The sequence below is a fragment of the Sphingomonas daechungensis genome, assembly GCF_039543105.1.
GTDB classification, from domain to species: Bacteria; Pseudomonadota; Alphaproteobacteria; order Sphingomonadales; family Sphingomonadaceae; genus Sphingomicrobium; species Sphingomicrobium daechungense.
The window spans coordinates 89,953-145,604 of record NZ_BAABJC010000001.1 but is presented as its reverse complement, the minus strand read 5'-3'; the positions used below and the strand labels follow the sequence as shown (position 1 = coordinate 145,604).

General features: G+C 62.2%; 54 protein-coding genes, 1 tRNA gene, 1 other RNA gene and 1 riboswitch. Of the genes, 28 read left to right on the top strand and 28 right to left on the bottom strand.

Going from position 1 to position 55,652, the window contains the following annotated elements:
* Window positions 1–94 precede the first annotated feature (94 nt).
* From ABD928_RS00735 to ABD928_RS00725, 3 genes are read left to right on the top strand one after another with little or no spacing between them, the layout of a single operon-like run.
* Window positions 95–1,171, top strand: coding sequence for a cysteine desulfurase family protein (locus tag ABD928_RS00735; RefSeq protein ID WP_345165141.1), 1,077 nt, complete (start codon window positions 95–97; stop codon window positions 1,169–1,171).
* Window positions 1,168–2,283 (top strand): cysteine desulfurase family protein, encoded by a 1,116-nt coding sequence (locus ABD928_RS00730; RefSeq protein WP_345165138.1) that lies wholly within the window; start codon window positions 1,168–1,170, stop codon window positions 2,281–2,283. Before ABD928_RS00735 ends, ABD928_RS00730 begins: the two co-directional genes overlap by 4 nt.
* The gene (locus ABD928_RS00725) at window positions 2,280–2,615 is read left to right on the top strand and encodes a 2Fe-2S iron-sulfur cluster-binding protein (RefSeq protein WP_187714061.1); all 336 of its coding nucleotides are present in this window, start codon (window positions 2,280–2,282) and stop codon (window positions 2,613–2,615) included. Before ABD928_RS00730 ends, ABD928_RS00725 begins: the two co-directional genes overlap by 4 nt.
* Window positions 2,616–2,629: 14 nt before the next feature.
* Here the strand turns inward: ABD928_RS00725 and ABD928_RS00720 are convergent, their stop codons facing one another.
* Entirely contained in the window at window positions 2,630–3,346 is a 717-nt protein-coding gene (locus tag ABD928_RS00720) for a hypothetical protein (RefSeq protein WP_345165133.1), read from the bottom strand.
* A 110-nt stretch (window positions 3,347–3,456) separates the two neighbouring features.
* Here ABD928_RS00720 and ffs point away from each other — a divergent pair.
* The 7 genes from ffs (at window position 3,457) to ABD928_RS00685 (ending at window position 10,219) form a co-directional block, all read left to right on the top strand.
* An RNA gene (ffs, locus tag ABD928_RS00715) (signal recognition particle sRNA small type) lies at window positions 3,457–3,554 on the top strand.
* Window positions 3,555–3,596: 42 nt separating this feature from the next.
* Window positions 3,597–5,225, top strand: a complete 1,629-nt coding sequence (locus tag ABD928_RS00710; RefSeq protein ID WP_345165130.1) for a DNA polymerase III subunit gamma/tau — start codon at window positions 3,597–3,599, stop codon at window positions 5,223–5,225.
* A 3-nt stretch (window positions 5,226–5,228) separates the two neighbouring features.
* Window positions 5,229–5,558, top strand: a complete 330-nt coding sequence (locus tag ABD928_RS00705; RefSeq protein WP_187714059.1) for a YbaB/EbfC family nucleoid-associated protein — start codon at window positions 5,229–5,231, stop codon at window positions 5,556–5,558.
* Between the two features lie 99 nt (window positions 5,559–5,657).
* Window positions 5,658–7,262, top strand: a complete 1,605-nt coding sequence (locus tag ABD928_RS00700) for a long-chain fatty acid--CoA ligase (RefSeq protein ID WP_345165127.1) — start codon at window positions 5,658–5,660, stop codon at window positions 7,260–7,262.
* 73 nt (window positions 7,263–7,335) lie between these two features.
* Window positions 7,336–9,015, top strand: a complete 1,680-nt coding sequence (gene ettA, locus ABD928_RS00695) for an energy-dependent translational throttle protein EttA (protein ID WP_187714058.1) — start codon at window positions 7,336–7,338, stop codon at window positions 9,013–9,015.
* A 2-nt stretch (window positions 9,016–9,017) separates the two neighbouring features.
* Window positions 9,018–9,935, top strand: a complete 918-nt coding sequence (locus ABD928_RS00690; RefSeq protein ID WP_187714057.1) for a DMT family transporter — start codon at window positions 9,018–9,020, stop codon at window positions 9,933–9,935.
* The gene (locus tag ABD928_RS00685; RefSeq protein WP_187714056.1) at window positions 9,932–10,219 is read left to right on the top strand and encodes a DUF1905 domain-containing protein; all 288 of its coding nucleotides are present in this window, start codon (window positions 9,932–9,934) and stop codon (window positions 10,217–10,219) included. The genes ABD928_RS00690 and ABD928_RS00685 overlap by 4 nt, the downstream gene beginning before the upstream one ends.
* A gap of 27 nt (window positions 10,220–10,246) precedes the next feature.
* On the opposite strand, the gene ABD928_RS00680 is transcribed toward ABD928_RS00685, so the two are convergent.
* Together ABD928_RS00680 and ABD928_RS00675 are read right to left on the bottom strand one after the other, a co-directional pair.
* Window positions 10,247–10,807 (bottom strand): PAS domain-containing protein, encoded by a 561-nt coding sequence (locus ABD928_RS00680; protein WP_345165121.1) that lies wholly within the window; start codon window positions 10,805–10,807, stop codon window positions 10,247–10,249.
* A gap of 119 nt (window positions 10,808–10,926) precedes the next feature.
* A complete protein-coding gene (locus ABD928_RS00675) occupies window positions 10,927–11,655 on the bottom strand; it encodes an NYN domain-containing protein (RefSeq protein ID WP_187714053.1) in 729 nt (242 codons plus the stop codon).
* Window positions 11,656–11,768: 113 nt separating this feature from the next.
* On the opposite strand from ABD928_RS00675, the gene ABD928_RS00670 reads away from it, so the two are divergent.
* Window positions 11,769–12,101: a YMGG-like glycine zipper-containing protein gene (locus ABD928_RS00670; protein WP_187714052.1), complete on the top strand. Its 333-nt coding sequence runs from the start codon at window positions 11,769–11,771 to the stop codon at window positions 12,099–12,101.
* A 9-nt stretch (window positions 12,102–12,110) separates the two neighbouring features.
* On the opposite strand, the gene ABD928_RS00665 is transcribed toward ABD928_RS00670, so the two are convergent.
* Complete coding sequence (locus ABD928_RS00665) at window positions 12,111–12,755, bottom strand: carbonic anhydrase (protein WP_187714051.1); 645 nt, start codon at window positions 12,753–12,755, stop codon at window positions 12,111–12,113.
* 65 nt (window positions 12,756–12,820) lie between these two features.
* Here ABD928_RS00665 and lipA point away from each other — a divergent pair, with 65 nt between their 5' ends.
* Together lipA and ABD928_RS00655 are read left to right on the top strand one after the other, a co-directional pair.
* Window positions 12,821–13,738, top strand: coding sequence for a lipoyl synthase (gene lipA / locus ABD928_RS00660; RefSeq protein WP_345165114.1), 918 nt, complete (start codon window positions 12,821–12,823; stop codon window positions 13,736–13,738).
* Complete coding sequence (locus ABD928_RS00655; protein ID WP_187714050.1) at window positions 13,738–14,199, top strand: type II toxin-antitoxin system RatA family toxin; 462 nt, start codon at window positions 13,738–13,740, stop codon at window positions 14,197–14,199. The genes lipA and ABD928_RS00655 overlap by 1 nt, the downstream gene beginning before the upstream one ends.
* On the opposite strand, the gene ABD928_RS00650 is transcribed toward ABD928_RS00655, so the two are convergent.
* Together ABD928_RS00650 and ABD928_RS00645 are read right to left on the bottom strand one after the other, a co-directional pair.
* Window positions 14,160–14,663, bottom strand: a complete 504-nt coding sequence (locus ABD928_RS00650) for a CinA family protein (protein WP_187714049.1) — start codon at window positions 14,661–14,663, stop codon at window positions 14,160–14,162. The genes ABD928_RS00655 and ABD928_RS00650 overlap by 40 nt on opposite strands.
* Complete coding sequence (locus ABD928_RS00645; RefSeq protein WP_345165110.1) at window positions 14,660–15,802, bottom strand: bifunctional 2-C-methyl-D-erythritol 4-phosphate cytidylyltransferase/2-C-methyl-D-erythritol 2,4-cyclodiphosphate synthase; 1,143 nt, start codon at window positions 15,800–15,802, stop codon at window positions 14,660–14,662. The genes ABD928_RS00650 and ABD928_RS00645 overlap by 4 nt, the downstream gene beginning before the upstream one ends.
* Window positions 15,803–15,868: 66 nt before the next feature.
* On the opposite strand from ABD928_RS00645, the gene dusB reads away from it, so the two are divergent.
* From dusB to hflX, 5 genes are all read left to right on the top strand, one after another.
* Window positions 15,869–16,867 (top strand): tRNA dihydrouridine synthase DusB, encoded by a 999-nt coding sequence (gene dusB / locus ABD928_RS00640; RefSeq protein ID WP_187714045.1) that lies wholly within the window; start codon window positions 15,869–15,871, stop codon window positions 16,865–16,867.
* A 144-nt stretch (window positions 16,868–17,011) separates the two neighbouring features.
* The gene (locus tag ABD928_RS00635; RefSeq protein ID WP_345165105.1) at window positions 17,012–19,222 is read left to right on the top strand and encodes a sensor histidine kinase; all 2,211 of its coding nucleotides are present in this window, start codon (window positions 17,012–17,014) and stop codon (window positions 19,220–19,222) included.
* Complete coding sequence (gene ntrX / locus ABD928_RS00630) at window positions 19,212–20,591, top strand: nitrogen assimilation response regulator NtrX (protein WP_187714042.1); 1,380 nt, start codon at window positions 19,212–19,214, stop codon at window positions 20,589–20,591. The genes ABD928_RS00635 and ntrX overlap by 11 nt, the downstream gene beginning before the upstream one ends.
* 18 nt (window positions 20,592–20,609) lie before the next feature.
* Window positions 20,610–21,086 carry an RNA chaperone Hfq gene (gene hfq, locus ABD928_RS00625; protein ID WP_345165102.1) on the top strand — a complete coding sequence of 159 codons (477 nt, stop codon included), beginning with the start codon at window positions 20,610–20,612 and terminating at the stop codon, window positions 21,084–21,086.
* Entirely contained in the window at window positions 21,083–22,384 is a 1,302-nt protein-coding gene (hflX, locus tag ABD928_RS00620) for a GTPase HflX (RefSeq protein ID WP_345165099.1), read from the top strand. The genes hfq and hflX overlap by 4 nt, the downstream gene beginning before the upstream one ends.
* Here hflX and mazG read toward each other — a convergent pair.
* The 10 genes from mazG to ABD928_RS00570 all read right to left on the bottom strand — a co-directional run bounded on the left by mazG (window position 22,363) and on the right by ABD928_RS00570 (window position 31,341).
* Window positions 22,363–23,145 (bottom strand): nucleoside triphosphate pyrophosphohydrolase, encoded by a 783-nt coding sequence (gene mazG, locus ABD928_RS00615; RefSeq protein ID WP_187714041.1) that lies wholly within the window; start codon window positions 23,143–23,145, stop codon window positions 22,363–22,365. The genes hflX and mazG overlap by 22 nt on opposite strands.
* 45 nt (window positions 23,146–23,190) lie before the next feature.
* A complete protein-coding gene (locus tag ABD928_RS00610; RefSeq protein WP_345165095.1) occupies window positions 23,191–23,781 on the bottom strand; it encodes a retropepsin-like aspartic protease family protein in 591 nt (196 codons plus the stop codon).
* Window positions 23,778–24,359, bottom strand: coding sequence for a retropepsin-like aspartic protease family protein (locus ABD928_RS00605; protein ID WP_187714039.1), 582 nt, complete (start codon window positions 24,357–24,359; stop codon window positions 23,778–23,780). Before ABD928_RS00605 ends, ABD928_RS00610 begins: the two co-directional genes overlap by 4 nt.
* Complete coding sequence (locus ABD928_RS00600) at window positions 24,359–25,123, bottom strand: MBL fold metallo-hydrolase (RefSeq protein WP_187714038.1); 765 nt, start codon at window positions 25,121–25,123, stop codon at window positions 24,359–24,361. The genes ABD928_RS00605 and ABD928_RS00600 overlap by 1 nt, the downstream gene beginning before the upstream one ends.
* On the bottom strand, window positions 25,120–25,899 hold the full coding sequence (locus ABD928_RS00595; protein WP_345165090.1) for a TatD family hydrolase: 780 nt from the start codon (window positions 25,897–25,899) through the stop codon (window positions 25,120–25,122). The genes ABD928_RS00600 and ABD928_RS00595 overlap by 4 nt, the downstream gene beginning before the upstream one ends.
* Window positions 25,896–27,392 (bottom strand): methionine--tRNA ligase, encoded by a 1,497-nt coding sequence (gene metG, locus ABD928_RS00590; protein ID WP_345165087.1) that lies wholly within the window; start codon window positions 27,390–27,392, stop codon window positions 25,896–25,898. The genes ABD928_RS00595 and metG overlap by 4 nt, the downstream gene beginning before the upstream one ends.
* 33 nt (window positions 27,393–27,425) lie before the next feature.
* Complete coding sequence (locus ABD928_RS00585) at window positions 27,426–28,397, bottom strand: DNA polymerase III subunit delta' (RefSeq protein WP_345165084.1); 972 nt, start codon at window positions 28,395–28,397, stop codon at window positions 27,426–27,428.
* Window positions 28,394–29,020, bottom strand: a complete 627-nt coding sequence (gene tmk, locus ABD928_RS00580) for a dTMP kinase (RefSeq protein ID WP_187714037.1) — start codon at window positions 29,018–29,020, stop codon at window positions 28,394–28,396. The genes ABD928_RS00585 and tmk overlap by 4 nt, the downstream gene beginning before the upstream one ends.
* The gene (locus ABD928_RS00575; RefSeq protein ID WP_345165080.1) at window positions 29,017–30,192 is read right to left on the bottom strand and encodes a D-alanyl-D-alanine carboxypeptidase family protein; all 1,176 of its coding nucleotides are present in this window, start codon (window positions 30,190–30,192) and stop codon (window positions 29,017–29,019) included. Before ABD928_RS00575 ends, tmk begins: the two co-directional genes overlap by 4 nt.
* A 72-nt stretch (window positions 30,193–30,264) precedes the next feature.
* Complete coding sequence (locus ABD928_RS00570) at window positions 30,265–31,341, bottom strand: lytic murein transglycosylase (RefSeq protein WP_425569647.1); 1,077 nt, start codon at window positions 31,339–31,341, stop codon at window positions 30,265–30,267.
* Between the two features lie 150 nt (window positions 31,342–31,491).
* Here ABD928_RS00570 and ABD928_RS00565 point away from each other — a divergent pair.
* From ABD928_RS00565 to ABD928_RS00540, 6 genes are all read left to right on the top strand, one after another.
* Window positions 31,492–31,581 (top strand) — tRNA-Ser (locus tag ABD928_RS00565).
* Window positions 31,582–31,627: 46 nt separating this feature from the next.
* Window positions 31,628–34,267, top strand: a complete 2,640-nt coding sequence (locus tag ABD928_RS00560; RefSeq protein ID WP_345165078.1) for a BTAD domain-containing putative transcriptional regulator — start codon at window positions 31,628–31,630, stop codon at window positions 34,265–34,267.
* 244 nt (window positions 34,268–34,511) lie between these two features.
* Window positions 34,512–36,638 (top strand): TonB-dependent receptor plug domain-containing protein, encoded by a 2,127-nt coding sequence (locus ABD928_RS00555; protein WP_345165075.1) that lies wholly within the window; start codon window positions 34,512–34,514, stop codon window positions 36,636–36,638.
* An 89-nt stretch (window positions 36,639–36,727) separates the two neighbouring features.
* Window positions 36,728–37,903: an acyl-CoA dehydrogenase gene (locus ABD928_RS00550; RefSeq protein ID WP_187715875.1), complete on the top strand. Its 1,176-nt coding sequence runs from the start codon at window positions 36,728–36,730 to the stop codon at window positions 37,901–37,903.
* A gap of 61 nt (window positions 37,904–37,964) precedes the next feature.
* Complete coding sequence (locus tag ABD928_RS00545; protein ID WP_345165070.1) at window positions 37,965–38,531, top strand: LemA family protein; 567 nt, start codon at window positions 37,965–37,967, stop codon at window positions 38,529–38,531.
* A gap of 2 nt (window positions 38,532–38,533) precedes the next feature.
* On the top strand, window positions 38,534–40,435 hold the full coding sequence (locus tag ABD928_RS00540; protein ID WP_345165067.1) for a DUF2207 domain-containing protein: 1,902 nt from the start codon (window positions 38,534–38,536) through the stop codon (window positions 40,433–40,435).
* On the opposite strand, the gene ABD928_RS00535 is transcribed toward ABD928_RS00540, so the two are convergent.
* Both ABD928_RS00535 and rpmE read right to left on the bottom strand, forming a co-directional pair.
* Window positions 40,436–40,963 (bottom strand): GNAT family N-acetyltransferase, encoded by a 528-nt coding sequence (locus tag ABD928_RS00535; protein ID WP_345165064.1) that lies wholly within the window; start codon window positions 40,961–40,963, stop codon window positions 40,436–40,438.
* Window positions 40,964–40,966: 3 nt separating this feature from the next.
* Entirely contained in the window at window positions 40,967–41,197 is a 231-nt protein-coding gene (gene rpmE, locus ABD928_RS00530; protein WP_187714029.1) for a 50S ribosomal protein L31, read from the bottom strand.
* 104 nt (window positions 41,198–41,301) lie between these two features.
* A riboswitch (cobalamin riboswitch) is annotated at window positions 41,302–41,437 on the top strand.
* A gap of 76 nt (window positions 41,438–41,513) precedes the next feature.
* On the opposite strand from rpmE, the gene ABD928_RS00525 reads away from it, so the two are divergent.
* Genes ABD928_RS00525 through ABD928_RS00510 form a run of 4 tightly spaced genes read left to right on the top strand, consistent with a single transcriptional unit; the run spans window position 41,514 to window position 45,745 of the window.
* Window positions 41,514–43,358: a TonB-dependent receptor plug domain-containing protein gene (locus ABD928_RS00525; RefSeq protein ID WP_345165060.1), complete on the top strand. Its 1,845-nt coding sequence runs from the start codon at window positions 41,514–41,516 to the stop codon at window positions 43,356–43,358.
* Window positions 43,327–44,070, top strand: a complete 744-nt coding sequence (locus tag ABD928_RS00520) for a substrate-binding domain-containing protein (RefSeq protein ID WP_345165058.1) — start codon at window positions 43,327–43,329, stop codon at window positions 44,068–44,070. Before ABD928_RS00525 ends, ABD928_RS00520 begins: the two co-directional genes overlap by 32 nt.
* A complete protein-coding gene (locus ABD928_RS00515) occupies window positions 44,067–45,035 on the top strand; it encodes a FecCD family ABC transporter permease (RefSeq protein WP_345165055.1) in 969 nt (322 codons plus the stop codon). The genes ABD928_RS00520 and ABD928_RS00515 overlap by 4 nt, the downstream gene beginning before the upstream one ends.
* The gene (locus ABD928_RS00510) at window positions 45,032–45,745 is read left to right on the top strand and encodes an ABC transporter ATP-binding protein (RefSeq protein WP_345165052.1); all 714 of its coding nucleotides are present in this window, start codon (window positions 45,032–45,034) and stop codon (window positions 45,743–45,745) included. Before ABD928_RS00515 ends, ABD928_RS00510 begins: the two co-directional genes overlap by 4 nt.
* Here ABD928_RS00510 and fabZ read toward each other — a convergent pair.
* From fabZ to tsf, 10 genes are all read right to left on the bottom strand, one after another.
* Window positions 45,742–46,209 carry a 3-hydroxyacyl-ACP dehydratase FabZ gene (fabZ, locus tag ABD928_RS00505; protein ID WP_223276683.1) on the bottom strand — a complete coding sequence of 156 codons (468 nt, stop codon included), beginning with the start codon at window positions 46,207–46,209 and terminating at the stop codon, window positions 45,742–45,744. The two genes, ABD928_RS00510 and fabZ, sit on opposite strands and share 4 nt — an antisense overlap.
* Before the next feature lie 5 nt (window positions 46,210–46,214).
* Window positions 46,215–46,796 carry an OmpH/Skp family outer membrane protein gene (locus ABD928_RS00500; RefSeq protein ID WP_345165046.1) on the bottom strand — a complete coding sequence of 194 codons (582 nt, stop codon included), beginning with the start codon at window positions 46,794–46,796 and terminating at the stop codon, window positions 46,215–46,217.
* A complete protein-coding gene (gene bamA, locus ABD928_RS00495) occupies window positions 46,796–49,432 on the bottom strand; it encodes an outer membrane protein assembly factor BamA (RefSeq protein ID WP_345170113.1) in 2,637 nt (878 codons plus the stop codon). Before bamA ends, ABD928_RS00500 begins: the two co-directional genes overlap by 1 nt.
* 159 nt (window positions 49,433–49,591) lie before the next feature.
* Window positions 49,592–50,722: an RIP metalloprotease RseP gene (gene rseP / locus ABD928_RS00490; RefSeq protein WP_187714020.1), complete on the bottom strand. Its 1,131-nt coding sequence runs from the start codon at window positions 50,720–50,722 to the stop codon at window positions 49,592–49,594.
* Window positions 50,722–51,879 carry a 1-deoxy-D-xylulose-5-phosphate reductoisomerase gene (locus ABD928_RS00485; RefSeq protein WP_187714019.1) on the bottom strand — a complete coding sequence of 386 codons (1,158 nt, stop codon included), beginning with the start codon at window positions 51,877–51,879 and terminating at the stop codon, window positions 50,722–50,724. Before ABD928_RS00485 ends, rseP begins: the two co-directional genes overlap by 1 nt.
* Complete coding sequence (locus tag ABD928_RS00480; protein ID WP_425569730.1) at window positions 51,876–52,472, bottom strand: phosphatidate cytidylyltransferase; 597 nt, start codon at window positions 52,470–52,472, stop codon at window positions 51,876–51,878. Before ABD928_RS00480 ends, ABD928_RS00485 begins: the two co-directional genes overlap by 4 nt.
* A gap of 35 nt (window positions 52,473–52,507) precedes the next feature.
* The gene (gene uppS, locus ABD928_RS00475) at window positions 52,508–53,257 is read right to left on the bottom strand and encodes a polyprenyl diphosphate synthase (RefSeq protein ID WP_345165036.1); all 750 of its coding nucleotides are present in this window, start codon (window positions 53,255–53,257) and stop codon (window positions 52,508–52,510) included.
* Window positions 53,254–53,814 (bottom strand): ribosome recycling factor, encoded by a 561-nt coding sequence (gene frr / locus ABD928_RS00470; RefSeq protein ID WP_187714018.1) that lies wholly within the window; start codon window positions 53,812–53,814, stop codon window positions 53,254–53,256. Before frr ends, uppS begins: the two co-directional genes overlap by 4 nt.
* Complete coding sequence (pyrH, locus tag ABD928_RS00465; RefSeq protein ID WP_187714017.1) at window positions 53,811–54,536, bottom strand: UMP kinase; 726 nt, start codon at window positions 54,534–54,536, stop codon at window positions 53,811–53,813. Before pyrH ends, frr begins: the two co-directional genes overlap by 4 nt.
* A gap of 80 nt (window positions 54,537–54,616) precedes the next feature.
* Window positions 54,617–55,561: a translation elongation factor Ts gene (gene tsf, locus ABD928_RS00460; protein WP_345165029.1), complete on the bottom strand. Its 945-nt coding sequence runs from the start codon at window positions 55,559–55,561 to the stop codon at window positions 54,617–54,619.
* Window positions 55,562–55,652 lie beyond the last annotated feature (91 nt).

Sequence of the window (55,652 nt, the reverse complement as noted above, 5' to 3'; positions counted from 1 at the left end):
TAACGACTGTTGGCCGCGAGTGCGGGTGCACCGCGGCGGCGGCTCCTATATAGGGGTGCCGCTTCAACTGGCAATTGCAGGAAATCCGGGCGTTTTGACTCGTAAGACTCGCATCCACCTCGATCACGCGGCAACCACGCATGTGCTCCCGGCAGCGCAGGCGGCAATTGCCGACGCGCTGAGGACCTGGGGGAACCCAAATTCGCCCTATGCTGAGGGTCGTGCCGCTCGTTCTTCGTTGGAGAAGGCGCGCCGGACGATTGCCGATGTGCTTGGCTGGCGCGGTGAGACCATTCTGACGTCCGGCGCTAGTGAGGCTGTGGAAATCGCCGCGAGGCGGGCGCGAGTGCCGAACAGAGCCCATGGCGCGACTGAGCATGCCATCGTGCCTCATTCCATGGGCACGGGCTCAAAGGTCATCCCGGTTCAATCGAACGGCCTGATTGACGAAGAGGCGCTCGATGCAATCCTCGCCGAAGGGCGGACGCTGATCGCCATTCAGCAGGTCAATAACGAGACCGGGATCATTCAGCCGCTGGAACGACTGGCGCCACGCATTCGTGCTGCGGGATCGCTTCTGCTTGCGGATTGCGCTCAAGGGGCCGGCAAGATCCCGCTGCCGGATGCCGATTTCATCGCTGCGTGCGCCCACAAGCTCGGCGGTCCGCCGGGCGTTGGTGTGCTGCTGGTCAAGGATCTCGGAACGCTGGCGCCAGTCGGCGGCCAGGAAAAGGGCTATCGCCGAGGCACGCAGGATGTGCCGTGCGCCGCAGGATTTGCTGCGGCTCTCGCTGCCCGGCCTTACGACATGGAGCGGCTGAAGAGCCTGCGAGCGCGGCTTGAACATGAAATTGTCGCTGCGGGTGGTGTCGTGATCGGTGCGGACGTCTCGCGGGTTTCAATCATCGGAGCTTATGCGATGCCAGGCGTCGCTAGCTCAACGCAGCTGGTGCAGTTCGATCTTGCCGGTATTGCGGTGTCGGCGGGAAGCGCCTGTTCATCGGGAAGCATGAAGCCCAGCCTGGTGCTGGAAGCCATGGGCCTGCCGCCCGAGATCGCCTCCTGCTTCGTGCGCGTGAGCTTCGGCCCGGATACTGGCGAAGCAGAGGTCGACCGATTTCTCAGCGAATGGCTGCGGATTCGCGAACGAGCAGTTTCCAAGGCCGCATGATCTACCTCGATTACCAGGCGACCACCCCCCTTGCGCCCGAGGTCGCGGACGCGATGCAGCCGTGGATCGAGGAGAAGTTTGCCAATCCACATTCGCCATCGCGCTGGGGGCGAGAAGCCGATGCAGCGATCGACGTGGCCCGCAAGCAGGTCGACGAGGCGATTGGCCTGCATGGTGGACGGATTGCCTTCACTGGGGGCGCGACGGAGGCTCTAAACTGGGCGCTCAAGGGCACGCTAGGGCGCGCGGAGGGGCGAAACCGCATTGTCACCGTTGCCACCGAGCATGCGGCGGTGCTGGATACCTGCGAGTGGCTGGAAGGCAGGGGCTATGACGTCACGAGGCTTCCGGTCGGTTCGGAAGGGTTGCTCGATCTGGACGACGTCAAAGCCGCCGTGGATGAGAACGTGGCGATTGTCGCCGTCATGCTCGTCAACAACGAGATTGGCGTCATTCAACCCATCGGAGAAATTTCGAGACTTGCGCACGAGTTCGGGGCGTTGATGCTCTGCGACGCGGTTCAGGGGCTTGGCCGCGTCGATATTCCCGAAGGTCCGGACCTCGTCGCGGTCTCGGCTCACAAGATCCACGGTCCGAAGGGCATTGGAGCGCTATGGATGAGGCAGGGTGCCGAGCCGGCGCCGCTCATCCACGGCGGGGGCCAAGAACTCGGCATCCGGTCGGGAACGCTCTCGCCCGCACTGTGCGTAGGGTTTGGCGCAGCGGCCAAGCTAGCTTCGGAACGGCGGCAAGCCGATCAAGATCACGTCGAGCGACTGTGGAACACCGCAGCTTCGTCAACGCTACCCGACTGGACCGTCAACGGAAGCATGACTCGGCGCTACCACGGCAACCTCAACCTGTGTTTGCCGGACGTGGACGTGGCCCGGATCATCGCGGACGAGCGCGAAATCGCTTTCTCTCTCGGGAGTGCCTGCGCCAGCGGTTCCGGCCGGCCGAGCCATGTGCTTCGGGCAATCGGGCTCAGCGATCGTGATGCCCGCTCGTCAATCCGGCTCGGGTTCGGGCGATACACATCCGCAGAAGAAATTATCGAGGCTTTGAACCGCATCGATGCGGCAGCCCGCGCCCAGCAAGGGCTCGCTGCATGATCAAGATCCGCTTTCACAAGCCAGACGGCACGCTGGACAAGGAAGTCGAGGCCAAGCCGGGACAGCGCCTGCTCGACATTGCCTGGGCAGCCAAACAACCTCTGGAGGGCGCGTGCGAGGGTGTGATGGCCTGTTCGACCTGCCATGTGATCGTCGACAAAGCCGACTTCGAGAAGCTTCTGCGAGCGAGCGACGAGGAGGAAGATCTCCTCGATCTTGCGGCGCACGCGACGCGAACGTCGCGGCTCGCCTGCCAGATCATCCTGACCGAGGATATGGAGACTCTCGACGTCCGCATCCCGGCGGGGTCGAAGAATTGGCTTTACGGCTAGACGTCGTCGAGAACCTAGTTCCCCTCCGGCAGGGGGAGTCCGATCCTCGTGTCGGGGGCATTCTTGCGGCGCTTGATGCGCTTTCCTTCCTTCGGCCGGGAAGGAATCAGAGGTTTGAGGTTGTCCATTGTCAGTTTGCCAGAGTGGTCGCTGTCGAGCAGCTGAAAGCGATATGAGGCGGCGCTCCGAAACTCTTCCAGCGTCACATATCGGTCGAAATCCGCATCCGCGCCAGCAACAGGTTCGGGGAGATTGAGCAGGCCGTAGCGGGCCGCTCCCTGGAGGCCGTCCGGCTGGTATCCGTCGATGTCATTCGCCCATCGCCGATGTCGTTCGCTATCCTTGGAGTGATCGCCGGACTGGCGCTGTGCGGCGCTTTCCTGGTGCGTGAGCTTCCAATTCGAGCTAGATTGAACTTCCGGTGCGATTTGGGCTTCGTAAGCCATGCGTTCCTCGGAATCGATCCTGCCGTCCTGGTTGGCGTCAATCTTGGCGAAGAACGTGTCTGCGTCGATACGCATCTCGTCGGAGGTCAGCACTCCGTCACGATTCCGGTCTACCTGGTAGAACCAGCGTACAAACGGATCATCATCAGGCCCGCGTGATCGGAACGGCTCACCCATCGGGCTGATGAACGGCGCCCAGGGATATGCCGTGACGACGATAGGATCGGACGGTTCCTCTGCCTGCGCTGCGGATGCGAGAAAAGGAATCAAGGCGAGAAGAAGCATGCGGAAGTCTCCGGCTCGGGCATTGCGACATTCTGCAGCTCTCGTGAATGATCCATGAAGTGATGACCGGTGGCGACCTTGCGTGTCCCAGGGTCTTGACCCATATGCGCCGCGGGAGTCGGGCGGACGAGGCTGTCGCCAACCTGGTCAGATCCGGAAGGAAGCAGCCACAACGATTTCGTCTCGGGTCGTTCCGGCTCCCACCTTCAAGCCTTGGCGCGGACCCTTCAGCGCTCCTAAACCGTAACTGATGGACGAACCCGAATCGCTTGGCCTCGGCCTAGACTTGCCTGAGGTGCCCAAAACGGCTCCCGGATCCCCGTATCGCGTGCTGGCGCGGAAGTATCGTCCTCAGAATTTCTCCGAGCTGATCGGCCAGGATGCGATGGTGCAAACCCTCGCCAACGCGATCGAGCGCGGCCGGATCGCGCACGCGTTCCTGCTTACCGGCGTTCGCGGAGTGGGGAAGACCTCAACGGCGCGTCTTGTTGCGAAGGCGCTCAACTGCGTCGGCACCGATGGGCTCGGCGGTCCGACGATCAATCCGTGCGGCGTATGTGAACAGTGCAAGGCGATTGCCGAAGGGCGACACATTGATGTGATCGAAATGGACGCCGCGTCACACACCGGTGTGGACGATGTCCGTGAGATCATCGACGCGGTCCGTTATGCCTCGGTCAATGCGCGCTACAAGATCTACATCATCGACGAAGTCCACATGCTTTCCAAGAACGCCTTCAACGCGTTGTTGAAGACTCTTGAGGAACCGCCTGAGCATGTGAAATTCCTGTTCGCTACGACCGAGGTCGACAAGGTGCCGCTAACGGTCCTGTCGCGAACGCAGCGCTTCGACCTCCGTCGCATTCCTGCTGAGAAGCTCGCGGCTCACTTTGCGGAGGTGTCCAAGGCGGAAGGCGTTACTGTCGAGGACGATGCCCTTCGGATGATCGCGCGCGCGGCCGAGGGCTCGGCACGCGATGGCCTGTCCATCCTCGACCAGGCGATTGCACATGGCGGCGGCACCGTTACCGCGGAACAGGTCCGGGACATGCTCGGCCTAGCTGATCGGGGACGCATTCGGCGGCTGCTGGAGCACGTCCTTACAGGTGATGCCGGTGCCACGCTCGCCGATCTCGACGAAGCGCATGACCTCGGTATCGACCCGGCGTCTCTCGTCCGTGGGCTGATGGAGGAGCTTCACCTCGCGACCCGCACAAAGGCGGGCGCAAGCCCCGAAGCTCTTCCCGCAGAGCAACGCGAAGCAGCCGAGAGACTCGCCAACCAGCTCGGCTGGGCGCAGATCCATCGTGTCTGGCAGATGCTCCTGAAGGGCCTTGCCGATGTCCAGGTCGCGCCTGACCCGCGTGAGGCGGCGATGATGGCGCTCCTTCGCCTGATTCACGCGGCTGATCTTCCTGACCCGGCCAGCGTCCTCTCCCGCCTCTCGGGGGAGGCGGCTGGATCGCCGGTAATACCCACTTCGCAGGCGAAACCGAGCGGAATCACTGCGCAAGTTCCGTCAGATTTGCCGGGCCTAGTCGCGCTGCTCGAAGCACGCGGGAAGCATCAGCTCGCAGTACAGCTCCACGACCAAGTCGGCCTCGTGCGCTTCGCTCCCCCGGAACTCGTCCTGAAGCCGATGCGGCCGCTTGGGACGGACTGGCCGCGTGACCTTGCCGCCGCGCTCAAGGAGGCAACTGGCAAGGCATGGCAGGTCTCGCTCTCGGACGAGGCCGGAGAGCCGTCCTTGCATGACCGGGAGAAAATGGCCGAGGAGCGCGTTCGGTCGGAAGTGCTCGCTGATCCGGCCGTGCGAGCTGCGTTCGAAGCGTTCCCGGATGCGACGCTGGAATCCTTTACTACTACGAAAGGCGCCTGACAGATGCCCGATCTCGACCTGAACAAGATCATGGAAATGGCTCAGAATGCGCAGGCCGAGCTTCAGCGGGCGCAGCAGAGCCTGGATGGCATCGAGGTCGAGGGGCTTGCGGGCGGCGGCCTCGTGAAGATTCGCGCCACGGCCAAAGGAACGATCCTGGGGATCGACATCGACGAGAGCCTGCTCCAGCCGTCCGAAAAAGCGATGGTCGAGGACCTTATCGCGGCTGCTTTGAACGACGCGCGCGCGAAAGCCGATCAGGCAGCCAATTCGGAGATGCAGAAAGTCACCAGCGGACTTCCGTTGCCGCCGGGCATGAAGCTGCCCTTCTAGCTTAGCGGACCGTAGCAATAACGAACCAGTTGTCGGTTTCGTCCTGACAGTCCAAACTGCCGGCGCTGCGGTTGGGAGAGCGCTGTGCAGCTAGGGGCAATGCAAGACTGGTCGCTGCGCGTTACGCGGCTGATCGACCACGCCGAACGTGAGCATGGCGAAGGGGAGGTGGTCACCGCTTGGGCGGACGGGCGCCTGACCCGGACCAATTGGCGAAACGTGGCTCGCGACGCGCGCAAGATGGCGCAGGCACTCGAGCGCCTGGGAATCAAGCGCGGTGACCGTGTCGCGACGCTCGCGATGAACCACGAGTATCATCTGATTTCCTGGTACGGCACGACCGGGATGGGAGCCGTGCTGCACACCATCAATCCCCGGCTGTTCGACGACCAGCTGGAATATATCGCCAATCACGCCGAGGATCGCGTCCTCCTCTACGATCGTGCGTTCGCACCGATCGTGGAGCGCATGAAGCCGAAGTGGACGACGATCGAACATTTCATCTGCTTCGATCCCCCGGTGGGTGAGCCAGGTTTCCGCGACTGGATCGACGTCGAAGATGGCAATTACGCCTGGGTCGATGGCGACGAGCGGGATCCGATCGGCCTCTGCTACACGAGCGGGACGACGGGCAATCCGAAGGGCGTCCTCTACGAGCATCGTTCGACGATGCTTCATACGCTCGCGCAGATGACTCCCGACATCATGGGAATGTCCAAGCAGGCTGTCGTCCTGCCGATTGTCCCGATGTTCCATGCCAATGCCTGGGGTGTGCCGTGGGCGGCTCCAGCCTGCGGCGCAAAGCTGGTGATGTCGTCGGACTATCGGCCCGAGAAGATGTGCCAGCTCTTTCGCGACGAGAAGGTCACGCATTCCGCTGGCGTGCCGACGGTGTGGCTGACCATGATCGACCATGTCGAGCGGACCGGTGAGACATTCCCCGATCTCAAGCAGGTCACGATTGGTGGGTCGGCGGCGCCGCGGGCTATGATCCGTTGGCTGCGCGACCGCGGGGTTCAGGTTGGACATGCCTGGGGAATGACTGAAACGTCGCCGATCGGGACGTGCGGGGCGCCTCCGGCGGGCTTCGACGATCTGAGCGATGAAGACCAGGTCGAATACATTGCTCGACAGGGACGGGTTCCCTTCGGAGTCGAGCTCCGGATCGTCGACGACGAGGGATGCGTGCAGCCTCGTGACGGCAAGTCTTCAGGTCGGCTGCAGTGCCGTGGGCCATGGGTCATCAAACGCTATTTCAAGGCGACCGAGGACGCGACGGACGAGGAGCAGTGGTTTGATACGGGTGACGTCGCCGTGCTCCATCCCGACGGCACCATGCAGATCACCGATCGGTCGAAGGACGTGATCAAGTCCGGGGGCGAATGGATCAGCTCTATCGAGCTTGAGAATGCCGCTGTCGGCTGCCCCGGAGTTTCGGAGGCGGCCGCAATTGGTATCCCGCATCCCAAGTGGGACGAACGGCCGCTGCTCTGCGTTGTCAGGGCAAATGGCAGCGCGGTGACCGAGGGCGAAATCCGCGACCAGCTTCGCAAGCATGTCGCCTCCTGGTGGATGCCGGACGCAATCGAATTCGTCGACGAGCTGCCGCATACGGCGACCGGTAAGCTTTCGAAGCTTCGCCTTCGCGAGAGGTTCAAGGATTATCGCTTTGCAAATGCCGAGGAAATGATCGGCCGCGGCTGACGGGGTGGAAATCCCGCCGCTCATCGCCTAACTCGCGTTCAAATCCCGAACCCAAAGGAAGACAAGCGACCCCATGGCCGCCCAATACGCATTTGTCATGAAGGACATGACCAAGTCCTTCCCCGGCGCGCAGAAGCCGGTGCTGAACAACATCAACCTGCAATTCTACCACGGCGCCAAGATCGGCATCGTCGGCCCGAACGGCGCCGGCAAGTCGACGCTGATGAAAATCATGGCGGGCATCGACAAGGACTTCCAAGGTGAAGCCTGGCCGGGCGAGAACGTTACCGTGGGCTATCTGCCGCAGGAGCCGCAGCTCGATCCGTCGAAGAACGTGCTTGAGAACGTCAAGGACGGCGCCCGTGACGTCGCCGACATGGTCGACCGCTTCAATGCGATTTCGGCCGAGATGGGCGACCCCAAGGAAGACACTGACTTCGACAAGCTCATGGAAGAAATGGGCGACCTCCAGGGAAAGATCGACGCCGTTGACGGCTGGTCGCTCGACAACCAGCTCGAAGTCGCAATGGAAGCACTTCGCTGCCCGCCGTCCGACTGGTCGGTCGAGAACCTTTCAGGCGGTGAAAAGCGCCGCATCGCGCTGACCCGGCTGCTGATCCAGAAGCCGTCGATCCTGCTGCTCGACGAGCCGACCAACCACCTCGACGCCGAGAGCGTCCAGTGGCTGGAACAGCACCTCAAGGAATATGCGGGCGCGGTTCTGATGATCACTCACGACCGCTACTTCCTCGACAATGTGGTGAGCTGGATCCTTGAAATCGATCGCGGGAAATATTTCCCGTACGAGGGGAATTACTCGACCTACCTTGAGAAGAAGGCCAAGCGCCTAGAGCAGGAAGAGCGCGAAGAGACCGGCCGCCAAACGGCCATCCGGCACGAGCTTGAGTGGATCCGTCAGGGCGCGAAGGGGCGGCAGACCAAGTCGAAGGCGCGTATCGCCAAGTTCGATCAACTGGTTTCGGCGCAGGAAAAGTACGTACCGGGCAAGGCGGAAATCCTCATCCAGGTGCCCGAACGCCTCGGCGGCAAGGTCATCGAAGTGAGGAACATCTCCAAGGCCTATGGCGACAAGCTTTTGTTCGACGACTTGTCGTTCACGCTTCCGCCCGGCGGCATCGTTGGCGTCATCGGTCCCAACGGCGCCGGCAAGTCGACTTTGTTCAAGCTGATCACCGGTCAGGAAAAGCCGGACTCGGGCGAGGTCGACATCGGTCCGACCGTCCATCTTGGCTACGTCGACCAGAGCCGTGACCACCTAGATGACTCGAAGAACGTCTGGGAGGAGATCTCCGACGGGCTCGATTACATGAAGGTCAATGGCCACGACCAATCGACGCGGGCCTACGTCGGCGCCTTCAACTTCAAGGGCCAGGACCAGCAGAAGAACGTCGGCAAGCTGTCTGGCGGTGAGCGCAACCGCGTCAACATCGCCAAGATGCTGAAGCGCGGCGGCAACGTCCTGCTGCTCGACGAGCCGACCAACGATCTGGACGTTGAGACATTGGGTGCGCTCGAAGAAGCGATCGAGAATTTCGCCGGCTGTGCGGTGGTCATCAGCCACGACCGCTTCTTCCTGGATCGCCTAGCGACGCACATCCTGGCATTCGAGGGCGACAGTCATGTGGAATGGTTCGAAGGCAACTTCGAGGCTTACGAGGAAGACAAGATCCGGCGCCTCGGCGAGGAGGCGACTCGTCCGCACCGCACCAGCTACCGAAAGCTGACCCGCTAAATATGCGGTGGGCCGCTGCTCGACATGACCACGATCATGTCGTCAGCGGCATCCTCTGCAGGATCGGCTCCGGGCTGAGTTTTTCAAGCATGGGCGCCTTGCTGAAGCTGGCGTCCATGGAAGGGTTGAATGCGCCGGAGCTGGTCTTCTACCGCTCGCTGTTTAGCCTGCCGGTCGTCCTTATCTGGGTCCTGAATCGCGAGAGCCTCGCCTCTCTCAGACCGAAGCGCCCGCTGGCGCACGTCTGGCGGAGCGCGCTTGGACTGACTTCAATGGGGCTGACCTTTCAGGCCTTGATCCTGCTTCCGCTGGCGGATGCGACGGCCATCAATTTCACTGCGCCGATCTTCGCGACGATCCTGTCGTTCCTGATCCTTCGCGAGCATGTCGGTGCTCATCGCTGGGCCGCGGTGGCTCTGGGCTTCGTTGGTGTATTGATCGTCGCTCGTCCGGGTGGGTCCAGCCTGCCATTGCTCGGCGTGACGATCGCGCTGATCGGTGCAGTAGGGCAAGCGGGTGTGACGACAACCCTCCGCCATCTTCAGCGAAGCGAAAATGTCGCGGCGATCGTGTTCTGGTTCGCTGCGGCCGGTATCCTCGTCGGCGCACTTCTGATGCCGGTCTTCGGCCAGATGCATGCACCTCGCGCATTCGCTCTAGTCGCTGTGGGTGGCTTGGCAGGCGGGGTAGGGCAGTTGCTGATGACGTCATCGCTGCGCGCGCCCGTTTCCGTGGTTTCACCCTTCGACTACCTTCAAATCGTGGCTGCGACGATTTTCGGCTGGATGTTGTTTTCGGACGTTCCGAGCATGCACACGGTGGCAGGTGCCGCTCTGATTACTGGCAGCGGCATTTACACGGCTTGGCGGGAGCACCAGCGACGATTGAGAGAAGGGCCGGCAGCGGTCCCAGCGGTTTGATCGAACTTACGGCACCCCTCTGGATCTGGAGCGGTGAGAGCGCGAGCTGGCACTTTGTCACTGTGCCCGAGAATCTTTCAGGCGAGATAAGAGCGCACAGCCTTCTGAATCGCGGTGGGTTCGGGTCGGTGCGCGTGGAGGCGACGATCAATGACGTCACCTGGCGGACATCCGTGTTTCCGCAGAAGAGCGGTGGCTACATCCTACCCGTGAAGGCACAGGTTCGCCGCGAGGCTGGAATCATCGCCAACGATCTCGTGCATCTGGTCTTGGAGCTCCTCTAGGCACCGGTAGCCCGAGGGGGTTTTGCCCTAGGACTTGCGGAGCGCGTCGGCCGAATCCTCATAGCCGTTGGCCATCGACCGCAGGATTTCGCGCGCGGAACCGTCGTCGGTGGCATTCGCGAGCCGTCTGCGTCGGGCCGCCTGCTCCTGAAGAGATTCGACCTGCTCCTCGCTGATGTCGATCAGCATGTTGACGGCACCCTTCAACTGCCCGTCCTTGTCGAAAACCGGAGTAGGGTAGGGGCGGAAGGCAACCCGAGACCCGTTGGGGCGCATCGCCACAGCGACGTCGGTCCGGATCGATCGGCGCTCCTTGATCGCCTTGGCCAGTGGGTATTCCTCCGGTGGCAGCAGTTCCCCATCCAGCGTGAAAAGGCGCCACGTTACGCACCACTTGTCCTGGCCGAGCTGAGGCGCGCGACCGGCGAAGTCCACGCAAGCTCGATTCCAATACGTGATCTGCCCGTCTCGATCGGCGGTGTAAGCCGGCACGGGGATTTTATCGAGTTCTGCCCGGAACGCTGCCTCGTCGTCGACAGCAGCAAGCGCGCAACTAAGCAATGCTTCCGGACTGCTTGAATCCAGCATTCGTTCGTCCGACTTAAATCCTGATCCCTAATCCTGAATGCAAACTGCTGTAGCGGTACCGAGTTCCGGGGATTTTCGGATTGCTTTGTCCTGTGTCAGCGAAGCAACAAATTCGCTTGTTATCTCAGCCGTTTGACGAGCAGGCTGCCGTCTGGATTGGATTTGACCTCGAAGTTCGGGATTGACCGAATGAGATCCGATAAGCGGGTGAAGCCGTAATTCCGGGCAGCGAAGCTCGACACGGCAGTTGCCCGCTGCCCGAGTTCTGAAAGGGACGCATAGCCTTCGTCGTCGCGCTTGGACGCTTTGTACGCTTGGCCGAGGAGGTCGATGAGCTCAGCATCGACGGGGTTCTCGCTGTCGGCCGTTGCAGCATCCGCGGTTTGCGCGTCATGCGGCAGCTGCAGGGCCGCAACGTCAAAGAACCGCGTGCACGCCTGCCGAAAGCCGAGCGGCGTCTTCGCCGTACCGAAGCCGTAAACAGGCAGCCCTTCTTCGCGGATCCGCTGGGCGAGGGGCAGAAAATCGCTGTCGCTCGACATGATGCCAAAGCCGTCGACATGCCCCCGGTAGAGTAGGTCCATGGCATCGATCGTCATGCGCATGTCCGTTGCGCTCTTGCCCTTGGCGACGTCAAATTGCTGCATTGGGACGATCGAGTGGATGCCGGTCAGGTTACCCCAGCCTTTGAGGCTGGTTTTCGCCCAATTGCCGTAGGCGCGGCGGACATTGATGGCGCCGAGCTCGCCGAGAACAAGGAGGACTTCATCGAGATGCTCCGGACTGGCATTGTCTGCATCGATGAGCAGGGCGATGTTGTCCTCGCGTTCGTCGTGCCGCTCATTCATATTCTGAATCCGTTCATGTCGCCGTGTCTTAATGGTTCGGTGCGGGAACGAAACGCCTGTTCGAGCACTGAAACCGCATTGGGATGGAAATAACGGGCTTGGAGGAACAGTCGATGAGGAAAACTGCAATTGCCGCGGTTCTGACCGCGAGTATCGCTGTAACGGGATGCGCAACGAACCCTTACGGCTACAACGACCCCTATTACCAGAACGACCAGGGTCGCCGTGTCGCGACGGGTGCCGCAGTCGGCGCCGTTGGCGGTGCCGCGGTCGGCGCTGTGGTTGGCGGAGTCAGCCCAGTCGAGGGCGCAATCGCCGGTGCCGTTCTGGGCGGCGTCCTCGGCGCGGTCATCAAGGGCAAGCAGTATTACCGCGACACCCGCGGCTATTGCTATTACGTCGACCAGTACGGACGTCCGGTCTACGATTATAACACGCGTTGCTAATAAGTTAGATTAGTTCATTGAGACGGGGCGGAAGGTATCTTCCGCCTCGTCCAGTATGTAGAGCTGGCCCTCGGCGATTGAAAAATGCGCGCCATGCAGCTTGAGCTCACCGGCCTGCTCACGCTCGGCGATCCACGGAAACGTCCGCAAATTGGCGAGACTGACCTTCACCGCCTCTTGCTCCATTTCGAGGAACGCCTCGTTGTCGATTTCGCTGTGACGAGCCCGGACCGAATCTCTCGCGCCCTTCAGCATTTGCACCCAGTCAGCGATGAAGTGGCCTTCGCCTGGCGCAGTGTCGTCGAATTGACCGGTCAGCGCGGCGGCGCAGCCGCCGCACAGGCCGTGACCCATTACCAGGATCTCGCCGACTTTTAGCTGCGTTACCGCAAACTCGAGCGCGGCGGACACGCCGTGAAAGCCCTGGCTGGTTTCATAGGGCGGGGCGAGCGCGGCAATGTTGCGCGCTACGAACATCTCTCCGGGCCGAGCATCGAAGATCTGCGCGGGGTCGACCCGGCTGTCAGCGCAAGAGAGGATCATAACCCGCGGGTTCTGGCCCTCGGCAAGCTCCGACCAGCGGTCCCTCTCATGCTCCCAGTCGTTGGCGCGGAAGCGGCGATAACCTTCGATGAGCTGGTTCAGGTAGGGCATCGGTGCCCGCTAGCCGGTGCAGGGCGGGGGTGGCAAGCGGCGGGACCAATCGCTATCTGGCCAGCATGAACGATCCCGCACCGGTCCTTCGACAGCGCAAGCCAGACTGGATCCGCGTCAAGGCGCCGACAAGTCCAGCTTATCATTCGACGCGCCGGCTGATGCGCGATCTCGGCCTTGCGACCGTGTGCGAGGAAGCGGCCTGTCCGAACATCGGCGAGTGCTGGACCAAGAAGCACGCCACCGTGATGATTCTCGGCGATACCTGCACGCGGGCTTGCGCCTTCTGCAACGTGAAGACCGGGATGCCGCGAGCGGTCGACCCGCTGGAGCCCGAGCATGTCGCGATCGCGGCCGCCGAGCTCGGCCTCGAGCATATCGTCGTGACATCGGTCGATCGCGATGACCTTCCCGACGGCGGTGCTTCGCAGTTCGTGAAGGTGATCCAGGCGCTCCGGAAGCGGACGCCGCAAACGACCATCGAAATCCTGACGCCGGACTTCCGCAACAAGAGCGAGGCGGCTGTCGACGCGATCGTCGAGGCTGGCCCGGATGTTTACAACCACAATCTCGAGACCGTCCCGAGGCTCTATCCGACGATCCGCCCGGGGGCCCGCTATTACGCGTCATTACGGCTGCTGGAGAGCGTGAAGCGCAAGGCGCCGCATATCTTCACCAAGTCGGGCGTGATGGTCGGGCTTGGCGAGCAGCGGCTCGAAGTGCATCAGGTCATGGACGACATGCGCTCTGCGGGCGTCGATTTCCTGACCATGGGGCAGTATTTGCAGCCGACGCCCAAGCACGCGAAAGTCGAGGAGTTTGTCACTCCGCAAGCGTTCGACGCCTACTCGGCGATCGCCCGGGCCAAGGGGTTCCTTCTCGTTGCAGCCTCGCCTCTCACGCGGTCGAGCTATCACGCGGGAGACGACTTCAAGAAATTGCAGGACGCCCGCAACGCCCAACTGGAGCGAGCGAACGGCTGATGCCGCGTCACACGGAGACGAAGCACCTCCCGTATACTCCGGAGCAATTGTTCGACCTCGTTGCCGATGTTGCCCGCTACGATGAGTTCCTGCCCTGGGTCGTGGCAGTGCGCATCCGGTCGTCCAGCCCAACCCAAACGGTCGCCGATCTCGTCGTCGGGTTCAACGCCTTCAAGGAACGCTTCACGAGTCGGGTCGACAAGGACCGGCCGAACCGCATTCTCGTCGACTATGTCGACGGCCCACTCAAGTTTCTCCACAATGAGTGGAAGTTCGAACCTGCAGCGGATGGCGGCACGAACCTCTGTTTCTCGGTCGACTTCGCATTCAAGTCGCGAATATTCGAAGCACTAGCCGGCCAAATGTTCGATCGAGCGCTCCGACGCATGACACGGGCATTCGAGGAACGCGCCGCCGTTCTCTACGGCATCAACAAGTCGAGCGCGCAGAGCGCCGCCTGAAGGCGAACGCCGGCGCGTCCCGGCTCGTCGAAGAATTTCTGATCGGCGTGGATCTCCGAAGGGTCCTTGCCGCGGTCGGCGCGGGCGAAGACCACCGTTCCGACAGGCTTGCTGGGGCTTCCGCCGCCCGGCCCGGCGATTCCCGTAATCGCAACCGCCGTATCGGCCTCGCTGGCTTGAAGGGCGCCACGCGCCATGGCCCAGGCGGTGGCAATGCTGACGGCGCCAAAAGTCTCCACCACTTCCTGGCTGACGTGAAGGTCGGCGATCTTGGCGGCGTTCGAATAGGTGACGTAACCCGCTTCGAAGACATCCGACGACCCAGCGATCTCGGTTATCGCGGCGCTGACCAGGCCACCCGTGCAGCTCTCGGCAACGGCGATCCTTTTACCGGCCGCGCGATTGGCTTCGACGACTTCACGAGCTTTGTCGACCAGCGCCTTTGGGAGAAGATTTTCGCTCACCGAATAAAGCCTAGACGGATGCTTGCCACGGCCTGCGCAGCCATGCCCTCGCGGCGCCCGGTGAAGCCGAGTCCCTCTGTGGTCGTCGCCTTCACGCTCACCTGTTCGATGGCCATCTGCAGGATCTCCGCGATACGTGCCCGGATCGCGGAACGATGGGGTCCGATCTTTGGCTCCTCGGCGACGATGGTGACGTCAACGTGATCGATTAGCCCGCCCTGGTCTCTGATCAACGTCGCCGCGTGCTTCAGGAACAGATCGGATGATGCGCCCTTCCACTGCGGATCGGACGGCGGGAAGTGCTCGCCAATGTCACCCAGGCCGGCCGCGCCGAGCAGGGCGTCGGTGATGGCGTGAAGGGCGACGTCCGCGTCGCTGTGGCCCGACAGACCGCGCAAATGCGGGACGGGGATACCGCCCAACATGATTGGTCCCTCACCCGCGAAGGCGTGGACGTCGAACCCCATACCGGTTCGTGACACCAGTCGCGATGCGAGAATGGCTTCCGCTCGTTCCCAATCTGCGCGCATGGTGAGCTTCTCAAGCATCGGATCGCCCTCAACCGTAGCGACTTTCAGCCCTGCGGACAGCATTACCGTCGATTCGTCCGTCGCCGAAGCTCCGCCTGCTTCTTGGTACGCATGTATCAGGTCCTCCACGTGGAAGGCCTGGGGGGTCTGCACGCGGAACAGGTTTCGTCGGTCAACCGGCGCCTCGAGAAACTGGCCGCCTGAGGCGAGAGTGTCGGCGACCGGGAGAACCGGAACCGAGCCATCCGCCTGTTCAAGCGCCGCCAACAGCCGTTCGACGACCTCAGGTGGGCAGAAGGGTCGGGCGGCATCGTGAACCAGCACAGCGCCTTCGCCGATCGCATGCAGACCGTTGAGCACGCTATTTGAACGCTCCGCACCTCCTATGATCAGATCGCCGACAGCAAGCCCGTCTAGCGCCTCGCGGGCGTGACCGTCCTGGCCTTCCCCGATAACTACCCGGACCTGATCGATCGACGGATGCCTGATGAGGGCCTCCACCGCCCAACGAAGGACCGGGCGGCCCCCCAAGCTCTGATATTGCTTAGGAACCTCGCCGCCGAGGCGTTCGCCCTTCCCGGCGGCGACGATGAGGGCAGTGACGGACATTCGGCGCGCGCCTTAGGGCCGCTTGCCTTGTCCGCCAAGGGCTCTTCCCTTACATGCGCCCAACCCATGACCGCGCTGAAGCCTATCTCGATCGGCCCCGTCCAGATCGCGTCGCCAGTGATTCTGGCTCCGATGACCGGCGTCACCGACCTGCCGTTCCGCAAGGTCGTGAAGCGCTTCGGCGCCGGCCTCACGGTCAGCGAGATGATCGCCAGCCAGGCGATGATCCGGGAGACGCGCCAGTCGCTGCAGAAGGCGCTGTGGGATCCGAGTGAGGAGCCGGTTTCGCTCCAGCTGGCCGGTTGCGAGCCGGACGTTATGGCCGAAGCCGCCAAGCTCAACGAACAGCGCGGCGCGGCGATCATCGACATCAACATGGGCTGCCCGGTCCGAAAGGTCGTCAACGGCGATGCGGGTTCGGCGCTGATGCGCGATCTTCCGCTGGCGGCGGCACTGATCGACGCCACAGTGAAGGCGGTGAAGGTGCCGGTCACGCTGAAGATGCGCATGGGCTGGGATCACTCCAGCCTCAACGCGCCGGAGCTGGCCCGCATCGCCGAGGATCTCGGGATCAAGATGATCACCGTTCACGGTCGCACGCGATGCCAGATGTACAAGGGTAGCGCGGATTGGGGGTTCATCCGCAGCGTGAAGGACGCGGTGTCCGTCCCGGTGATCGCGAATGGCGACATCTGCTCGATCGAAGACGCGCGGGAGGCTTTGCGGCAGTCGGGTGCTGACGGAGTGATGATCGGCCGTGGTGCTTATGGCCGACCGTGGTTGCTTGGTCAGACGATGGCAGACCTCGGCGAGAGTGGACAAAAGGTCGATCCGACGCTCGATGAGCAGCTGACGACGATGCTCGAGCAATATGAGGATATGCTAGAGCTGTACGGAACGCACACCGGCGTGAATCTCGCTCGGAAGCACATCGGCTGGTACACAAAGGGGCTTCCTGGTTCGGCCGAGCTTCGCAACACGGTGAACCAGCAGGACGATCCCAAGACCGTCGTTTCGATGCTTCGCGAGTTCTATTCGCCTTGGCTCTCGCGCGCGGCGGCCTGAAAAAGCGGCAATTCGGCTTCAGTAAGTGTGTTTTTCATGCAACTGCTGTGCTAGGCGGCGCGCGTGGATGCGCCTGCCGTCGAATCGCAGTTGAATAAGAACGATTTTTCGAGCTGGCTTGCCCGGAATCGGGCGACTGGCCGCGTGTCGCGCTTCGCCACGTTGGGCGTGGCGGCCGTCCTCATCACCACAGTCGCCTTCAGCACTTGGGTCCTGACGCGAAGCGCCCAACCTGGGTCCTTGCTGTCTCCTCCACTGATTGCGTTGCTGCTGGTCGCAAATCTCATTCCGGCCATTGCTCTGATGGTGCTCTATTCGCGCCGCGTGGCCCGTCAGCGCGCAAAGCGGGAAGGGCTGGGCAGCGGCAAGCTTCACGCCAGGCTTGTGACGCTGTTTTCAGTGTTGGCGGCGGTCCCGACCGTGCTCGTGGCGATCTTCGCGTCACTGCTGTTCCAGAGCGGAATGGAGTTCTGGTTCTCAGACCGTGCGCGCAACATGCTCGAGAACACGGTTGCGATCCCTCAGGCCGCGTACAGTGCGGAAGAGGAGCGTGTCGCGAACGAAACGACAGTGATGAGCAGTGACGTCGCAGAATATCTGCGGCTGGTTACGATCGAAGATCCGCGCTTTCAGGAAGGTTTTGCTCGACAGGTCCTCAATCGTTACCTCTCCGAGGCGGTCATCCTGAACGTCTCCGACAAGGGCCTCGTCCAATCGATCGCGCTCGTCGACCCATATGCGCGAAATCTCGAGTCCGTAGTCACCGCGGACCAGATTCGGAAGCTGCAGAACCAACGGGTTATCAATCTCAATTCTTCGGATCGGATCGGAGCGCTCACCCGTCTCGATTACGGCCCGAACACGTACCTTTATGCAGCAAGGGTGTTCGATCCGGAGTTCCAGAAGCAGATCGACCGGGGAACGCAGGTCCTGAAGGACTATCAGTCCCTGCTTTCGCGATCCCGGAACAACCAGCTTAGGTTCAACGGCGCGCTCCTGGTGGTGGCGTTGGTCATCGTCGGCTTCGCGATCGCAGCTGCTCTCAAGCTTGCGGATCGCCTCGTTCGGCCGATGGGCCAACTGGTGGCGGCCGCTGGACGCATCGAGGAGGGTGATTTCTCCGCCCGCGTGCCGGTTACGAAAACCGAAGACGAGATTCAGACGCTCGCCAGTGCCTTCAATCGCATGACCGGACGTCTTGACGAGCAGACTAGCGCTTTGATGTCGGCGAACGCTCAACTCGAGACGCGTCGCGCTTTCACCGAGGCTGTTCTCTCCAGTGTGACCTCGGGCGTTGTTGCCCTAGACGCCAGGAATCGTATCCTCCTGATCAATCGCTCGGCCGAAAGCCTGCTTCAGCATGAGGATGAGGCCTTGGAGGGAGTTTCCCTGCAAGACGTTTCGCCGGAACTCGACGAATTCATGGGCGGGGAGCAAAGGGAAGCCGACGTTCTCATCGTCTCTAAGTCAGGGCAGCGCACTTTGGCGGTAAAACGTGTTCGTTATCAGCAAGGTGCGGTCATTACCTTTGACGATATCACAGATCAGCTCAGTGACCAGCGCCGTGCGGCCTGGTCGGATATCGCCCGGCGGATTGCGCACGAGATCAAGAACCCGCTGACCCCGATCCAGCTTGCGGCCGAGCGGCTTCAGCGGCGTTTCGGCAAGGAAGTCCAGTCGGAGCCGGAGACGTTCGAGCGACTGACTGGAACGATTGTCCGCCAAGTTGGCGACCTTCGCCGGATGGTGGACGAATTCTCGAACTTCGCGCGCATGCCGAAGCCGGTCTTTCGGAAAGAAAACATCCACGAAATCGCGCGGCAGTCGCTATTCCTCCACGAGGTTGCGCATCCCGGCGTCAACTTCTCGCTGTCACCGGCCGAAGGGCCGATCGAGATGGTTTGCGATCGGCGGCAGCTCGGCCAGGCTCTCAGCAACGTGGTGAAAAATGCCGTCGAGGCGATCGAAGCGCGGCGGAGCAGGGGAGAGCATAATTTCGCCGGCGACCGCGTGGACCTCAAAATCCACGAGGCACAGGGCCAGCTGATCATCGACGTCATCGATACGGGCGTGGGCCTGCCGGAAGAACGGGAGCGGCTGACTGAGCCGTATATGACGACACGGGTGCGGGGGACGGGGCTCGGGCTCGCCATCGTCAAAAAGATCGTCGAGGAGCATCTTGGCGAGATCGCATTTCTCGATCGTCCCGGCGGCGGCACGCATGTGCGGATCGCCTTCGATGCCCAGCACCTCGCGACGCTCGAATCGGAGGCTCACGAAGAGCCAAATGAAAGTTCCGAAATGGGGGAACTGAAAACTGAAGAAGAAGACGGTGGAGTAACTGATGGCGCTTGAGGTTCTCGTAGTCGACGACGAAGCCGACATCCGCGAGCTGGTCAGCGGAGTGCTGGAGGATGAGGGCTATAGCGTCCGGTCTGCGGCCGACAGCACGGCCGCGCTCGATGCGATCGAGGAGCGACGCCCGTCGCTGGTTCTGCTCGACGTCTGGCTGCAGGGCTCGCGCCTCGACGGCTTGCAGATCCTGCAGGAGGTGAAGCGACGCGATCCGAACCTCCCTGTGCTGATGATTTCTGGACACGGCAATCTCGACACTGCCGTTGCGGCCATCCGCGAAGGCGCAATCGACTTTATCGAGAAGCCGTTCGAGGCCGAGCGCCTCGTCCACCTCGTCGCTCGAGCGACGGAGACGGACAGGCTTCGCCGCGAGAACGAAAATCTCAGGCAGCAGGTCGGCCAGGACGACGAGCTCAACGGCACGTCCATTGCCATCAACAACGTGCGTGCGACCTTGAAGCGCGTCGCTCCGACCGGCAGCCGGGTGCTGATTACGGGGCCTGCCGGTGTCGGCAAGGAAATCGCCGCGCGGATGATCCACAACTGGAGCCCGCGCGCGAAAGCGCCCTTCATCGTGGTCTCGTCAGCGACAATGAGCCCTGACCGAGTGGAAGAAGAACTCTTCGGAAGCGAGTCCGACGGCGTCGCTCGGCCTGGTCTCCTCGAACAGGCTCACGGCGGCACCTTGTTCCTCGATGAAATCGCGGACATGCCGCTGACTACGCAGGGCAAGATCCTCCGCGTCCTCACCGACCAGAGCTACCACCGCATTGGCGGGCAGCGTCCGATCAAGGTCGACGTCCGCGTGCTTTCGGCGACGTCCCGGAACCTGGCCGACGAGATCGAGAACGGGCGCTTCCGGGAAGATCTCTACTATCGGCTCAATGTCGTGCCGGTGCGGATTCCGCCTCTGCGCGAGCGCCGGGAGGATATTCCCGAACTGGCGAATCATTTCCTCACGCGTTTCGCCTCGGACCGCCGAATCACGCCGCCGAACTTGTCGGAGGAAGCCGTTGCGGCGTTGCAGGCGCATGAGTGGCCGGGGAACGTCCGCCAGCTGCGGAACATCATCGAGCGGACCGTGATCCTCGCGCCGGGCGACGTCACCAGCATCGATGTTGAGCAACTGCCCTCCGAAATTCTCGACAACCAAGGCTCGACCGGCATTTCCAGCGCGACGCTGACGATCATGGGCAGTCCACTTCGCGAAGCTCGTGAGTCCTTCGAGCGCGAGTATCTGAAAATCCAGATCCGCCGCTTCTCGGGCAACATCTCGCGCACAGCGTCGTTCATCGGAATGGAGCGGTCGGCGCTGCATCGGAAGCTCAAGGCATTGGGCATCGCCGATAAGCGCGACGGAGATGAGTGAGCCTGAGCGGAAGTTTGAATGGTCGATAAGCCGCAAAGCCTGCAGGACCATTTCCTGAACACCGTTCGACGCTCGAAATCGCCCGCCGTGATCTTCCTTGTAAAAGGCGTGAAGCTTCAGGGGGTCATCACTTGGTTCGACGCTTTTTCCCTGCTGTTACGGCGCGATTCCACCTCACAGCTCGTGTACAAGCACGCCATCTCGACCATCATGCCGCAGAGATCGCCGACTGATCTGCCAGAGATCTCACCCGATCCCAATGGCCGCCCATCTTTGCAGGATACGTTCCTCGCCGCGGCTGCTCGCGAGAAGCAGCCGATGACGCTCTTTCTCGTAAACGGGGTGATGCTTCAGGGTCAGGTCTCGGGATATGACCAGTTTTCGGTGCTGCTGGAGCGGGACGGGCAACTGCAGCTCGTTTATAAACACGCAATCTCCACGTTGCAGCCTCCGCACGCGCTTGATCTGGGCGAACATGAAACGCCAGCGGCATGACGACTTACGATAGCGAAAATGACGTCACGCGCGGCGAGCGTGCCGTGGTGGTCGTACCTGAGCGGGTAGGGGAAGGGTCCCGCCGCTCGACTGAGGCGCGACTGGAGGAGGCAGAAGGCCTCGCCGGGGCGATTGGCGTTGATGTTGTTGCCAGCAAGGCCTTCAGATTGCGGCAAATCCGGCCTGCAACGCTGCTGGGGAAGGGGCAGGTCGAGGAAATCGCCGACATCGCCAAGGAGAATGACGCGCGACTGCTGATCGTTGATGCTCCGCTGAGCCCGGTCCAGCAGAAGTCGCTGGAGGAGGAAGTTGGCGCCAAGGTCGTCGACCGGACCAGCCTCATCCTGGAGATCTTCGGCGAGCGGGCGGCGACCGCGGAAGGCCGACTGCAGGTCGAGTTGGCGCATCTCGATTATCAGGCCGGACGCCTTGTGCGGACTTGGACCCACCTGGAGCGCCAGCGCGGCGGCTTTGGCTTCTTGGGCGGTCCCGGCGAGACGCAGATCGAAGCGGACCGGCGCCTGATCCGCGATCGCATGGCGCGCATTCGGCGAGAGTTGGAGCAGGTCAAGCGGACCCGTGCTCTTCATCGCGGCCGGCGGCAGCGCGCACCCTGGCCAGTCATTGCCTTGGTTGGCTACACGAACGCCGGAAAGTCGACGTTATTCAACACGTTGACGGGTGACGGCGTGCTGGCTGAAGACATGTTGTTCGCGACTCTCGATCCGACGATGCGCAACATCCGGATACCGGGCTTTGACAAGGCGATCCTGTCCGACACCGTGGGTTTCGTTTCCGACCTCCCGACCGAATTGATCGCCGCTTTTCGGGCCACATTGGAAGAGGTGGCTTCGGCGGACCTCTTGGTTCACGTCCGCGACATGGCGCACCCGGATCGTGATGCGCAGGCCGCGGATGTCGAAGACGTGCTCGCGTCGTTGGGGCTGGAAGAGGGCGCGGGGCCGCCACGGTTCGAGGCCTGGAACAAAGTCGATTTGCTCGACGAGGAAGAGCGCCAAGCCCTTTTAGCAGAGGCAGAACGGCGGGAAGACGTGGTGCCAATCTCTGCCCTGAGCGGTTGGGGCGTGGATCATCTTCGAGAGCGCATCGCCCAAACGCTTCAGCAAGGGACCGAGATTCATCAGGTTCGCCTCGACGCGGCAGATGGAAGCCGGCTGGCATGGCTGCACTCGCGAGGTGAAGTGCTTGAGCAACGTGTTGCCGGAGATGCGCTCGAAGTGTCCGTGCGGCTCTCGGCGGACAATTGGGCCCGGTTTCAGGCGATGGAAGCGGCCTGAGACTTCTTCGCGCTGGTCCAGAGATCTTCCATCTCGTCGAGCGACATGTCTGAAAATCCTGGGGCCCTTTCGATTTCGCGAAAGCGTCGTTCGAACTTGTAGTTGGCTGCGCGAAGAGCAGCTTCAGGTTCGATATCAAGTTTCCGTGCTAAGTTGACGACAGCGAAGAGGAGGTCGCCCATTTCCTCGAACATGGGCTGGTGTTCGGTTTCGCGTTCCAGCTCGTCGAGTTCTTCATAGACTTTGGCGCGGGCTCCGGATGCGTCAGGCCAGTCGAATCCCGTTCTTGCGGCCCGCCTTTGGAGCTTCGCGGCGCGCTCCAATGCCGGTAGCGCCAGCGCGACTCCCGCAAGCGCGCTCTTGTCCGGGTTTGCGGCGCGCTCTTCGGCCTTGATGATTTCCCACAGGTGATGGCCGCCATCCTTGGCGTTCCCGAAAATGTGCGGATGTCGGCGTTCCATCTTGTCGCAGATGCGGTTCAGGACGTCGTCGAGCGTGAACTTGCCGGCTTCCTCGGCCATTCGGGAGTGGAATACGACCTGAAGCTGCAGATCGCCAAGCTCGTCGGCCAGTGCGTCCATGTCTTCGCGCGCGATCGCGTCTGCGACTTCGTACGCTTCCTCGATCGTGTAGGGCGCAATCGTCGCAAATGTCTGCACGCTGTCCCATTCGCAACCACTGACCGGGTCGCGCAGGCGCTTCATGATCGAAACTAGGCGTTCGAGGCTCAAGAGGGCTCCTTCGTCATGCTGAGACCGCATATTTTAAAAGTATGATAATATGTATTATGTAAAACTACACTAGATTCAGGGCTCAAGGATCAGCCAACGCCCTTCCACGCCCCAACGCCGTAGCGAGGACAAGAAATTCATCCCCAGCACATTCAAATCATCGTCATCGGCAATGTGCAGCGGCAGGTTCTGTCTTTCGATGTCGCCGACCTGCAGATCCTTCGCTGTGCCGGTTGCGACGCGAATGAAGCCGTTACCGGTCCGCACGATCTGGTTCCGGTTCGGACTTACGGGCACGCCTACGTCCGCAGCCGTCTGGCGTCCAATCGTGGTCATGGTCGCGCCGCTGTCGATCAGGAATTTGATTGGCTTTCCGTTGACGCGTGCATCGACCCAGAAATGGCCGTCGATGGCCATCGGAATGCGGATTTCGCGGCCATGCCTAACCGGCTCGCCAGTCGCCTCCGACCGCAACCGCTGGGCTACGTATCCTAGGTCGTCCCGAAACGTGAAGAGAACGAACCCTCCGGAGAATATCGCAATCCAGGCAAGGATAATCGTGATCGTCCTGGCAAACGGCTCACGTCGGGCCATTAGGCTGCCGAGAACGAGCATTAGTGCCATCAGCAGGTAGACGCCCCCCAGCATCAGGCTGTTGGTCATCATGGCTGCAGCACCAGGTAATTGCCTTCCACTCGCCAGCTGGACAACGACGAGAGGAAGTTCATTCCAAGCAGATTGACGTCATCGTTCTCATTGATGTCGACGGGGAAGTCGGTCCGTGCAATCGATCCGACCTCCAGCCGGCTCGCCCAGCCCTTGGTCGCGCGCGCCATGCCGTTCGCCGTGCTGACAAGGACGTGTTCGTTGCCAATTTCCATGCCGGCGGCCTCGGCCACGTTCCTCGAAACGGTGGTGATAGATGCGCCGCTGTCGACCATGAGCCGCACATCGCGGCCGTTGATCTTTGCGTTGACCCAGAAATGCCCGTCGTCCGCCATCGGGATCCGCAAAGCTTTGCCGTCTTCGATTGGAGTTCCGAGCGCTTCCGCCTTCAGTCGCTGCCCGAAGCTGCTGAATTCACCTCGGAATGAGAAGAGAATGAACGCCACCCCAAAAATCGCGACCCAGGCCAACACCATTTTGAGTGTCTTCCCGATCGGCTGGCGCATTCCGAACAAAGCGCTCGCGACGAAGGTTGCCGCGATCACATAATAGACGATGTAAGGCCCCTTCTCAGCCATCAGAACGCGATCTCCAGTCCGTCATGCGCCGGCGCCGCCCAATCAGGCAGCTCCCTTACGAGCGTTTGATAGTCCATGCTGTTGTTGAGGTGTGAGAGGTACAGTTTCCCGACCTTCATCTCTTCGCCCCAGCGCAACACGGCTTCGAGATGGGCGTGCGTCGGATGCGGCTTGCGGCCCAGGCAGTCGCTGATCCAGACGTCAACGCCCTGATACAACGCACGCATTTCCTCGGTTAGCGCATTGAAATCGATCGAATAGGCGATCGATTTATCTGCGTGATCGACCCGCATTCCGAGCGATGTGATCCCGCCGTGTGGCTGATCGACAAAGCGTATCCGTGCGCCTCCGAACAATAGTTCAGAGCCGACCGGATCGGGCTCGGCAACAGCTTCGTAAAGGCCCCGGTTCTTGAAGATGTATCCGAAGCGGCGTTCGAGCCCTATCAGGACGCCGGCGCGCGCAAGCAGGCGGATCGGGCCGCCGTTAGCCTGGGAAACGGCGCGAAGTTCGTCGATCCCGTGGCAATGATCGGCATGATCATGCGTAACGATTACAGCGTCGAGGGATCTGACTTCGGCCTCGAGAAGCTGCTGTCTGACGTCTGGCCCGCAATCCACGAGCAGGCGCTGCCCGTCGACCTGGAGCAGGATCGACGAGCGGAGACGGCGGTTCCTGGGCTCATGAGGGTCGCAAAGGCCCCAGTCATTCCCGATCCGCGGAACTCCGAAGGATGTTCCGCAGCCGAGAACGCGAACCTTCACGCAGCGGCCCGGGAGAATAGCCGAAAGAAGTTGGCGGTCGTGGTTTCCGCGAGCTTGTCGACGCCCTCACCTCGCAGATCGGCAACAAACGCGGCCGTGTCCGCGACAAATGCCGGTTCGCAAGTCTGCCCGCGATGGGGAACGGGTGCGAGGAATGGCGAATCCGTCTCGATCAGGACGCGGTCCGACGGAAGCCATTTCGCGGTGTCCTGCAGATCCTTCGCATTCTTGAAGGTCACGATGCCGGACAGCGAGATAAAGAAGCCGAAATCCAATGCCTTGCGGGCGAGGTCTGCCGTCCCTGTGAAGCAGTGGAGCACGCCAGAAATGCCCCCTTCTCGCACGGCGCGGCCCAGGATCTCGGCCGTGTCGTCTTCGGCGTCGCGGGTATGGACGACCAGCGGAAGGCCCGTTTCGCGCGCCGCGTCGATATGGGCTTGGAAGCGGTCCCTCTGCGCGGCACGATCGCTTTTGTCGTAATGATAATCGAGCCCGCACTCCCCGATGGCGATGATCCGGCTGTTGTTGGCCCCCTCGATCAAGGCCGCGGCGCCGAGGTCGGGATGGGCGTCCGCCTCGTGCGGGTGGACACCGACGGTGGCCCAGACATCGGGATTGCGCTCGGCGGCGCCAAGGACGTCTCCCCATTCGCTTTGACGGGTCGAAATGTTGAGGAACCCGGCTACCCCTCTGTCTCGGGCACTATTGAGCACCTCGTCCTGGCGCTCGGCGAGGCCCGCGTAGTTCAGGTGGCAATGGCTATCGATCAGCTTCACGCCTCGTCTTCCAGTTCCAGCCGCGGGAACAGAGGTTGGGGCTGCGCAATCGGGTTGCCGTCGTCCCCCTCCGCGATCTGGCTCAGTAACGCAGCCGACGCGGACGGTATCACTGGTGCAACAGCTTCAGCGAGTTGCCGCACGGCGCTCACCAGCGTGCCGAGCACGGCTGCCATGCGGTTCGCGTCGGTCTTGCGAAGCGCCCACGGCGCCTGTGCGTCCACATAGGCATTGCAGGCGAAGACCGCGCCCATCCAGGCCTCTAACCCCGCCGAGAAAGCATACTCGTCAAATCGCGCATTGAGATCCGCACAGGCCTGATCAACCTTACGAAGTAGATCGATATCTTCTGCGAGTTCCCCTGCAGCAGGAAGTACTCCATTCAAGTTCTTGAAGACCATCGATAAAGTGCGCTGCGCCAGATTGCCGAAACTGTTCGCGAGCTCGGCGTTCACGCGGTTGACGATTGCTTCGGCGCTGTAGCTCCCGTCCTGACCGAAGGTGACTTCGCGCATGAGGAAGTAGCGCAACTGGTCGACGCCAAAGCCCCGCGCGAGCGCAAGGGGGTCGACGACATTGCCGACGCTCTTCGACATCTTCTCGCCGCGGATCAGCAGAAAGCCGTGACCGTAGACCATCTTCGGCAACGCAATCCCCGCCGACATCAGGAACGCCGGCCAATAGACGGCGTGGAAGCGGACCACGTCCTTCCCGATCAGGTGGACGTTCGCGGGCCAGTAGCGCTCCCACAGTTCAGTCTCGTCGGGATAGCCAAGCCCGGTGATGTAGTTCGTCAGCGCGTCCAGCCAGACGTACATCACATGGTTGTCGCTGCCCGGCACCGGGACACCCCAGTCGAAGCTGGTGCGCGAGATGCTGAGATCCTTCAGGCCGCCTTCGACGAAGCGGACGATCTCGTTGCGCCGGGTGTCCGGCTGGATGAACTCGGGGTTTGACGCGTAGAGGTCGAGCAACGGCTGCTGATATTTCGACAGCCGAAAGAACCAACTCTCTTCGACAGTCCATTCGACCGGAGTTCCCTGCGGTGACAGCTTCTCGCCGCCTTCGCCGATGATGAGCTCGTCTTCCTCGTAGTAGGCCTCGTCGCGGACCGAGTACCAACCTTCGTAGCGATCGAGATAGAGGTCCCCCCTCTCCTCCATTGCTTTCCAGATCGCCTGGCTTGCGCGGTAATGGTCGGGCTGGGAGGTGCGAATGAAACGATCGTACGAGACATTAAGCGTGTCGCACATCTCCTGGAAAAGACGCGACATTCTGTCCGCAAGGCCACGAGGCTCGATATTCTCCGCACGGGCCGCCTGGGCCATCTTGAGCCCATGCTCGTCCGTTCCTGTCTGGAACCGGACGTCGCATCCCTGAGATCGCCGGAAGCGTGCGATCACGTCAGCCGCGATGGCCTCATAGGCATGGCCGATGTGCGGCGGCCCGTTCGGGTAGCTGATCGCGGTGGTGATGTAGAAAGGTTCGGACATTCGTCACCGCCCTAGCGGGGGCGGTTTGGGGCTTCAAGGAAGCGGGTCGGCAACCGAAGCGAGAATTCCCCCTAGCTGGAACACCGTTGCCGCGGGATCGAGCGATAGGCGGGGAGCGATCGCCACCAGCTCGCGGGTGCGAGAATAGGCATCCACTGCCCTTTGCCTGGGGGCGCCGCTCAGCGAACGGGCTTCGCGGGCGATGACGGACGGCAGGATCTCAAGGAAGGCTGCGTAGCGGTCGCCTGCGCCGCGTTTGCCGAGTTCCGTCGCCAGGTCGGATCGTCGGCCGTTGGTCGGATCGCCCTGGCGGAGAATGCGAAGCGCCTTGTCCTCCAGGGAAATGAGGTCGAGCTCAGCCAGTGCCAAAGCCCTTCCAGCGGAGCCTGCGGCCGCCGAGATGACGCGCGTCCTCTCGAAATCCTTTTGCATCGGCAGGGCCTTCGCCAGGATCGACGTCATGGCGTCATCGTCCAGCGGCTGGAAGTCGAGCCGCCGGCAACGAGACCGGATCGTCGGTAGCAATCTCCCCGGTGCATGCGTGACCAGGAAGAAAATGGTATTCGCCGGCGGCTCCTCCAGCATCTTGAGAAGAGCGTTGGCGGCGGATTTTTCGAGGTCGTCGATCGAATCGATGACCACTGCGCGCCAAGGCGACAGCGCGGGCGTCAGGTCGAACAGTTCGCCGAGCGCGCGAACCTGGTCGACGCTGATATTCCGAGCGAGATTACCGGTCTTTTCGTTGGTAAGCCGCTCCAGCCAGCGCAGGTCGGGATGGCTTCCGGCTTCGACCAGCTTGGCGATCCGATGATCTTCCGGAGTCTCGAGGCCAGCGGCAGAGAAGGCAGGGCCTGCGGCCTCTGAGAGCAAGCGGGTTGCCGCCAGCCTCGCAAAGCTTGCCTTTCCAACGCCCTTTGGACCCGAAAGAAGCCATGCATGGTGAAGAGCACCACTCTGCCGCGCTGCGGTGAATTGCTCAACGGCTCGGTCCTGTCCGAAGATCATGGCAGCAGGTCCGCGAGATTGTCGAGAAGACGCGCCGTAACGTCCTGTGGCGTTCCTGAAGCGTCGATTAGTCGCACGCGATCGGGTTCTTGAGCGGCGATCTGACGGAATGCGACGTCCACCGCCCTATGGAAGGCGTCGGAGCGTCCACCGATCCGATCAGAACCTTCAGTGTCGCGGGCTCTGGCTCGCTCCGCACCCTCATCGAGGACCAGAACGAGCGTCCTGTCCGGCAGGAAGTCGCCACACGCGAAGCGGTAAAGTTCACGAACGCGCTCTACTCCGAGACCGAGCGCACCGCCTTGATATGCAAGCGACGAGTCCAGAAAGCGATCGCTGAGCACCCAGTGGCCCTGCTCCAGCGCCGGTCGGATCGTTTTTTCGACATGATCCGCACGCGCAGCGGCGAACAGCAGGGCTTCGGCCTCTGAGGACCAACGGGAGTCGTCGCCGCTGAGTACGAGAGCGCGGATCGCTTCGGCGCCCTCGCTGCCTCCCGGCTCGCGCGTAATAGCGCAGTGCAGGCCCCTTTCCGCCAGCGCGGCATGAAGGGCCTTCAGCTGGGTCGACTTGCCGACGCCCTCTCCGCCTTCGAGCGTGATGAAGCGCGGTCCGTCGCTCACGCCATGCCGAACAGCTGCTTGAGGCCGATCCACGCGCGACCGAAAAAGCCCGCTTCGCCAACGGCTTCTCCGGCGACGAGCGGCATCACCTGCTCTCCATCTGGCATGGCCACGACCAGATCGGCAATGTGCTGCCCCTTGGCAATCGGAGCCTTGACCGGTCCCTGGTAGCGGATCTTCATCGCTCCGGTCTTGGAGAGCACTCCCGCCGGGATCGTCACGGCCAGGTCACGCGGCGCCACCAGCGGGACTTCGCTACTGCTGCCCAGTTGGACCTTCGCGGATCCGATGCTTGCGCCGGCTTTGAACAAGGGCTTCGACTGCCAGGCGTTGAAGCCCCACTGCATCAGCCGAACCGACTCCGTGATCCGCTGATTGAAGCTGTCGAGACCCGCCACGACCATGATCAGGCGGCGTCCGTTCTGCTCCGCAGAACCGGTGAAGCCATAGCCTGCCTCCTCGGTATGGCCGGTCTTCAGTCCATCAGCGCCCGGGACACGGCCGAGCAAAGGGTTGCGGTTGGCCTGAGTGATCGCGGCGCCCGACCCCAGCGTCTGCCCGTGCGTGTACTCGGTAAGGCTGTAATATTTCTTATAGAGATCGGGGTAGTTCTCGATCTCCGCTCGGGCCAGAGTAGCCAGGTCTCGAGCGGTGACGTAGGTCCGGCCCTCGTCCGGCCAGCCGTTCGAATTGCCAAAATGGCTATTCGTCAGCCCCAGCCGCTTTGCATTCTCGTTCATGACGTTGGCGAAGGCTTCCTCCGTCCCCGCGATGCACTCTGCGAGCACGACCGAAGCGTCGTTGCCCGACAAGGTGATGATCCCTTTCAGCAACTCGTCGACCGACACCTGCTCGTTCGGACTGAGGAACATGGTCGAGCCGGCTTGCGGGCCATGCCATTTCTGCCACGTCTCCGGGCGGACCGTGCACTTCTTGTCAGTCTTGAGGTCGCCCTTCTTGATCAGCTCGAAGGCGACGTTGGTGGTCATCATCTTGGCCATCGACGCGGGCGGCATCCGGACGTCAGCATTCTTCGAAAGCAAGACCGCCCCCGAAGTCAGGTCGATCAGATAGGCAACCCTGGCGGGCGTATCGAATGGGGGAGCCTTGGCAGGCGCTCCGGAGGCTAGAGTCAGGGCGGTGACGGAAGCAATCAGTACTGCGCGTTTCATCGACTCGGAAATGTCCTGCTTGGCTAGGTGAGTGACCTTCCTATCGCCGCGATTCGGCTGGCGCGAGGGGGTTCAGCGCCCGGTGATCGCGTTTGCGAGAAGGCCGACCGACAACGCGTAGAAATTCGAGCAATTGTAATCGAGGATCGCCCGATAATTGCCGGTAAGCAGGTACGCCGTCCCGTTGGGCCCGTCGGGCTCGAGGAGGGTTGCGACCTCGGTGTTGGCGAGAGCCGAGCTGTACGGGACAACGCCGATCGCCCGCCATTGGCCGACCGTCAGCCAGCGGCTGTGCCTCGCATAGACACGCTCGCATCTCGGAGCCCGAAGGGTCGAACGAATCGCTGCGCGATTGAGCGTCGGCGACACGCGCGCGGCTACGCCCCAGGGAACGCCGGCCTTCCAGCCGGCATTGCGGAGATAATTGGCGATCGACGCGAGACCGTCCGCCTCGCTTCCCCAGATGTCGGCATAGCCGTCGCCGTCGCCGTCGGCGCGCAGCTTGACCACGACCGAGGGCATGAACTGCGGATAGCCGGTCGCGCCTGCGTAGCTGCCCTTCAGCCGCCATCGGGGCACGCCCATGTCGATCAGGCGGAGCGCCGAGACGAATTCGCTCTCGAACATCGGTCGGCGGCGGCCTTCGTAAGCGAGGCTGGCAAGGGCCTGCAGGAGGTCGAATCCGCCGGTTACGGCGCCGTAGCTCGTCTCATGACCGTAGATGGCCATCAGGATGCCCGGATCGACGCCGTAGCGCGCCTGGATGCGGGCGAGACTGCTGTAATTCGAGGAGTACCGGTCTTGCCCGCGGCGGATCAGGCTGGGGGTAACGTGGTCCCGCTGATAGGGTGCGAAGGGCGGGATGTAGCTGCTGTTCGGCGGGCCACCGGGCTGGGCCTGGTCAAGCTCCATCACGCGGCGATTCAGCGTGAGGTCCATGACGTTGGCCTGGATCGTGGCCTCGCGGATCCCCTGGCTGCGGGCGAGACCGGCGAGGTACAGCTTATAGGCATCGAACGCCGACGGCATGGCAAAGGCTGGGCGCATGTTGATGGTCTGTACGGGCTGCAGCGCCGGCCGAGGCGATTGAGCCAGCGGCGCGAGCGGGTCCGTCTGTGCGTTCGCCGGTCCGCATGCCAGCGAAGCCACCGCGGCTAGAATCCAGGCGCTGCTCAACCGCAATTCGTCACTCCCTCCACGTGCAAGGCTAAGGGGTAAACGCCGATAAACGCCAGCCGTGTTCGCCGCGCGCCTTGCACGTCCCATCCCGACACGCGATAGCGGCAAGAGCTGAACGAAGGATGGGTGGCCGAGTGGTTTAAGGCACTGGTCTTGAAAACCAGCGACGGTGCAAGCCGTCCGTGGGTTCGAATCCCACCCCATCCGCCACGTTCAACTCGCCAAGGCGCACTGTAATAGTTATGCACTACACCTGATGGCGGACCAGGGCAGCAGCCGGCAGGACATCTGGACCAGCGAAGCGGCAATGACGCTGCTCGGGCCGCTGCGCCTCATGGATCAGGCGGGCAACGACCTCACGCCCAAGGCCAGGAAGACGCGGGCGGTCCTGGCGATTGTGGCACTGTCACGCGGACCGGTTCCCCGGTTTCGACTGGCCGAGCTCTTGTGGGGCGATCGCGGAGAAGAACAGGCCAAAGCGAGCCTTCGTCAAAGCCTCTACGAGCTGCGTGAACTGGCGACCGCCGGGATCCTCACCGTGAGTCGCGAATCGGTCGCGCTCGGACCGAAGCGGCTTTCGAATGACGTCAGCAGTTTTGAAGAAGACCTGGATGCAGTCGAGATGGCTGACCGGCTGCAGGAAGTTCAGTGGCCTCCCCTTACCGACCTCGATGACCTGACGCCGGAGTTCGACGAGTGGCTCCGGACCGAACGAACCCGGCTGTCCGCATTGATCCAGCGCAAGGGGACCGATGCAGCGGACGCTGCCCTCTCCAGCGAGGACGCAGCGTCCGCGCGAAGGATAGCGGATGCCCTTGAGGCGATCGATCCTCTCGATGAACGAGCTGCCCACGCCGGCGTCAGAGCCGACATCGCCCTGGGCGATCGAGCGGGTGCACACCGGCGGACCGAACGACTGGAGAAGCGGCTCGGCGACGAGCTCGGACTAAAGCCATCTCAGGAGACTCGAACACTTCTGGAGAGCAGGGCAGCACGCTTTCCAAGGTCGAAGGCCGACGAGATTTACTCCCTTCCTCCTCAACGGGCGGTCAGGTGGAAATGGTTCTTCCCGCTCCTTCTGATCGGCGCGTTGATCCTTGCTGCGGGGGTATATCTCCTCCGCCCGGGCACGGCCGCAGCCCAGCCGAACATTGCCGTCCTGCCCTTCGAGGAAGTCGGGCAGAAGACGCAGGACTATTTCGCGACGGGAGTTTCCGACGAGATCCTGAATCTTCTCTCGCATGAGCAACGCCTCCGGGTGCTGGGGCGGGTCTCCGCGGAGGAAATTGCACAACGGCAAAATGCATTGGAGACGGCGCGCCAGCTGGGCATCACGCACCTGCTCGACGGAAGCGTCAGGACCGCCGGCAATCGAGTACTCGTGATCGTCACTCTCACTCGCGTGTCCGATGGTGCCCAGATGTGGTCCGAGAAATACGAACGGCAACTCGGCGACATCTTTGCTGTCCAGGGCGACATTGCGAAGACCGTTGCGTCGCGGCTTTCACAATCCTTTGGAGTCTCCTCGACCCGAACGACTACTCCCGATGTCTATGATCGGTACCTCGCAGCTCGGCAGCTGATTCGCGAACGTCGCGAAAACCCGCTCAATGAGGCGAGCGACCTGTTGAAGCAGGCGATCGCCCTCGATCCCGATTATGCTCCTGCCTATGCTGAATTGGCGCAGGCGCAGATGCTGCTGTCGGACCATCCGACCAATTATGGATCGCGCCCGCTCAACGAAGCGCGCGCCGAGGCCACGCGGCTGGCTCGCAAGGCCATTCAGTTGGATCCAAACCTGGGTGACGCCTACGCGGCGATGGGATTGCTCAACATCTACGACAAGAGCTCCCTTCCCTACTATCGGAAGGCGGTCGAGCTCAGCCCGCAGCGCTCGGATTATCATCGCTGGCTCGGTCAGGTGCTGTGGATCTCGAACCGTTTCGACGAGGGCATCGCCGAGTATCGCCGCGCTGTTGAACTAGATCCCCTTTGGGGCCTCAACTACGACCATTTGACGGGCGCCCTGCTGTTCCTTGGCCGCGATCAGGAGGCTCACGCTTTGTTGCGTCGCTTCCTGTCGTTAAGCCGCGACGATCGCGCCAAACTCCAGCTGCTCCGAAGCTTTGCCAACGCCGAGAACCGCCTGGCCGACAACCTTCGCTATTCGCGGACGTTGGAGGCGCGCTTCGGCGACGAGCGCCTGATGCAATTCTATCTGGCCAATGCCCTGGGTTGGCTGGGGGAAACTCGCGCGGCTTCGCGGCATGCCGCATTCGATCCGATGACCATCGCAATCCTCAACGGTAACCTTGAGAAAGTGGTCGCCGAAGCGAAGGCCCTCGGCCCCGACTTCTGGGACCGTGCAAACTTCTGGGGCTCGGCGAGGCTCCTCCTGTTGATGGGTCGCGGGTCCGACCTGGTTGAAATCTATGATCGCACCAGACCAGCGATTCAGGCTGGCCAAGTGGACATTACGTCCGTTGCCGTCCCGGAATTGGTGCTTGCACTTCAGCGTGCAGGCAGAACAGCAGACGCCAACCGCTTGCTGGCAACCTATGCGCAGAACACTTCGCAATTGCCTCAGGCGGGGCTCGGGGGAGCCATCCGAACGGTCAACGAGGCAAATATCGCTGCGTTGTCGGGCCGTCGCGATGAAGCACTTGCCAAACTCGACGAGCTATCGCGGAAGTCACCTCTCAGCCTCAACCAGGTTCCCCCAATCTCATTGCTCAAGAACCCTCTTTTCGCATCTCTGAATGGTGACCAGAGATTGGCGGCGGCGGACGAGCGGCTGCGAGCTGCGTTGAACGCTGAGCGGGTTAAAGCTGGCTTGTCGCCAATTGCGCGCGATACTTGGATTCGCGGTAACGGTGCACTTTTGACGAAGAATTGACGGTCGAGCCGCGTCGCCTTTGACGGGCGCGCCTCAGTTCGCCGGCATGAAGAGCGCTCGTATCCCGCTTCGCCGCCCAGCCACCCGTGCGTGCACCAACGGCTCTGGTCGAACCGTTCGTCGATTGATCGAACCCGCGTCGTTCGTTCGAAGTCCCTGCCTTAGCGGCCCCCGAGACATCACTTGGGGGATCCGGATGGCGCGAGCCTTATTGCTTGGAACGATTGCAGCGAGTTCGTTGGTGATGCCCGACATCGCCGCGGCGCAGACTCCGAGCCCGAGCGACCCCCAATCCACAGCGGCTACGCCGCAAGCCGGAACGTCACGAACGACGACATATGGGGCTGCCTATTTTGCGCAGTTTGCTCCGCGATCGGCGCTGGACATTGTGCGGCGGGTTCCGGGCTTCACCCTCGACCTTGGAAGCACGCAGACCAATCTTGGCCAGGTCGACGTGCGCGGTTTTGCAGGTACCGCGGGTAACGTCGTCTTCAACGGGGCGCGCCCGACATCGAAAGCCGAATCGCTGGAGGTCACTCTTTCCCGCATCCCGGCGCAGCGCGTCGTTCGCGTCGAGGTCGGCCCAGGCGACCTTTTCGGTTCCGACTATGCCGGCAAGAGCCAGGTGCTGAACGTCATCCTGTCGGAACAGTCGGGCATCGACGCCAACATCACCGCTGCGACGATGCGGCGGTACGATGGCTATATCAACACCGACATCCAGGGCTCGGCGCTTATCCGTACCGGCCAGTCCAGCTTCAATCTGTCGGCGGGCACCGGCCGCAACCGGCAGCTGGAGGAAGGCACTGACACGCTCACCGACGAGCTCACCGGTTTGCCCGTCGAATTCCGCCGCAAGCACAACAGTTACTTCAACCGCGATCCGTTCCTGGCGGGAAGCTGGGCGCTCGAGAAGAGTGCATCGGAAGCGTACCGCATCAACCTGCGCTGGCAGCCGAGCCGGTTCGACCTGACGCAGGATAATCGCGTCTCGCCCGTTGGCGGTCCCCAGCACGACGACAATCTTTTCCAGAAGTATCGCGACCCCGTGATCGAGGTCGGCGGCGACATTACGCAGCCCCTGCTTGGCGGCGCGATCAAGCTCGTCGGCTTGGCCACTCGCCGCCAGCGCGACGACAAGGATACGTACCTCGAACGCGACGGCCTGATCTCCAATGGCGGATCGGTTGTGGGCGGCTTCGACCAGCGCGTTCAGGCGCAACGCAATGAGACGATCGGACGGCTGAGCTGGACCCGAGCGGATCTTGCCGGCTTCAGCTTCGAAGCGGGCGCCGAAGCGGCGCTGAACACGCTCGACAGCACGGTCGATCTGTTCGCCTTCGACCAGAGCGGCAATCGCGTGCGCATCGACCTTCCGCTCGACGACGCACGGGTCAAGGAGAAGCGCGGCGAGGTCTACTTTAGCCTCGGCCGGAACCTGTCACCGGTGCTCCGGATCGACGGCGGATTGAACTATGAGTTCTCCCACCTGACCGTGACCGGCGATACCTCGGCAGACAGGACGCTGAAATTCCTCAAGCCAAACATCGCTCTGGACTGGAAGCCGGGCGGCGGATGGCATTCGCGCTTCTCGATCCGCCGGGTCGTCGCCCAGCTGGACTTCTACGACTTCATCAGCGTGGCCGAGCTTTCGACCGACCGCGTCAATGCGGGCAACGAGAACCTCCAACCGCAGCGGACCTGGGAATTCCGGGCGATGGCCGAGCATCCGTTCCTTGGCCAGGGCCTGATCAAGCTGGACCTCGGCTACGACCTGATCAGCATGCTCCAGGATCGAATTCTCATCACGGATGACCAGGGCAATACGTTCGACGCACCGGGGAACATCGGCACTGGCAAGCGCACGTTCGCGACCCTCACGCTGGATGCACCGCTTTCACGCGTGTGGAATGGCCTTCGCGTCAAGTTTGACGGGACCATTCAGCGAACCCGCGTCGACGACCCCATCACGGGCGATCCACGCAAGTTCAGCGGGTTCTTCCCGGCTTGGCAGTGGAGCGTCGACGTTCGCCGGGACATCGGGAAATGGTCCTACGGCGTCGCGGTCAACGACAATGCCCGCTTCACCTTCTACCGCACCGACGAGTTCGATTCGAACTTCAATGGCGGCCCATATGGAACGGCCTTCGTCGAGTACCGCCCGACCGCGCGAACGGCGATCAGCTTCAACGTCGACAACGCCTTCGACACCAGCGGCAACCGCGAGAGGCTGCTGTTCTTCCCGAATCGCGCTACGCCCATCGACGTCATTCGCGAGGTTCGCGAGCGCAACCGGCACATCAGCTTCGGCTTCACCATGAAGCAGAGCTTCGGCGGCGGTGGCGGCACTGGGGTGGCGAAGGACGACTGACAATTGTAAGGAGCCCGCGACTTTCTCAATCGCAGGGTATTCACGTGGCCACTTCTCTCAAGGCGGACGCTCACCATCCCGAGCCCGCCATTTTGCCGTTCGACTGGGCGGATCCGTACGACCTCGAGCATCAGCTGACCGAGGAGGAGCGCCTCGTTCGCGACACGGCCGAGAATTACGCGCAGGAGAACCTGCAGCCACGGGTCACCAGCGCTTACATGGAAGAGCGCTTCGACCGCGAGATCATGAGCGAAATGGGCGAGCTTGGCCTGCTCGGTGCCACGGTTCCCGAACAATATGGCGGAGCGGGCCTCGGCTACGTCAGCTACGGTCTGATCGCGCGTGCCGTCGAGCGTGTGGATAGCGGCTACCGTTCGGCCTGTTCGGTCCAGTCGAGCCTCGTGATGTATCCGATCTTTGCTTACGGTTCCGAAGAGCAGAGGATGAAGTACCTGCCGAAACTCGCCCGCGGAGAATTTGTTGGCTGCTTCGGGCTGACAGAGCCGGACTCGGGCTCCGACCCGAGCAGCATGCGCACTCGCGCCGAGAAGACGGCCAACGGCTATCGCATCACCGGCACCAAGATGTGGATTACCAACTCGCCGATCGCCGACGTTTTCGTCGTCTGGGCGAAGTCCGATGCGCATGGCGGCAAGATCCGGGGCTTCGTGCTCGAAAAGGGGATGCCCGGGCTCAGCGCTCCCAAGATCAAGGAGAAGCTGTCGCTTCGCGCCTCGATCACCGGCGAGATCGTCATGGACAATGTCGAGGTCGGCGAAGACGCCCTCCTTCCCAATGTCGAAGGCCTGAAGGGGCCGTTCGGCTGCCTCAACCGCGCCCGCTACGGCATCGGCTGGGGCTCGATGGGTGCTGCGGAAGCCTGCTACGCCGCTGCGCGCCAGTACACGCTCGATCGGAAGCAGTTCGGAAGGCCCCTCGCCTCCAACCAGATCGTACAGCTGAAGCTAGCTAACATGGTCACCGAGATTACGCTCGGCCTTCAAGCGGCACTCCGCGTTGGCCGCAGGCTCGAAGAGGGCACGCTGATTCCGGAGACGATCAGCCTCCTGAAGCGCAACAATTGCGGCAAGGCGCTCGATATCGCCCGTGTCGCCCGCGACATGCATGGCGGCAACGGTATCAGCGCCGAATTCCAGGTCATGCGCCATGCGGCAAACCTCGAGACGGTCAACACCTACGAGGGTACGCACGATGTCCACGCGCTGATCCTCGGACGCGCGATCACGGGTCTGAGCGCCTTCTAGCGGGAACAGCCGTAAGCCCCTATGTTCGCGCGCGTCGAACCTGGGGGAATATCACATGGGAATGTTGGGCTGGATTGTCCTTGCGGTCGTCGTCCTCGTGCTGGTGCTCGTCATCGGCATCTACAACCGGCTGGTGCGTCTCCGCGCCCTCGTGAAAGAGGGCTTTAGCGGAATTACAGTACAGCTTCGGCGCCGTGCCGACTTGATCCCGAATCTCGTCGAGACGGTTCAGGGCTACGCGACCCACGAGCGTGAGGTGTTCGAGGAGGTCTCGAAGGCCCGCGCAGCCTCTGTGAATGCTGGCGGAGTCGAAGCGACCGCCCAGGCCGACGCGCAGATGACCGGAATTCTCGGCCGCCTGTTCGCGGTTGCTGAGGCCTATCCGGAACTCAAGGCCAACACGAATTTCCTGCAACTCCAGGATCAGCTCGCCAACATCGAAGGCGAGCTTCAGGGCGCCCGGCGGTATTACAACGCCACGGTTCGCGACCTGAACACGTCGATCCAGAGTTTCCCCGCGGTCATGATCGCGAGGCCGATGGGCTTCAATGAGGAGCCCTTCTATCAGGACGACGATCCGGCGATCCAGTCCGCCCCCAAGGTGTCCTTCCCGCGCCAAGGCGCCTGACAGTGCGTGGTCCGTTGCGGGTTATCACCGCCATTGCGTTGCTGGTGGCAGCCGCGCCGGCCAGCGCCGACGAACGAATTCAGCGCTTCATCAGCGACGTCCAGATCCAGAAGGATTCTTCCCTCCAGGTCACTGAAACCATTGACGTTCATGCCGAGCGCAATGCCATCAATCACGGAATCTTCCGGGATTTCCCGACCCGCTATGGAGGGAGAAACGGCTCCCAGGTCCACGTCGGATTCACCTTCAAGGGTGCCACGCTCGACGGGCAGCCGGTCCCTGCGTCTACGGAGACGGTTTCAAACGGCGTCAGGATAAAGATCGGCGACCCCGACACGTTCGTCGACATCGGCGATCATCGCTATGTCATCCGCTACGAGACGACGCGCCAGGTCGGCCGCTTCAAGGATTATGACGAGCTCTATTGGAACGTGACCGGCAACGGCTGGCAGTTTCCCATCGATTTCGCCGAAGCGAGGATCCGTTTGCCCTCTGCCGTCGCGTTCGGTCAGCGCGCCGCCTATACCGGCGTCCAAGGCTCGACGCAGTCTCAGGCGAGAGTGACTGAGGAGAAGCCCGGCGAGATCGTCTTCCAGACGACGGGGCCGCTTGGGCCGTACGAGGGCCTGACTGTTGCGGTCGCCTTTCCGAAGGGAGTGGTGGACGAGCCGAGCGAGTCCGATCGCACAAAATGGCTCATCGCCGACTACGGCCCGCCCGTCGTCGGCGTCATGGCACTCATCGGCCTGGGCATTTACTACTTCTTCGCGTGGGCTCGAGCAGGCCGGAACCCGCGAGCGGGAACCGTCGTCCCCCTCTTCTCTCCACCCGACGACCTGACGCCTGCCGGCATGCGCTATATCGTGAAGATGGGCGCCGACGACCGCGCCTTTGCGGCCGCCTTGGTCGATATGGGCGTAAGAGGGCATATTCGACTGTCGGAAGAGAAAGGCGGGTTCTTCTCCAGCGACAAGACGATGCTCGAACGCCTGGCCGGCCCCACCCCGCTCCCAGCCGAAGAAGAAGCGGCCCTCAGAGAGATCGCAATGACCGGAGAGCAGGTCATGATGGTTCAGAAGAATCATGAAAAATTCTCGTCCGCCAAGAAGGGTTTGGATGGTGTTTTGAAGAATTCTTACGAAGGCGTGATGTTCAATCGCAATTGGGGTTGGGCCGGGGCGGGCTTGATCCTTTTTGCTGCAGCCTTCTGGGTCGTCGCGGCTGCCGTCGTTGCGGCGACCGATGGCGCGGCGATCTGGCGGATCCTGGTGACTTTGGGCGCAATTGCGGTCGCGGCCCTGCTGGCAATGGTCATCCACGGCTCGTCGAAGACCGGAAAGTGCCTTCTCTCGCTCGGCATGGCGGCCGCCTCGGTGGCAGCCTTGTTCGTCGGCGGTCCGTTGGTGATCGAGGCGCTCAACACGGGATGGTGGCTGCCACTCCTGCTGCCGCTATTGGCACTGCCTCTCGTTATCTCGTCCTTCTGGTGGATTGCAGCGCCGACCAGGGAGGGCCGCAGGGTTCTCGACCAGATCGCAGGGTTCAAACACTATCTGTCGATCACGGAGCGCGAGCGGCTGGACCGGATGAACCCGCCGCAGGACACGCCCGAGCTCTTCGAGCGCTACCTCCCCTACGCAATCGCTCTTGGCGTAGAAAATCGCTGGGCAGACCGGTTCGCGGGCGTCCTCGCGGCGGCTGCAGCGCAGGGGCAACAAGGCTTCGCTTGGTATTCCGGCTCGAATAGCCCGTGGGACAACCCCGGCCGCTTCGCGGACTCGGTCGGCTCCTCGCTTGCAAGTACAGTCACCTCGGCATCGACGGCACCGGGATCGAGCAGCGGCTCGGGCGGGGGCGGATCGTCCGGCGGAGGTGGCGGCGGCGGCGGTGGTGGCGGCTGGTAACTACCAGGCCGGGCGCTTGAGGACGACGGTCGGATCGTCGTGGTATGCCGTTTCTTGAACACGCTCGAAGCCGAGCTTGGCGGCAAGCTTCAATGACGGCTCGTTCGCGGGGGCGATAATTGCCCAGATCGGCGTTGGTGCCAGGTTAGCCTCTGTCCAGCCGAGCACCGCCCTGCACGCTTCAGAGGCCATGCCCTGCCCGTGGGTCTCGGCCGCGAAAATCCAGCCCATCTCCGGCTCCTCGCCGAACTCAGGCTCAAGGTCGCGCCATGCGGTGAAGATGCCGGCGTTGCCAACCAGCCTGCCGTCGCCCTTCCGTTCGACAGCCCAGGTCCCGAAGCCGTTGAGATCCCAGCCGCCGACAGCCGAGGTCAGGCGGCGCCAGCACTCCTCCGCGCCCATGGGCTGCGGACCGAAGTGCCGATGCACCTCGGGATGCTGCAGGAGCGCATGATACGGGTGGAAGTCTTCCTTCCGCCACGGCCGCAAGCGCAGGCGCTCGGTTTCGAGGACCGGCGCCTGAGACATGGCTTACTTCTTGCCGAGCGAGAGGCCGCCGAAACGCTTGTTGAAGCGAGCTACCTGGCCGCCAGCGTCAAGCATGCGCTGCGAACCGCCAGTCCACGCCGGGTGCGACGTCGGATCGATCTCGAGGTGCAGCGTGTCGCCTTCCTTGCCCCACGTGGAGCGCGTCTGGAAGGTCGTGCCGTCCGTCATCTGGACGGTAATGGTGTGGTAGTCGGGATGGGTACCGGATTTCATGCGGATGTTCCTTGAATTGGCGCTGGTTTCCGACCAGCAGCCGGGAATGTCGGGCGCACCTAGGGGAAAGAGCGCGAATTGACAAGGCTCGGCTCCCCCTCGTAGTCCCACCTGCGGATCGAGGTCCGGCGGCTACGGCCGCTGGCCAAGAAGGAAGCCGGTACGAAGCCGGCGCTGTGCCCGCAACTGTGTCCGTCCAATGGACGGGAGTCAGACACTTGCCTTGGTCCGTCGTCCGTTTCTCCGGCCGGGACCAGCCGTAGGGCGTGGGTGCTTCGCATCCTCTGCGACGACACGTTCGTCAAAGGAGGATGAAGTGATCGACGCAGTTCCAAGCACCGAAATCGTAATCACCGCAGAAAGAGCACCCGAACAGGCCGCCGACACGCCCGCGAGCGTCAGCATTATCGATGGTCGCACCATTGAGCGGCTTGGTGACCCGCTGATCCCCAGCTTACTCAGGTTGACTCCATCTGTTTCCGTGTCGACGTCGGGCCCTGCCGGCTCCCTGACCGAGGTGCGGATTCGTGGCTCGGAGAATAACCACACCCTACTCTTCGTCGACGGCATTCGTGCCAACGATCCCGCGACCGGGAACCAGCCGCGGTTCGAGCTGCTGAACTCCGATCTCGCTTCGAGGATCGAGGTGGTGCGAGGGCCGCAATCGGCGCTTTGGGGTTCCGAGGCAGTTGGAGGTGTCGTCGCCGTCAACGGCCTTGCCGCGCGAGGCAGTTCCTACGCGGTCGGATTTGAAGGCGGGTCCTTCGGTTTCCTTCGGGGCTCGGCGTCCGGCTCGATCGCCAGCGAGCAGGGAGACCTTTCGGCTGGCATTGGTTGGCAAAAAGCGAGCGGCATCGACGCCTTCGACGGCAACGGCGACAAGGACGGATACCGAAATCTGTCCGCTCGCGTCAGGGGGAGCTGGACGCTCGGGCCGGGCGTGAAACTCGGCGCCGCTGCGTTCAGCCTTTCGGGGCGAAGCGAGTTCGATGGGTACAATCCCAACCCGCCTTTCCAGCATACGGATACATTCGACAGCAGCCGAAACCGCCTCAGCGCTGCTCGCTTATGGACTGAAATCGGGGAGGCGGACGCATCCTGGAGCGGCCGTGTCGGCGGTTCGTTCCTCTCCTCCCGCAATCGCAACTCCCTCGATGATATCGAGCTCAACCGGACGTCGGGGACACGATCCGCTCTAGATGCGCAGGTCCAGCATCGCTTCCGCACAGGGGATGTCGACCATCGCTTCATCCTGGCGGCGGATCACGAGACCGAAGATTTCAAGGCGCGAGACATCAACTTCGGGGGTGCGACGGACCAGGACCAGAGCCGGAAGCACTCGTCATTGACAGGCGAATGGCGCGCGGACGCAGGACCGATTTCGGCTGATCTCGCCGTCCGTCACGACGCCTTCAACCGGTTCAAGGACGCGACGACGATCCGGGCTTCGCTCCTTGCGAAGGTCGGCCGTGGCTTCTCCATCGCAGGCTCGTACGGCGAAGGAATCGCCCAACCAACCTTCTTCGATCTCTTCGGATTCTTTCCCAACTCATTCGTTGGAAATCCGTCACTTAAGCCGGAGAATTCACGCGAATTCGAAGGATCGCTGCGATACCGCAAGGCCAGTTTTGGCGCATCGCTCACGGCCTATCGCCAGCGGCTCAAGGACGAGATCATCGACACCTTCGATCCGAGTACGTTTCTCTCCAGCACCGACAACCGCAAAACTGCGAGCCGCCGCTCCGGTATCGAGGCACAAGCGGACTGGTCACTGGGAGAGAAACTGCGAATTTCGGCCAATTATTCGTACGTGAGAGCCAGTGAACCGAACGACCTCGGCTCTGGGATCCGCGAGGCGCGGCGACCGAAACATAGTGGCGCGATCAGCGCAGACGGACGGATCGATCGCTTCACTTACGGAGCGTCGATGGCCTACGTCGGCAGCCGCATCGACACGGACTTTGATGTCTTCCCCTATCAGCGAGTGAGGCTGGGTTCATACTGGCTGGCGGGCGCCCGCCTTGGCTTCGAAGTCACGAGAGGCGTGCAGCTGTTCACTCGTGTCGCCAACGCCTTCGACGCGAATTATCAGGATGCGCTCGGGTATCGGACGGAAGGGAGGAGCATTTATGGCGGCATCCGCCTTGCTCGCGGCCGTTAGCGTCGCTTCCCTCAACCTCTGCACGGACGAATATCTCCTCCTGCTCGCGAAGCCGTCGGAGATCGCCAGTGTCAGCTTCCTGTCGCAGGATCCGCAGGAGTCCCCGCTCTGGAAGCTGGCACAGGGTCATCACGCCAATCGCGGCTCGCTCGAGGATGTGCTCGCAAAGAGGCCTGCGGTTGTGCTCTCGATGGGGGGCGGTGGGCGGGCGAGTTCGCTGATCGCCTCCCGCCTTGGCATCAGGGCCGTCGACCTTAGACCCGTCAGCAAGCTTGAAGACGTCTCCTGGAACCTCCGGGCGGTAGCGGACGCAATCGGCGATCCTGGCCGCGCTCGCGCATGGCTGAAGAGACTGGATTATGTGCGGAGCACCGCTCGGTCGCGTCAGATGGACGCAATCTGGATCGGCGGCGCTGGGCAGACCATCGCCGTCCCCAGCGTGGGTGCCGACTGGATGCGCCTGGCTGGCCTGAAGCAACGACCCTTGCAAGGCGATCGCGTCTCGCTCGAAACCATCCTCGTGCGTCCGCCTGCCGTGCTGGTGCAGAGCCGCTACCGGAGCGGACAGTTCTCACGAGGTGCCGCATGGCTCAGCCATCCGATCGTCCGCAATGCCAAGTCCAGGCGCGTCGAAGTGGATGGGCGAGGGTGGACGTGCATGGGACCGCTGGTAATCCCTGAGATCGAGCGCCTGCGCTCACTGATCCGATGAGCCGAAGATCGGTTCTCCTCCTGGCAGCCGGGATTGCGCTCGCGGCAGCGCTCAGCCTCGTCTTGCCCATTGGCAGTCTGCTTGAGACACGCCGCGCCGATCCAGGCCTCGCCTGGATGTTGATCCAGGAACTCCGCCTTCCACGAACCCTTCTGGCATTGGGATATGGAGCCGTTCTCGGCCTTACCGGGGCCGCTCTGCAGGCGACGTTCGCCAACCCCCTCGCCTCTCCGGACATCACGGGGAGTAGCAGCGGGGCCGCGCTTGGCGCAGTCGCAGGAGCATATTGGCTCGGCATCAGCGGTCCACTTGCTCTCGCGGCCTGCGGAGCGCTCGGAGCCCTTGTCGCGCTCGCGGTCCTAATCGCACTCGCCGGGCGGCGGAGCGAAACCGCGACGCTGCTTCTAGCCGGCGTCGCGATCGCGCTGGCGGCAAGCGCTGGAACCAGCCTCTTGCTCGCCCTCGCACCTTCTCCTTTTGCCTTCTACGATAGCTTCGAGTGGCTGATGGGAAGCTTCGTGGATCGAGGCATGCCGCAAGCCTTGGCTGCGCTCGTGCCGGCCTCGATAGCTTCAATCCTGCTTGTCCGCAGAGCACAGGCGCTCGACATGATGGCCTTGGGCGACGATGTTCTTGCTTCGATCGGATACCGGCCCCGTCGCCTCGCGGTAGAGGTCGTCACTTTGAGCGCGATTGCTGTAGGTGCCTGTGTTTCGGTCTGCGGTGCGATCGCCTTCGTCGGCCTGATTGCGCCATTCCTGGCGAGGGCCATGGTTCGCGGGCACCCGGGACGAGCGCTGGTACCGGCCGCCGCAATCGGAGGAATCCTGCTGACTTCGGCTGACCTGCTCGTCCGGCTTGCTCCCGCGGGGCGGTCGATCCCGGTTGGTGTCATCACGACGGCCATCGGGACTCCGCTGTTTATCTGGATCGTGATCCGGATGCGCCGAACGGTGACGTCATGACGCCGATTCTCGAAGCGCGAGATGTTGAGCTGGCAAGGCGGCTGAACAGGACCAGCCTGGAGGTTGGCCCGTCAAAAATGATCGCGATCATAGGGCCGAATGGCTCGGGGAAAACGAGCTTGCTTCGGGCACTAGCTGGAATTGAAGCAACCTCTGGCACAGTGAGAGTTTGCGGAGAAAGCCCCGACGAAGCGTCGCCTTCCAGGCGCATGCGTCTTCTGTCTTTCCTGCCGGCGTCGCGTAATGTGATCTGGCCGATATCCGTGCGTGACGTGATTGCCCTCGGGTTATCGTCGCCTGATCCCGGCAGAATCGAGCGACTGATCGAGCAGCTTGAGTTGCAAGCCCTAGTCGACCGCCCGGTGAGTCGCTTATCGACGGGCGAAAGAGCGCGTGCGCTCATAGCTCGGGCGCTCGCAGCTTGCCCCAGCTTGCTTCTGCTCGATGAGCCCTTGTCGAACTTGGACCCGTATTGGGTACTGAAGACCCTCAAGATCTTGCGGTCCGAAACCGCGGCGCATGCGTCATCAGCGCTGGTCTCGGTTCACGACCTCGATCAGGTTGCAGAATTCGACCGCGTGATCTTGATTGATCGCGGAAGCGTTGCCGCGGATGGCAGCCCCGAGGAAATATTGAACTCCCCGAAGCTTTCGAAAGCGTTCAGGATCGATCGGGTCCAAGCGGGTTGGCGTATCCTCGAAGACGCTTAGGCGGTAGGCGGATCGGCGATCATCGCCGTGAAGTTCGCCTCGGCGGCAAGCTTGCCGTCGATCGTCGCTTTGCCCGCGAACTTGCAGACAGACGACCGCTTCTGAACGAACTCGACTTCGAGCTTGAGAAGGACGCCGGGTTCGACCGGCGTGCGAAACTTTGCGCCGTCGATCGCCATGAAGTAGACGAGCTTGCCGGAGTTTGCGAGGCCAAGGGACTCCACCGCGAGCACGCCGGCGGCCTGCGCCATCGCCTCGACGATGAGGACGCCCGGCATGATCGGACGGCCTGGGAAATGACCCTGGAAGAACTGCTCGTTTATCGTCACGGCCTTGATTGCGACGATCGACTGATCGGGGACGAGGGTCTCGACCCGATCGACAAGCAACAGGGGGTAGCGATGTGGAAGCGCCGCCATCACCCGCTTCACATCAAGCGGACCGAGGGCGGCGCCTTCCGACATTCGACTTAGCGTCCCTGCGGCTGCTGTTGCTGCTGCTGCGGCAACGGCGTGACGCTGACTGAAGGCAGCGCGCTGTTGAGAGCGGCCAGAACCTCGCTGGTGACATCCCCAGTGGGGTCATTGGCTAGCGTAGCGTCCTTCGAAACCGCGAGTGCAGCACCGCGGCGGGCGCGAACCTGCTCGACGATCTGCACGAGGCGGCCAGCGATCTGCTGCTGCACGTTTTGGGCAGTCGACTGCAGCTGCTGCTCAGAAGTCGCGAGCTCCTTGCGGGCGTTCGCTTCCTTGGTCTGGAAAGCGTCGATCCGGGCCTGGAGGGCCGCATCGGGCTTTTTGCCGTTGAGAGCCTGGAAAGCATCCTGGATCGGCTTGCCTTCCGTGGTCAGCTGCGTCTGCAGCGTCTGTGCACGGCTGCGGAGCGTCGACTGCTTCTGCTGAAGCTGCGAAGCTGCCGACGTGCACGCGGTGCAGGTCTTCAGGATCTGGTCCGTGTCGACGATGATAATGCCACCACGAGCCTGTGCGTTGACAGCGGCGGGAATGGCAACGGTTGCCGCAGCAGCGGCGAGTAAGACGATTTTGCGCATTAGAATTGAGTTCCTACGTTGAAGCTGAACAATTTGGTTTCGTCACCCTCTGTCTTCAGGAGGGCCTTGGCGATGTCGATCCGCAGCGGACCGAACGGCGAGACCCAGTTCACGCCGATACCGATCGAGAGACGCGGCCTGGCGGAATCGCCAACGTAACGCTCCCGGAAACCCGGCGATGAATTGGTGTTGTCGTAGCCTGCCCCGAACTGGGCGCAGTCGAGGTTCGTGCTCGGTGGCCGGATTTCCTGCGTAGGGGCCGCCGACTTGTAGCAGAACTTGATGATGTCTTCAGTGACGGGGGTCGTGAGTCTCCACACCGAACCGACGTCGATGAACGCCGATGGACGAAGGCCGAAGCTCTTGAGCGACGAGTTGGTCGGGAATTCCAGCTCGATACGACCCATGTAGTATGCGCGGCCGCCCAAGGCGTCGCTGACCTGGTTCTTCTGGCTCGTGTCGATCGTGCCATCCGCCGCATATTGCTCGCGAATGATGCGTGGACCGATGCCGCGGATGTCGAAGCCACGCAGCTGCGTGCCGAAGAAGCGGTCGGTGATCCGGATCGGATCGCTGCCCGTTGAAGGGGATTTTTCCAGCGGATGGATGTAACCACCCTCAGCACGGGCCGAAAGGACCCAGCCACCGCCAAGCAAGCCAAGCTGCCAATATTTGATGCCGGTAAGTCGGCTGCGGATGTACTTCACGTCACCGCCTAGCCCGGCGAAGTCCTGCGACAGCACGACGGACTGACCGCGCGTGGGACGGATGCCGTCCGTGTCGTTGTAGACAAGCGAATATCCAATCGCGGACGTCAGGCGCTTGCCCACCTCGTCGCAGAGGTACTGACCTGCCTTCCGGGGGTCACACTGTGGGGGAAGAGGCCCGTTGCTACCCGTAAGTGGGCCGTTTCCGTCCGGATCGGCGACAAGATCCGGGTCCGTGTAAAACGTGTTCTCGTCCAGCGTGATATTGTCCTGGACCAGCGAATAGCGGGTACCCAGCGTCATATATTCGGTCAGCGGGAAACCGAGCCGCAAAGCAGTACCCGTGCTGGTCTGGGAATACGTCGTGTTCCGGGAATTCCCGACATAGTTGAAGCTGTTGTAATCGCGACGGAAAATATCGCCGCCCAGCAGAATGTTCTTGTCGAGGAAGTACGGTTCGACAAAGCCAAGCTGAATCGACTTGGAGTAGCGCGACCAGTTCACGCCAGCGTTCAGCTCCTGGCCCTTGCCCATGAAGTTGCGCTGCGCGATCGAGAACGAAAGGATGAACTTCTCGAGGCTCGAATAACCGGCCGAGAGCTGAAGCTCACCGGTCGACTTTTCCTCGACATTGAGGCCAAGGACGACCTTGTCGGGGGTCGAGCCTTCCGTCTGCTTCACCTCCAGGTTCTCTTGGAAGAAACCGAGCGACTGAAGCCGGTCCTGCGAGCGCTTAACCTTGAGCGCGTTGAATGCATCGCCTTCGTTGACGCGGAACTCGCGGCGGATGACCTTGTCGCGCGTGGAAGTGTTTCCGGAAATGTCGATGCGCTCGACATAGGTACGCGGCGTCTCGCCGACCCGGAACGTGATGCCCATCTCGTGCTTCTCGGCGTCACGCTCGTAGGCCGGGTTGATGTCGGCGAAAGCGTAGCCGAGGTTTCCAGCTTCTTCGTTCAGCTTGGTGACCGCGTCTTCGACGGCTTTCGCGTTGAACCAGCCGCCGGGCTCAAGCTTCACGATTTCCTTGATCTTCTCCGGCGGGAGGTCGCGCAGGGCGCTTTCGGCTTCGATCGGGCCGAGCTTGTAGCGCGGACCTTCCTCGACGACGTAGGTGATGACGAAGTCGCGGCGGTCCGGCGTCAGCTCGGCAAGGGCCGAGACGACACGGAAATCGGCATAGCCTTCGGTCAGGTAGAAAGCGCGCAGCTTCTGCTGGTCGGCCGCGAGCCGATCGGGATCGTAGCTGTCGTTCGACTTCAGGAAGCCGAGAACGCCGCCCGCCTGCTTCGTGAACATCTCCTTCTTGAGGCGGTCGTCCTTGAACGCCTCATTGCCGATGATGTTGATGCTCCGAACCTTCGACTTGTCCCCTTCGTAGACTTCGAAGACCAGGTCGACGCGGTTCTGCTCCAGGTTGACGATTTTCGGTTCGACCGTCGCCGCGAAACGACCCTGGCGCTTGTACAGTTCGACGATGCGTTCGACGTCGGCGCGCACCTTCGAGCGAGTAAAGATCTCGCGCGGCTTTAGCTTGATCTCGGGGACGATCTTGTCGTCCTTGATCCGCTTGTTGCCCTCCAGAATAATGCGGTTGATGACCGGATTTTCCTGGACTGTAATGACGATGTTGCCGGTTTCCGCGCCCGTGATCACCACGTCGGAGAAGAGTTCGGTCGCGTAGAGATCCTTGAGGGCCGTATCCAAGGTCTCGGCTGTATAGTTCTGGCCCGGCGCGAGGTTGGCGTACGAGCGAATGGTTTCCGCCTCGAGGCGCTGGCTGCCCCTGACCGCGATCGACCGAATCATTCCGGACGTAGGCGCCGGTGGCTGAGCAGCTGCGGGTGCGGGAGCAGCTGGCTGAGGTGCCGGCGCAGCGGTTTGTGGAGCGAGGGGATCGGACTGCTGCGCTTGCGCCATGAGCGGCATCGACCAGCCGCCCAGTGACGTTCCAACAAGGAAGACGGCTCCAGCGCGCCTGCCAACAAACTTCCGCTTTGAAATCACGCGTCCCCGCCTTTTATGCAAGAATCAGCGGCCGCCCCTCAGCGGTCCGCGGGAATGGTGTGCAGCCCTGCCCTAACCAACCTAGCCAATCAAGCGCCCAAGCCGTTCCCACAAGCCGAACGACCCCAAATCGTTGACGGTTGTGAAAATGAGCAAGGCCAGGATGAATGCGAGACCGCCTCGGAAGGCCCAGTCTTGTGCTTCGGGACTGACCGGCTTTCGCCGGACAGCCTCGATTCCGTAAAAGAGGAGATGTCCACCATCCAGCACTGGGACTGGCAAGAGGTTGATGAATCCGAGATTAATTGAAAGCAGTGCGACGAGGCTGACGAACTGAATGAGACCGAGCGTGGCCTGCTGTCCGGCGATTTGCGCGATCTTCAGCGGACCGCCGAGTTCCTTCACGGATCGCCTGCCGGTGATGATTTGCCAAAGCGCCACCAGCATCGTCCGCGTGAGCTTGACGACATAGGCGGTGGCGGTCGGGATCAGTTGAATCGCCGGGACTGGTTCATAAACTGCATCGACGGGCGAAACGCCGAGGAGGCCTCTCTTGTAGCTTTGGCCGAACCGGTCTTTCTCAATATCCGTTCCGAGCGTGACCTGGATTTCCTTGATCTCCTGTTCCCGTTCGAGTCGAACCGTGACGTTCTCGCCGGGACGGATCACGATGTAGTTCCTGAGTTCCTCGAATGTCGGCGTATCCCGCCCGCCGATCGACAGGATGCGATCGCCCTGCTGGATTTGAGCCGTCGCTGCTGGACTGCCGGGCTCGATCTCATTCACGACTGGCGGTGTTCGCGGAGCTCCGAATGCCGCGAAGAAAATCGCGAAAATCAGGATCGCCAGGATGAAGTTCGACATCGGGCCTGCGAGCACGATCAGGAATCGCTGCCAGATCGGCTTGAAATGAAAGCTTCGCTCGCGCTCTTCCGGGGTCAGCTTGTTGAGATCGCCTGGCGCGCTGGCCTCATGCTCGTCGCCGACAAATTTCACATAGCCGCCGAGCGGAAGCCACCCGACCTTCCATCGCGTGCCACGCTTGTCGGTCCAACCCGTGATTTCCCGGCCGAATCCAATCGAGAAGGTTTCGGCACCAACGCCAAACCAGCGTGCAACGAGGTAATGGCCGAACTCATGAATGAACACGAGCGGTCCCAGCGCGCAAACGAACGCGACGAGGATCAGCCAGATTGGCGGTTGCGAAAGCATCAGGCGCAGAGTTCCTTGATCATGGCCATAACTCCACTGCGCACTTCGCGGTCGATTTCATAGACGTCTTCGATGGACTGCGGTGCTTGGCGGCCGTTGTCTTCCAGCGCAGTCTCGACGAGCCGGCTGATGTCCGGAAATGCGATCTCGCCGCCGAGAAAGCTTGCAACGGCGACCTCATTAGCCGCGTTGAGGACAGCTGGCGCGGAGCCCCCCTCTTCCAGGGCCTCCCGGGCAAGTCGGAGCGCCGGGAAGCGTGTCGTGTCGGGCTCCTCGAAATCCAATCTTGCGATGCTGGCCAGGTCGAGTTTCTGCGCGGGTGTCGGCATGCGGGCAGGATAAGCCAGAGCGTAGGCGATCGGAATGCGCATGTCCGGCGACCCGAGCTGGGCCAGGACCGATCCATCGATATATTCCACCAGCGAGTGGATCACTGATTGCGGGTGAATGAGGATGTCGATCCGCTCCGACGGAAGCCCGAACAGATAGTGGGCCTCGATCAACTCCAGCCCCTTGTTCATCAGAGTCGCGGAATCGACCGAAATCTTGGCGCCCATGCTCCAATTCGGATGGGCGACGGCCTGGGCCGGCGTCGCGGCGTCAATTGCATCTGAAGTCGCGGTCCGGAAAGGTCCGCCGCTCGCCGTTAATATGATGCGCGAAACGTCTTCGCTCCGGCTTCCGGCGAGAGACTGGAAGATGGCGTTATGCTCGCTATCGACCGGCAAGAGTGTGGAGCCGCTGGCCTTAGCGGCTTCGGTCATCAGGTCGCCGGCGGTGACCAATGCTTCCTTGTTGGCGAGAGCGACGGTCTTTCCGGCCTCGACGGCTGCCATGGTTGGAGCAAGGCCCGCGCAGCCGACGATGGCGGCCATGACGAGGTCCGCGTCACCGGTCGCTGCGTCGACGAGCGCCTCCACGCCGGCCGCCGCTTGGCAGCTCGTACCTTTCAAAGCATCTCGCAACACGTAAAGCCGGCTCTCGTCGGCGATGACCGCAAGCTTGGCGTTTGTCCTCCGCGCTGCGTCAGCCAAGGCCTCAGCGTTGACGGCGGCGGTCAGTGCGACGACCTCGAATTCCTCCGATGATCGTTCGATCAGGTCGAGGGTCGACTTGCCGATGGAGCCGGTGGCTCCGAGGATCGATACCTTCCTCATGCCAGTCCCAAGACCTGTGCCGCGAACGTCAGCACGGCAACGGGCACCAGTCCGTCCAGCCGGTCCAGCACGCCGCCGTGGCCCGGCAAGATACTTCCGGAGTCCTTCACCCCAGCCCTGCGCTTAAGCTTGCTTTCAAACAGGTCGCCGGCTTGTGCCGCAATTGCGAACAACGGCGCCAGGAGGAGAAGCGGCTTTCCAAGGCCGGTTGCCAAGACCCATGCTCCGCCAAATATCGCCGCCGCAGCGACTCCCCCCCAGAGCCCCTCGATGGTCTTCCCGGGGCTGATCGATGGCGCCAGCTTTCGTTTGCCAAAGCTGCGGCCAACGAAATAGGCACCGATATCCGTCGCCCAGGTCACGATGAATGCCCAGAGGAGCAATGAAAGACCGTGATCTCCGCTGCGGTCCCGGATCCACAGCAAGGCAATGGCTGGAAGCAGCGCGTAGACGAAGCCGCCGATCGCCCAATGAATGCCCCAGCCGCGAACAATCCTCATCCATTCGTAGAACATCGCGGTTGCCGCCGCGGCCACCAGAACGGCGAAGTAATAGCCTCCCACCACCGCCGCTCCGAGGGCGATGAGAATCATGGCAATGCCTGAGATGATGCGAGTGAGAAGCTCCCTCACCGGCCGCCGAACCGCCTTTCGCGCGAAGCGTACTGATCGATGGCCGCCTCGAACTCGGCTTCGCCAAAATCCGGCCAGAGCGTCGGCGTGAACATCAACTCCGCGTAGGCCGCCTGCCAGAGAAGGAAATTGGAGAGCCGGACTTCGCCCGATGTGCGGATAAGGAGATCAAGCTCGGGCAGGTCGTTGGTCTGAAGTTCCGCCGCAACCAGGCTCTCGTCGATCGCCGATGGGTCGAGACTGCCCTCCCCGACTTTGACCGCAAGCTTTTGAGCAGCTTGCGCAATTTCTGCGCGCGACCCGTAATTGAGTGCAACGACCAGCGTCAGCCGATTACTGGGCTGAAGCTTGGTCATCGCCTTTTCCAGTCGCTTGGACAGGTCAGGACCAAATGCCGAATAGTCGCCAATCAGCTTGAGACGGACGCCTTCCTTGGCGAGCGATTCGAGTTCCCGTTCGAGATAGTAGCCGAGCAGGCCCTTGAGGTCGGAAACCTCTTCCTCTGACCGGCGCCAGTTCTCGGAAGAAAAGGCATAAAGCGTGACCACTTCAACGCCATTCTTGACGGCTGCTCTCAGGGTACGACGTACGGCTTCCGCGCCAGCCCGATGCCCGGCTACGCGGGGAAGCCCCCGCTTTTTCGCCCAACGGCCATTGCCGTCCATGATAATCGCGACATGGCGCGGGACCGAGCCATCTTCCCTGGCCGGCCGCCCAGCTTTGTCGGGAGCGGCCGCGGGGCTCACTTGCCGAGGATTTCCTTCTCCTTGGTTTCTGCAGCGGCATCGATTTCCTTGATCGTGTCGTCCGTCATCTTCTGCACGTCATTCTCGAGCCGCTTGCGCTCGTCCTCGCTGATCTCGTGCTTCTTCTCGTCGGCCTTGAGATGCTCCATCCCGTCACGCCGGACATTGCGGACAGCGATCTTCGCTTTCTCGGCGTACTGGCCGACCAGCTTGGCAAGCTCCTTGCGACGCTCTTCCGTCAGTTCGGGAATAGGAAGCCGGATCATCTGGCCGTCTGTGATCGGATTGAGGCCGAGACCGGCAGAGCGGATGGCCTTCTCGACAGGCTGAACGTTCGAACGGTCCCACACCTGCACGGACAGCATGCGCGCTTCGGGGACGGACACCGTCGCCACCTGATTCAGCGGCATGTTGGCCCCATAGACTTCGACCTGGATGGGATCGAGCAGCGCGACCGAGGCGCGTCCGGTGCGAAGACCGGCCAGATCGTGCTTCAGCGCTTCGAAAGCGCCATGCATCCGGCGCTGGATGTCGGCCTTGTCGATACTCGTCGTCATTCATTCTCTCCCTTGACGACCGTAGCGGTCCCGCGGCCCTCGATAACCTCTGCGAGGTTGCCGGGCTGGCGGATGTTGAACACCACGATCGGAATATTGTTGTCGCGGCAAAGCGCAACAGCTGCCGCATCCATGACCTTAAGGTCGTCGCTCAAAACCTTGTTGAAGCTTAGGCTTTCGTAGCGTGTGGCGTCTGCCTTCTTCTTCGGATCGGCATTGTAGATGCCATCGACGCTGGTGCCCTTAAACAAGGCGTCGCAACCCATCTCGGCGGCGCGCAAAGCAGCGGCCGTGTCGGTCGTAAAGTACGGGTTGCCGGTTCCCGCGGCGAACAGGACGATGCGGCCCTTTTCGAGGTGCCGCAGCGCCCGGCGGCGGATGTATGGCTCGGAAACGCTGGCCATTGGAATCGCGGACATCACCCGCGTGTCGACGCCCTGCTTCTCCAGTGCATTCTGAAGCGCCAGCGCATTCATGACCGTCGCCAGCATACCCATGTAGTCGGCCGTGGCTCGATCGAAACCCTTGGCCGCAGCGGCCATGCCGCGGAAGATGTTGCCGCCACCGACGACCAGGCAAAGCTCGTGTCCCTTGGCCTTTGCCGCTGCGATCTCGCTCGCCAGCCCCGCGGCAGCGTCCGGATCGATGCCGAATTGGCCCTGCCCCATAAGCGCTTCGCCCGAGAGCTTGAGGAGGATCCGATTAAATCGCGGGCGGGTCATGCGGCCTTGAAATCCTTCGGATACGAAAAGGGCGGACCCGCTTTAGCGCGCCCGCCCCATTTTCCAACTGCCTTGCTGGCTTAAGCGACCGGCTCGTCTTTCTTGACGCCGGCGGCCGCTGCAACCTCGGCGGCGAAATCGTCCTGCTTCTTCTCGATGCCTTCGCCGAGCTGGAAGCGAACGAAGCTGGCGAGCGTCACCGGAGTGCCGGCTTCCTTGCCCGCCTGGGCGATGACGTCGGCGACCGGGGTCTTGCCGTCCATCACGAACAGCTGCGATGTGAGCGCATTGTCCTTTCGGAACTTCGCGAGACCGCCTTCGACCATCTTCTCGACGATGTTCTGCGGCTTGCCGCTTTCCTTCGCCTTTTCCATCGCGATCGAGCGCTCACGCTCGATCAGGTCGGCGTCGAGGTCGTCCGCGTTGAGCGCAAGCGGGTTCGCAGCCGCGACGTGCATCGCGATCTGCTTGCCGAGCGCAACCAGCGTCTCCGACGGCGCAGCGCTTTCAAGAGCGACGAGGACGCCGATCTTGCCGAGGCCCGGAACGACCTGGTTGTGGACGTAAGGAACGACGACGCCTTCCTTCACTTCCAGAACCGCAGCGCGACGCAGCGACTGGTTCTCGCCAATCTTGGCGATGTTATCGGTCAGCACTTCGGAAACCGTGCCACCCGAGGGGTAGGACGCGTTGGACAGCGCCTCAACATCGTCACCGTTCTCGAGCGCAAGCTGTGCAACGTTGCGAACGAAATCCTGGAAGATCTCGTTCTTGGCGACGAAATCCGTTTCCGAGTTCACTTCGACGACGGCGCCGCGGACACCCGCGACGGCAACGCCGACGAGACCCTCGGCGGCCGTGCGGCCAGCTTTCTTGGCGGCGGCGGCAAGGCCCTTGGCGCGCAGCCAGTCGATGGCGGCTTCCATCTCACCGTTGTTCTCGGCGAGCGCCTTCTTGCAGTCCATCATCCCGGCGCCGGTGCGCTCACGGAGTTCCTTCACTGATCCGGCCGTAATCTCAGCCATGTCTTCTTCCTTCCTTGTGCCCCTGCGAAGGCAGGGGCCCAGTCAGTCTTCAATATAGGTACTGGGCTCCTGCCTGCGCAGGAGCATCTGG

Excerpts from the sequence above, each read along its gene's own strand:
- ABD928_RS00730 (WP_345165138.1), top strand. The coding sequence starts at position 1,168 with ATGATCTACCTCGATTACCAGGCGACCACCCCCCTTGCGCCCGAGGTC.
- ABD928_RS00725 (WP_187714061.1), top strand. The coding sequence starts at position 2,280 with ATGATCAAGATCCGCTTTCACAAGCCAGACGGCACGCTGGACAAGGAA.
- ABD928_RS00720 (WP_345165133.1), bottom strand. The coding sequence starts at position 3,346 with ATGCTTCTTCTCGCCTTGATTCCTTTTCTCGCATCCGCAGCGCAGGCA.
- ABD928_RS00710 (WP_345165130.1), top strand. The coding sequence starts at position 3,597 with ATGGACGAACCCGAATCGCTTGGCCTCGGCCTAGACTTGCCTGAGGTG.
- ABD928_RS00705 (WP_187714059.1), top strand. The coding sequence starts at position 5,229 with ATGCCCGATCTCGACCTGAACAAGATCATGGAAATGGCTCAGAATGCG.
- ABD928_RS00700 (WP_345165127.1), top strand. The coding sequence starts at position 5,658 with ATGCAAGACTGGTCGCTGCGCGTTACGCGGCTGATCGACCACGCCGAA.
- ettA (WP_187714058.1), top strand. The coding sequence starts at position 7,336 with ATGGCCGCCCAATACGCATTTGTCATGAAGGACATGACCAAGTCCTTC.
- ABD928_RS00690 (WP_187714057.1), top strand. The coding sequence starts at position 9,018 with ATGCGGTGGGCCGCTGCTCGACATGACCACGATCATGTCGTCAGCGGC.
- ABD928_RS00680 (WP_345165121.1), bottom strand. The coding sequence starts at position 10,807 with ATGCTGGATTCAAGCAGTCCGGAAGCATTGCTTAGTTGCGCGCTTGCT.
- ABD928_RS00675 (WP_187714053.1), bottom strand. The coding sequence starts at position 11,655 with ATGAATGAGCGGCACGACGAACGCGAGGACAACATCGCCCTGCTCATC.
- ABD928_RS00670 (WP_187714052.1), top strand. The coding sequence starts at position 11,769 with ATGAGGAAAACTGCAATTGCCGCGGTTCTGACCGCGAGTATCGCTGTA.
- ABD928_RS00665 (WP_187714051.1), bottom strand. The coding sequence starts at position 12,755 with ATGCCCTACCTGAACCAGCTCATCGAAGGTTATCGCCGCTTCCGCGCC.
- lipA (WP_345165114.1), top strand. The coding sequence starts at position 12,821 with ATGAACGATCCCGCACCGGTCCTTCGACAGCGCAAGCCAGACTGGATC.
- ABD928_RS00655 (WP_187714050.1), top strand. The coding sequence starts at position 13,738 with ATGCCGCGTCACACGGAGACGAAGCACCTCCCGTATACTCCGGAGCAA.
- ABD928_RS00645 (WP_345165110.1), bottom strand. The coding sequence starts at position 15,802 with ATGTCCGTCACTGCCCTCATCGTCGCCGCCGGGAAGGGCGAACGCCTC.
- dusB (WP_187714045.1), top strand. The coding sequence starts at position 15,869 with ATGACCGCGCTGAAGCCTATCTCGATCGGCCCCGTCCAGATCGCGTCG.
- ntrX (WP_187714042.1), top strand. The coding sequence starts at position 19,212 with ATGGCGCTTGAGGTTCTCGTAGTCGACGACGAAGCCGACATCCGCGAG.
- hfq (WP_345165102.1), top strand. The coding sequence starts at position 20,610 with ATGGTCGATAAGCCGCAAAGCCTGCAGGACCATTTCCTGAACACCGTT.
- hflX (WP_345165099.1), top strand. The coding sequence starts at position 21,083 with ATGACGACTTACGATAGCGAAAATGACGTCACGCGCGGCGAGCGTGCC.
- mazG (WP_187714041.1), bottom strand. The coding sequence starts at position 23,145 with ATGCGGTCTCAGCATGACGAAGGAGCCCTCTTGAGCCTCGAACGCCTA.
- ABD928_RS00610 (WP_345165095.1), bottom strand. The coding sequence starts at position 23,781 with ATGATGACCAACAGCCTGATGCTGGGGGGCGTCTACCTGCTGATGGCA.
- ABD928_RS00605 (WP_187714039.1), bottom strand. The coding sequence starts at position 24,359 with ATGGCTGAGAAGGGGCCTTACATCGTCTATTATGTGATCGCGGCAACC.
- metG (WP_345165087.1), bottom strand. The coding sequence starts at position 27,392 with ATGTCCGAACCTTTCTACATCACCACCGCGATCAGCTACCCGAACGGG.
- ABD928_RS00585 (WP_345165084.1), bottom strand. The coding sequence starts at position 28,397 with ATGATCTTCGGACAGGACCGAGCCGTTGAGCAATTCACCGCAGCGCGG.
- ABD928_RS00575 (WP_345165080.1), bottom strand. The coding sequence starts at position 30,192 with ATGAAACGCGCAGTACTGATTGCTTCCGTCACCGCCCTGACTCTAGCC.
- ABD928_RS00560 (WP_345165078.1), top strand. The coding sequence starts at position 31,628 with ATGGCGGACCAGGGCAGCAGCCGGCAGGACATCTGGACCAGCGAAGCG.
- ABD928_RS00555 (WP_345165075.1), top strand. The coding sequence starts at position 34,512 with ATGCCCGACATCGCCGCGGCGCAGACTCCGAGCCCGAGCGACCCCCAA.
- ABD928_RS00545 (WP_345165070.1), top strand. The coding sequence starts at position 37,965 with ATGTTGGGCTGGATTGTCCTTGCGGTCGTCGTCCTCGTGCTGGTGCTC.
- ABD928_RS00535 (WP_345165064.1), bottom strand. The coding sequence starts at position 40,963 with ATGTCTCAGGCGCCGGTCCTCGAAACCGAGCGCCTGCGCTTGCGGCCG.
- rpmE (WP_187714029.1), bottom strand. The coding sequence starts at position 41,197 with ATGAAATCCGGTACCCATCCCGACTACCACACCATTACCGTCCAGATG.
- ABD928_RS00520 (WP_345165058.1), top strand. The coding sequence starts at position 43,327 with ATGGCGGCATCCGCCTTGCTCGCGGCCGTTAGCGTCGCTTCCCTCAAC.
- ABD928_RS00515 (WP_345165055.1), top strand. The coding sequence starts at position 44,067 with ATGAGCCGAAGATCGGTTCTCCTCCTGGCAGCCGGGATTGCGCTCGCG.
- ABD928_RS00510 (WP_345165052.1), top strand. The coding sequence starts at position 45,032 with ATGACGCCGATTCTCGAAGCGCGAGATGTTGAGCTGGCAAGGCGGCTG.
- fabZ (WP_223276683.1), bottom strand. The coding sequence starts at position 46,209 with ATGTCGGAAGGCGCCGCCCTCGGTCCGCTTGATGTGAAGCGGGTGATG.
- ABD928_RS00500 (WP_345165046.1), bottom strand. The coding sequence starts at position 46,796 with ATGCGCAAAATCGTCTTACTCGCCGCTGCTGCGGCAACCGTTGCCATT.
- bamA (WP_345170113.1), bottom strand. The coding sequence starts at position 49,432 with ATGCCGCTCATGGCGCAAGCGCAGCAGTCCGATCCCCTCGCTCCACAA.
- rseP (WP_187714020.1), bottom strand. The coding sequence starts at position 50,722 with ATGCTTTCGCAACCGCCAATCTGGCTGATCCTCGTCGCGTTCGTTTGC.
- ABD928_RS00485 (WP_187714019.1), bottom strand. The coding sequence starts at position 51,879 with ATGAGGAAGGTATCGATCCTCGGAGCCACCGGCTCCATCGGCAAGTCG.
- ABD928_RS00480 (WP_425569730.1), bottom strand. The coding sequence starts at position 52,472 with ATGATTCTCATCGCCCTCGGAGCGGCGGTGGTGGGAGGCTATTACTTC.
- frr (WP_187714018.1), bottom strand. The coding sequence starts at position 53,814 with ATGACGACGAGTATCGACAAGGCCGACATCCAGCGCCGGATGCATGGC.
- pyrH (WP_187714017.1), bottom strand. The coding sequence starts at position 54,536 with ATGACCCGCCCGCGATTTAATCGGATCCTCCTCAAGCTCTCGGGCGAA.
- tsf (WP_345165029.1), bottom strand. The coding sequence starts at position 55,561 with ATGGCTGAGATTACGGCCGGATCAGTGAAGGAACTCCGTGAGCGCACC.